The 46298-nt window shown below is 68.1% G+C and carries 41 protein-coding genes; 15 read left to right on the top strand and 26 right to left on the bottom strand.

Features of this window, described 5'->3' with window-relative positions:
• Nucleotides 1-30 precede the first annotated feature (30 nt).
• Entirely contained in the window at nucleotides 31-270 is a 240-nt protein-coding gene (locus QMX82_RS15465; protein ID WP_007162691.1) for a YdcH family protein, read from the bottom strand.
• A gap of 225 nt (nucleotides 271-495) precedes the next feature.
• On the opposite strand from QMX82_RS15465, the gene mscL reads away from it, so the two are divergent.
• A complete protein-coding gene (gene mscL / locus QMX82_RS15460; protein ID WP_133862130.1) occupies nucleotides 496-945 on the top strand; it encodes a large-conductance mechanosensitive channel protein MscL in 450 nt (149 codons plus the stop codon).
• Between the two features lie 22 nt (nucleotides 946-967).
• Here the strand turns inward: mscL and QMX82_RS15455 are convergent, their stop codons facing one another.
• Both QMX82_RS15455 and QMX82_RS15450 read right to left on the bottom strand, forming a co-directional pair.
• A complete protein-coding gene (locus QMX82_RS15455) occupies nucleotides 968-2521 on the bottom strand; it encodes a TerC family protein (protein ID WP_282285119.1) in 1554 nt (517 codons plus the stop codon).
• A gap of 302 nt (nucleotides 2522-2823) precedes the next feature.
• Nucleotides 2824-3600, bottom strand: a complete 777-nt coding sequence (locus tag QMX82_RS15450) for a ferredoxin--NADP reductase (RefSeq protein WP_282285117.1) — start codon at nucleotides 3598-3600, stop codon at nucleotides 2824-2826.
• Nucleotides 3601-3672: 72 nt separating this feature from the next.
• Between QMX82_RS15450 and QMX82_RS15445 the strand changes: the two genes are divergently transcribed.
• The 3 genes from QMX82_RS15445 (at nucleotide 3673) to QMX82_RS15435 (ending at nucleotide 7242) form a co-directional block, all read left to right on the top strand.
• Nucleotides 3673-4803 (top strand): methyltransferase, encoded by a 1131-nt coding sequence (locus tag QMX82_RS15445; RefSeq protein ID WP_282285115.1) that lies wholly within the window; start codon nucleotides 3673-3675, stop codon nucleotides 4801-4803.
• A gap of 28 nt (nucleotides 4804-4831) precedes the next feature.
• Nucleotides 4832-6271 (top strand): cardiolipin synthase, encoded by a 1440-nt coding sequence (gene cls / locus QMX82_RS15440; RefSeq protein ID WP_282285113.1) that lies wholly within the window; start codon nucleotides 4832-4834, stop codon nucleotides 6269-6271.
• 86 nt (nucleotides 6272-6357) lie between these two features.
• Complete coding sequence (locus QMX82_RS15435) at nucleotides 6358-7242, top strand: hypothetical protein (RefSeq protein ID WP_282285111.1); 885 nt, start codon at nucleotides 6358-6360, stop codon at nucleotides 7240-7242.
• A gap of 185 nt (nucleotides 7243-7427) precedes the next feature.
• Here the strand turns inward: QMX82_RS15435 and glsB are convergent, their stop codons facing one another.
• The 3 genes from glsB to QMX82_RS15420 all read right to left on the bottom strand — a co-directional run bounded on the left by glsB (nucleotide 7428) and on the right by QMX82_RS15420 (nucleotide 10464).
• On the bottom strand, nucleotides 7428-8342 hold the full coding sequence (gene glsB / locus QMX82_RS15430) for a glutaminase B (protein ID WP_218568716.1): 915 nt from the start codon (nucleotides 8340-8342) through the stop codon (nucleotides 7428-7430).
• Nucleotides 8343-8418: 76 nt separating this feature from the next.
• Nucleotides 8419-9735 (bottom strand): ATP-binding protein, encoded by a 1317-nt coding sequence (locus tag QMX82_RS15425; protein WP_282285107.1) that lies wholly within the window; start codon nucleotides 9733-9735, stop codon nucleotides 8419-8421.
• On the bottom strand, nucleotides 9736-10464 hold the full coding sequence (locus QMX82_RS15420; RefSeq protein ID WP_222613578.1) for a response regulator: 729 nt from the start codon (nucleotides 10462-10464) through the stop codon (nucleotides 9736-9738).
• Nucleotides 10465-10582: 118 nt separating this feature from the next.
• Here QMX82_RS15420 and QMX82_RS15415 point away from each other — a divergent pair, with 118 nt between their 5' ends.
• On the top strand, nucleotides 10583-11734 hold the full coding sequence (locus QMX82_RS15415) for an efflux RND transporter periplasmic adaptor subunit (RefSeq protein ID WP_282285105.1): 1152 nt from the start codon (nucleotides 10583-10585) through the stop codon (nucleotides 11732-11734).
• Nucleotides 11734-14832 (top strand): multidrug efflux RND transporter permease subunit, encoded by a 3099-nt coding sequence (locus tag QMX82_RS15410; protein ID WP_282285103.1) that lies wholly within the window; start codon nucleotides 11734-11736, stop codon nucleotides 14830-14832. The genes QMX82_RS15415 and QMX82_RS15410 overlap by 1 nt, the downstream gene beginning before the upstream one ends.
• A gap of 2 nt (nucleotides 14833-14834) precedes the next feature.
• On the opposite strand, the gene QMX82_RS15405 is transcribed toward QMX82_RS15410, so the two are convergent.
• From QMX82_RS15405 to QMX82_RS15380, 6 genes are all read right to left on the bottom strand, one after another.
• A complete protein-coding gene (locus tag QMX82_RS15405; RefSeq protein ID WP_133862141.1) occupies nucleotides 14835-16223 on the bottom strand; it encodes an MFS transporter in 1389 nt (462 codons plus the stop codon).
• Between the two features lie 77 nt (nucleotides 16224-16300).
• On the bottom strand, nucleotides 16301-17227 hold the full coding sequence (locus tag QMX82_RS15400) for a hydroxymethylglutaryl-CoA lyase (protein WP_282285101.1): 927 nt from the start codon (nucleotides 17225-17227) through the stop codon (nucleotides 16301-16303).
• The gene (locus QMX82_RS15395) at nucleotides 17224-18414 is read right to left on the bottom strand and encodes a CaiB/BaiF CoA transferase family protein (RefSeq protein ID WP_133862143.1); all 1191 of its coding nucleotides are present in this window, start codon (nucleotides 18412-18414) and stop codon (nucleotides 17224-17226) included. The genes QMX82_RS15400 and QMX82_RS15395 overlap by 4 nt, the downstream gene beginning before the upstream one ends.
• Before the next feature lie 109 nt (nucleotides 18415-18523).
• The gene (locus QMX82_RS15390; RefSeq protein ID WP_133862144.1) at nucleotides 18524-19429 is read right to left on the bottom strand and encodes a LysR family transcriptional regulator; all 906 of its coding nucleotides are present in this window, start codon (nucleotides 19427-19429) and stop codon (nucleotides 18524-18526) included.
• Between the two features lie 72 nt (nucleotides 19430-19501).
• A complete protein-coding gene (locus QMX82_RS15385; protein ID WP_133862145.1) occupies nucleotides 19502-19972 on the bottom strand; it encodes a nuclear transport factor 2 family protein in 471 nt (156 codons plus the stop codon).
• Nucleotides 19973-20235: 263 nt separating this feature from the next.
• Nucleotides 20236-21000 carry a LuxR family transcriptional regulator gene (locus QMX82_RS15380; RefSeq protein WP_133862146.1) on the bottom strand — a complete coding sequence of 255 codons (765 nt, stop codon included), beginning with the start codon at nucleotides 20998-21000 and terminating at the stop codon, nucleotides 20236-20238.
• Nucleotides 21001-21152: 152 nt separating this feature from the next.
• Here QMX82_RS15380 and QMX82_RS15375 point away from each other — a divergent pair, with 152 nt between their 5' ends.
• Together QMX82_RS15375 and QMX82_RS15370 are read left to right on the top strand one after the other, a co-directional pair.
• A complete protein-coding gene (locus QMX82_RS15375) occupies nucleotides 21153-22535 on the top strand; it encodes an APC family permease (RefSeq protein WP_280310843.1) in 1383 nt (460 codons plus the stop codon).
• Between the two features lie 26 nt (nucleotides 22536-22561).
• Nucleotides 22562-23494 carry an acetamidase/formamidase family protein gene (locus QMX82_RS15370; RefSeq protein WP_208694078.1) on the top strand — a complete coding sequence of 311 codons (933 nt, stop codon included), beginning with the start codon at nucleotides 22562-22564 and terminating at the stop codon, nucleotides 23492-23494.
• Here QMX82_RS15370 and QMX82_RS15365 read toward each other — a convergent pair.
• Nucleotides 23460-24377: a DMT family transporter gene (locus tag QMX82_RS15365; protein WP_282285086.1), complete on the bottom strand. Its 918-nt coding sequence runs from the start codon at nucleotides 24375-24377 to the stop codon at nucleotides 23460-23462. The genes QMX82_RS15370 and QMX82_RS15365 overlap by 35 nt on opposite strands.
• Nucleotides 24378-24515: 138 nt before the next feature.
• Between QMX82_RS15365 and QMX82_RS15360 the strand changes: the two genes are divergently transcribed.
• Entirely contained in the window at nucleotides 24516-25442 is a 927-nt protein-coding gene (locus QMX82_RS15360) for a LysR family transcriptional regulator (RefSeq protein WP_282285084.1), read from the top strand.
• Here QMX82_RS15360 and modC read toward each other — a convergent pair.
• The 4 genes from modC to QMX82_RS15340 are packed head-to-tail and all read right to left on the bottom strand — an operon-like array spanning nucleotide 25434 to nucleotide 28779.
• Nucleotides 25434-26510: a molybdenum ABC transporter ATP-binding protein gene (gene modC, locus QMX82_RS15355; RefSeq protein WP_133862155.1), complete on the bottom strand. Its 1077-nt coding sequence runs from the start codon at nucleotides 26508-26510 to the stop codon at nucleotides 25434-25436. The genes QMX82_RS15360 and modC overlap by 9 nt on opposite strands.
• Entirely contained in the window at nucleotides 26507-27184 is a 678-nt protein-coding gene (gene modB, locus QMX82_RS15350) for a molybdate ABC transporter permease subunit (protein WP_282285080.1), read from the bottom strand. The genes modC and modB overlap by 4 nt, the downstream gene beginning before the upstream one ends.
• 4 nt (nucleotides 27185-27188) lie before the next feature.
• Complete coding sequence (modA, locus tag QMX82_RS15345; RefSeq protein WP_208694075.1) at nucleotides 27189-27944, bottom strand: molybdate ABC transporter substrate-binding protein; 756 nt, start codon at nucleotides 27942-27944, stop codon at nucleotides 27189-27191.
• 22 nt (nucleotides 27945-27966) lie between these two features.
• Nucleotides 27967-28779, bottom strand: a complete 813-nt coding sequence (locus QMX82_RS15340; protein WP_208694074.1) for a TOBE domain-containing protein — start codon at nucleotides 28777-28779, stop codon at nucleotides 27967-27969.
• Nucleotides 28780-28874: 95 nt separating this feature from the next.
• Between QMX82_RS15340 and QMX82_RS15335 the strand changes: the two genes are divergently transcribed.
• Nucleotides 28875-29303, top strand: coding sequence for a TOBE domain-containing protein (locus tag QMX82_RS15335; protein WP_208694073.1), 429 nt, complete (start codon nucleotides 28875-28877; stop codon nucleotides 29301-29303).
• Between the two features lie 107 nt (nucleotides 29304-29410).
• Here QMX82_RS15335 and ettA read toward each other — a convergent pair whose 3' ends face one another.
• Entirely contained in the window at nucleotides 29411-31075 is a 1665-nt protein-coding gene (gene ettA / locus QMX82_RS15330; RefSeq protein ID WP_158893649.1) for an energy-dependent translational throttle protein EttA, read from the bottom strand.
• Nucleotides 31076-31286: 211 nt separating this feature from the next.
• Here ettA and QMX82_RS15325 point away from each other — a divergent pair, with 211 nt between their 5' ends.
• Nucleotides 31287-35480, top strand: coding sequence for an EAL domain-containing protein (locus QMX82_RS15325; protein ID WP_208694072.1), 4194 nt, complete (start codon nucleotides 31287-31289; stop codon nucleotides 35478-35480).
• Nucleotides 35481-35603: 123 nt separating this feature from the next.
• Complete coding sequence (gene glyA / locus QMX82_RS15320; RefSeq protein ID WP_208694071.1) at nucleotides 35604-36857, top strand: serine hydroxymethyltransferase; 1254 nt, start codon at nucleotides 35604-35606, stop codon at nucleotides 36855-36857.
• A gap of 209 nt (nucleotides 36858-37066) precedes the next feature.
• Here the strand turns inward: glyA and trxB are convergent, their stop codons facing one another.
• Nucleotides 37067-38041 (bottom strand): thioredoxin-disulfide reductase, encoded by a 975-nt coding sequence (trxB, locus tag QMX82_RS15315; protein WP_282285074.1) that lies wholly within the window; start codon nucleotides 38039-38041, stop codon nucleotides 37067-37069.
• Nucleotides 38042-38340: 299 nt separating this feature from the next.
• Between trxB and cysZ the strand changes: the two genes are divergently transcribed.
• Nucleotides 38341-39093: a sulfate transporter CysZ gene (gene cysZ / locus QMX82_RS15310; protein WP_208694069.1), complete on the top strand. Its 753-nt coding sequence runs from the start codon at nucleotides 38341-38343 to the stop codon at nucleotides 39091-39093.
• 74 nt (nucleotides 39094-39167) lie between these two features.
• On the opposite strand, the gene QMX82_RS15305 is transcribed toward cysZ, so the two are convergent.
• The 5 genes from QMX82_RS15305 to rutA form a co-directional block, all read right to left on the bottom strand.
• Nucleotides 39168-39692, bottom strand: coding sequence for a flavin reductase (locus QMX82_RS15305; RefSeq protein ID WP_208694068.1), 525 nt, complete (start codon nucleotides 39690-39692; stop codon nucleotides 39168-39170).
• A 4-nt stretch (nucleotides 39693-39696) separates the two neighbouring features.
• Complete coding sequence (rutD, locus tag QMX82_RS15300; RefSeq protein WP_208694067.1) at nucleotides 39697-40482, bottom strand: pyrimidine utilization protein D; 786 nt, start codon at nucleotides 40480-40482, stop codon at nucleotides 39697-39699.
• Nucleotides 40483-40567: 85 nt separating this feature from the next.
• Nucleotides 40568-40951: a pyrimidine utilization protein C gene (gene rutC / locus QMX82_RS15295; RefSeq protein WP_017642623.1), complete on the bottom strand. Its 384-nt coding sequence runs from the start codon at nucleotides 40949-40951 to the stop codon at nucleotides 40568-40570.
• Between the two features lie 6 nt (nucleotides 40952-40957).
• Nucleotides 40958-41686: a pyrimidine utilization protein B gene (gene rutB / locus QMX82_RS15290; RefSeq protein WP_282285059.1), complete on the bottom strand. Its 729-nt coding sequence runs from the start codon at nucleotides 41684-41686 to the stop codon at nucleotides 40958-40960.
• Nucleotides 41686-42774, bottom strand: a complete 1089-nt coding sequence (gene rutA / locus QMX82_RS15285; protein WP_027600944.1) for a pyrimidine utilization protein A — start codon at nucleotides 42772-42774, stop codon at nucleotides 41686-41688. The genes rutB and rutA overlap by 1 nt, the downstream gene beginning before the upstream one ends.
• Nucleotides 42775-43140: 366 nt before the next feature.
• On the opposite strand from rutA, the gene rutR reads away from it, so the two are divergent.
• Nucleotides 43141-43821: an HTH-type transcriptional regulator RutR gene (gene rutR / locus QMX82_RS15280; RefSeq protein WP_208694065.1), complete on the top strand. Its 681-nt coding sequence runs from the start codon at nucleotides 43141-43143 to the stop codon at nucleotides 43819-43821.
• An 8-nt stretch (nucleotides 43822-43829) separates the two neighbouring features.
• Here rutR and QMX82_RS15275 read toward each other — a convergent pair whose 3' ends face one another.
• Nucleotides 43830-44735: an alpha/beta fold hydrolase gene (locus tag QMX82_RS15275; protein ID WP_282285045.1), complete on the bottom strand. Its 906-nt coding sequence runs from the start codon at nucleotides 44733-44735 to the stop codon at nucleotides 43830-43832.
• Between the two features lie 127 nt (nucleotides 44736-44862).
• On the opposite strand from QMX82_RS15275, the gene QMX82_RS15270 reads away from it, so the two are divergent.
• Nucleotides 44863-45297: a GNAT family N-acetyltransferase gene (locus QMX82_RS15270; RefSeq protein WP_208694063.1), complete on the top strand. Its 435-nt coding sequence runs from the start codon at nucleotides 44863-44865 to the stop codon at nucleotides 45295-45297.
• Between the two features lie 13 nt (nucleotides 45298-45310).
• Here QMX82_RS15270 and eutC read toward each other — a convergent pair whose 3' ends face one another.
• Complete coding sequence (eutC, locus tag QMX82_RS15265; RefSeq protein ID WP_208694062.1) at nucleotides 45311-46126, bottom strand: ethanolamine ammonia-lyase subunit EutC; 816 nt, start codon at nucleotides 46124-46126, stop codon at nucleotides 45311-45313.
• Nucleotides 46127-46298: the final 172 nt, after the last annotated feature.

Genomic DNA, 46298 nt, shown 5'->3' with positions numbered 1-46298 from the left:
GCTCGGCACCACGGGCCGAGCCCGGCACAGCTAGGATGGGTATTTCAGTTGCTGCGCGATCTTGTCCTTGAGCAGGACCCGCTCGCGCCGCAGGCGACCCAGTTCCTCGTCGCCGCTGGATTCTTCCACCTCTTCCAGATCGAGGATCTGCTGGTCGAGCTTGGCGTAGTCTTCCAGCAGTTTGGCAAAGGCCGCATCGGTCTGGGGACGGCTGTCCAGCTGCTCGGCGTATTCGGGAAAGTCTTTGTGCAGGTCGTGTTTGGCAACCATCAGGGGCTCCTTGGGGGCGAGAAGTGGAAGTCGCGAGGGTTGTAGCCCTCGACGTACAGGGTGGACCCGGCCCCTTCGACAAAGTGCGACAGCCACGACCAGCTGCCGATTTCGCGGCGATTTGCCGCTGCTAGGGAACCTCCGGACCGCTCGCAGGGTTCCAAACCCGAGCGAAGCGAGCACAATCGTCTATCGTCTCTTCGAAACCATCCAAAGGAGTGCAGCATGAGCATCATTGCCGAGTTCAAGAAATTCGCCATGAGAGGCAACGTGGTCGACCTGGCGGTCGGCATCATCCTGGGCGCGGCTTTCGGCAAGATCGTGTCGTCCTTCGTGGCCGACATCATCACGCCGCCGCTGGGCCTGTTGCTGGGGGGCGTGGATTTCTCGCAACTGGCGATCACCCTGCGCGCGGCCATGGGCGACCAGCCGGCGGTGGTGATGTCCTATGGCAAGTTCCTGCAGACCATCTTCGACTTCGTGATCATCGCCTTCGCGATCTTCATGGCGATCAAGGTGCTCAACCGCCTGCGTCTGCATCAGGAGACCGCCCCGTCCGGTCCGACCAAAGACCAGGTATTGCTGACCGAAATCCGTGATCTGCTGAAGGAACAGACCAGCCAGGCGACGGTGGCCCCCGTGGTGAAGCAGGAACCGCCGATCAACCCGCTGTAATGTCCTTGTCGAACCCGCCTCGCTAGGAGGCGGGTCGCTCCAGGCGGATCCAGCCGATCCGCCGATCCTTGACCGACTCCACCGTCAGCTGCCAGCCCTGGTATTCCAGGCGATCACCGGCCACCGGCAGGCGCCCCAGCAGGTCCACCACCAGGCCGCCGAGGGTTTGGTAGTCCTCGTTTTCAGCGATCTGGAAGCCGGTGCGCTGCGCCAGGGGATGCAGCGTCAGGCCACCGCTGGCGCGATAGCCGTTTTCCACCTTTTCCAGCTCCGGCAGGCTGTCCTCGCTGGCGTCCGGCAGTTCGCCGGCGATGGCCTCGAGAATGTCGGTCAGGGTCAGCAAGCCTTCGAAGCCGCCGAACTCGTTGACCACAAAGGCCACGTGGGTCGAGGCCGCGCGCAGTTGCTCCAGGGCGCTGAGCACCGAGGCCTGGGCCGGCAGATGGATGGGTGTACGTACGCGATTGCGCAGGTCGGGGGTCTGCCCCTGCAGGATGTCGGTGAACAGCTCCTTCTTGTGCACGTAGCCCAGGGGTTCATCGATATTGCCGTTGACCACCAGCGGCAGGCGCGAGTGGGCCGAGGCCAGCAGCTGCTCGCGCAGGCGCTCCGGGGCGGCATCGGCATCGAGGATGTCGACGTCGGCGCGGGCGGTCATCACCGTGCGCACCGGGCGCTCGCCCAGTTGCAGCACGCCACTGATCATCAGCCGCTCGCGGCGATCGAAGATCGGGCCTTCGCCCTTCTCGCCGTCCATCAACTCGGCGATGTCCTCGTCCACCTCGTCTTCGCGCAGGCGACCGCCCAGTAGGCGCAGCACGGCCTGGGAGGTCCGCTCGCGCATGCCGAGGCGCTCGTGCAACTGGCGCCTGCGCTTCCAGCGCACCACCTGGTTGGCCAGCTCGATGAGGATCGAGAAGCCGATGGCGGCATAGAGATAGCCCTTGGGAATGTGGAAGCCCAGGCCTTCGGCGGTCAGGCTCAGACCGATCATCATCAGGAAGCCCAGGCACAGCATGATCACCGTGGGGTGGGCGTTGACGAAGGCGGTCAGCGGCTTGCTCGCCACCAGCATCAGACCGATGGAGATGATCACGGCGATCATCATCACGCTCAGGTGCTCGACCATGCCCACGGCGGTGATGACGGCGTCCAGCGAGAACACGGCGTCGAGCACCACGATCTGCGCGACCACCGGCCAGAAGGCCGCGTAGGCGCGATTGCCCCCGGTCTTGTGGGTATGGCCCTCGATGCGTTCGTGCAACTCGGTGGTGGCCTTGAACAGCAGGAAGATACCGCCGAACAGCATGATGAGGTCACGGCCGGAGAAGGCCTTGCCGAAGACCTCGAACAGCGGTTCGGTGAGGGTCACCATCCAGGAAATGCTGGCCAGCAGGCCCAGGCGCATGATCAGCGCCAGCGACAGGCCGATTACCCGCGCCCTGTCACGCTGCGCGGGCGGCAGCTTGTCGGCGAGGATGGCGATGAAGACCAGGTTGTCGATGCCCAGGACGATTTCCAGGACGATCAGGGTGAGCAGTCCCAACCAGGCGGTGGGATCGGCGATCCATTCCATCAGCAGCGGACCTCCGTCTGAAGGGGCCGAACGGCCACGGAGGGGATAAGGCGGGAGGGGGTGTCAGCCGCACCTGGCACAGGGGCCGGGGGCGGCTCGGATCTGTCACTGCTCATCGGAACTCGAAAGGTAGCCTTGGAAATTCCGATCCTAGAGCAAGGCGGGCCCAAAACTAAAGGCCCAACCTTTTCCAATTGTGAAGAAAACGTAAAGACGCCGGTGCGCCGGGTGTGGTGTTTTAGAAGTACACGCAAAAATCGCCGTCAAAATTGTGCAGTGACTGCTGAAACGCCGCACCCTATCTACCAGTAGTTCTCCACCGCCACCTGGCCGGGTCGGCGACTCAGGGCCAGTTGCAGATCGCGGGTCTTGAGCAACTGGCGGGTGTCGTCAACCATCTCCGGATTGCCGCAGATGAGGATGCGCGAGTGCTCGGGCGAGAGTTCGACGCCGGCAGCGCGTTCCAGCTCGCCGTTCTCGATCAGGGTGGTGATGCGGCCACGCAGGGCGCCGGGATGCTCCTCGCGAGTGACCACGGGGACATAGACCAGGCGGTCGGTGAGGCCTTCGAGGTGTTCCACCTGGCCGTAACCGCGGATGACGTCCTGGTAGGCCAGGTCGCGGGCTTCGCGCACGCTGTAGACCAGCACGATGCGCTCGAAGCGCTCCCAGCTATCGGGCTCCTGTAGCATCGACAGGAAGGGCGCCAGACCGGTACCGGTGGCCAGCAGCCAGAGGTCGCGACCGCCGCCGAAGCGCTCCAGGGTGAGATAGCCGTAGGGCTGCTTTTCCACCAGCAGTTCGTCGCCCTCGCGCAGGCGGCTCAGCTCGCTGGTGAAGGCCCCGCCCGGCACCACGATGGAAAAGAATTCGAGGAAGTCGTCGTGGGGCGCCGAGACCATGGAGTAGGCCCGCCAGACGATGTCGCCATCGGCCTTGCGCACGCCCAGACGGGCGAACTGGCCGGCGCGAAAGCGATAGCGCGCGTCGCGGGTGGTCCTCAGGCTGAAGAGGTTGTCGCTCCAGGGCCAGACGGCGGTGATCGTCTCGCGGGTGAACTTGTCTTCGGTGGCGGTCATACTGGCCTCTTTTTCCCGATTGCCTGGCGCCATTGTCCCGCACTGGGCCGCCGATAAACACCGACAGAAACCATGCCTTCTCTCGTCTCACCCTTCGCCACCCTCGAACTCGACCGTCAGCCACCGCGCCGCGACGATCCCCTGCAGGCCTTCGACGCCGCCGACGAGTACCTGCTGCAGCAGGTCGCCGAGCGCGGCCTGGACCCCGCCGCCCGGGTGCTGGTGCTCAACGATGGCTTCGGCGCCCTGGCCGCCAGTCTCGCCGGCCATGCCCGGGTGACCTCCAGTGGCGACTCGCACCTGGCGGCCCTGGCGCTGGCGGCCAACCTGGCGCGCAACGGCCTTGCCGCCGAAGCAGTGACCTTCGTTCCGGCCAGCGAGGCGACCAGCGGTCCCTTCGATCTGGTGCTGATACGGGTGCCCAAGACCCTGGCCTTGCTGGAGGAACAACTAATCCGCCTGCACGGCCAGCTGGCGCCCGGTGCGCGGGTGATCGCCGCCGGCATGCTCAAGCACCTGCCCCGCGCCGCCGGCGACCTGCTGGAGCGGCATATCGGCCCGGTGCAGGCGTCGCTGGCGGTGAAGAAGGCGCGGCTGCTGACCGCCATGCCCGAGGCGCGACCGGCGGTGGCCTCGCCCTACCCGAGTCGTTATCGCCTGGATGCACCGCCGCTGACCCTGGTCAACCATGCCAACGTCTTTTGCCGCGAGGGCCTGGATATCGGTACCCGCGCCTTTCTCCCGCACCTGCCTCAGCAGCTGGGCCAGGCCCGGGTAGCCGATCTCGGTTGCGGCAACGGCGTGCTGGCCCTGGCCTGTGCCCTGGCCAACCCCGAGGCGCGCTTCACCCTGGTGGACGAGTCCTACATGGCGGTGCAGTCGGCGCGGGAGAACTGGACCGCGGCCTTGGGCGAGCGGCCGGTGGCGATCCGCGCGGCCGACGGCCTGGCCGACCAGCCGCCGCAGTCGCTGGACCTGATCCTCTGCAATCCGCCGTTCCACCAGCAGCAGGTGGTGGGTGACTTCCTTGCCTGGCGCATGTTCCAGCAGGCGCGAGCGGCGCTGACCGAACAGGGCGAACTCTGGCTGGTGGGCAATCGCCACCTGGGTTACCACGCCAAGCTCAAGCGGCTGTTCAGGCGCGTCGAACAGATCGCGGCTACCCCGAAATTCGTGGTGCTCAAGGCGGTCCAACCTCTCTGACATCCACCCCGGAGCGAGAGCTGCCCGCGTGCCTTCCCTGCCCCTCGATCTCCACTACATCGCCCTGGTCCTCGAACTGATCGGCATCAGCGCGGCGATCCACGCCATCATCACGGTGCGTACCGCCCAGGGCGCCATGGCCTGGGCCATGGCGCTGGTGTTCATGCCCTTCCTCAGCCTGATCCCCTATCTGGTCTTTGGCCGGCGGCGCTTCGACAGCTATGTGAAGGCGCGGCGCCAGGCCGACGAGGAGATGGCGCGCCAGGCCGCCGAGCTGGACTGGCGGCCCTGGATCGCCGAGGCCATGGCCGCCCAGCAGTGCAGTGCCGCCAATCGCAAGCTCAGGGCCATGACCGCCCTCACCGGCACCCCCTGCGTCGCCAACAACCAGGTGCGCCTGCTGATCAACGGCGAGGAAACCTTCGCCGCCATCCTCACGGCCATCCGCGGGGCGAAGAAGGTGGTGCTGGTGCAGTTCTTCATCATCCACGACGACGCCCTCGGCCTGGCCCTGCAGAACACCCTGCTCGACCGGGCCCGCGCCGGGGTGCAGGTCTTTCTGCTGTACGACGCCATCGGCAGCCATGCCCTGCCGCGCGCCTATGTGGAAAAGCTGCGCGAGGCCGGTTGCGAGGTGAAGGGCTTCAGCAACAGACGCGGGCTGATCAACCGTTTCCAGGTCAACTTCCGCAACCACCGCAAGATCGTCATCGTCGATGGCGAGGTGGGCTTTACCGGCGGGCTCAACGTCGGTGACGAATATATGGGCCTCAAGCCGCCCCTAGCGCCCTGGCGCGATACCCACCTGGAATTGCGCGGCCCGGCGCTGGCCACCCTGCAGGAGACCTTCGCCCAGGACTGGTACTGGGTCACCCGGCGGCTGCCCACCCTGCTGCTGCCGGAACGCTACGAAGAGGGCGGCGTGCTCTGCCAGGTGGTGCCCAGCGGGCCGGCGGACGACCAGGAGACCTGCTCGCTGTTCTTTGTCGAGGCCATCCACTCGGCGCGCCACCGGGTCTGGATCACCACGCCCTACTTCATCCCTGACGAAGCCGTTTCGGCCGCGCTGCGCCTGGCTGCCCTGCGCGGGATCGACGTGCGCATCCTGCTGCCCTCGCGACCGGACCACAAGGTGGTCTATGCCGCCTCCTATCTCTATGCCTTCGAAGCGGTGCATGCCGGGGTGCGGGTGTTCCGCTACGGACCGGGCTTCCTGCACCAGAAGGTGGTGCTGATCGACGAGGACGTGGCCGCGGTGGGCAGCGCCAACCTGGACAACCGCTCCTTCCGCCTCAACTTCGAGGTCATGGTGATGGTGATGGACGTCGCCTTCGCCTGGGAGGTGCGCAAGATGCTGGAACAGGACTTCAGTCGCTCCCGCGAACTCACCCCCGAGGACAACACCGCCCTACGCCGCTGGCGGCGGGTCGCCATGCGGGTGGCGCGGGTGTTTTCGCCGGTGCTCTAGGGCCTCGGAACCCGCTCTGCGACGGCTCGGTCCGATAGCTCATGGCGCCACGCCCGGAGCGCCCCGCGCCCCCGGAGTTGCCCGCCATGCCAGTCTTTTCGCCCCTGCGTTGCGCCTGTCTGCTGGCCGGTTGCCTGGCCGTGGCGGCCCAGGCCGCGCCGCGCAGCGTGCCCTCCATCGAAAGCGAAGACGCCGCCCTGGGCAGCGTGGAGGTCAGCGAAAACTCCGGGCGCTTCCATCCGCAACTGGGCATGGACGTGCGCAACGGCGACTTCTCCCGCGGCAACTACGATGACGACGCGGCCAGCCTCGACCGCATCCCCTTGCACCTGCAGGCGGGCTTCGCCCTGGATCTGCACCAGGGAAGCGACGGCGTAGCCGATGCCTGGCTGGTGTTCAGCAGCAGCAACGGCCTGCACAGCCCGTCCAGCGAGGAACGGGTCAGCCCGCGACGCTGGTACGAGAGCAACAACCTGCTGGGCCTGGTGGTGTCACCGGCCGAGGGTCTGAGGATCGGCTTCGTCTACACGGTCAAGAGCAGCCCCAACGACGTCGCCGCCACCACGCAAGAGGCCAGCCTGACCCTGGCCTACCAGGCCGATACGGGCCTGGGTGCCTGGCGCCCGGGACTGGCGGTGACCACCCGCACCCAGGGCGACAGCGGTCTCTACACCCAGGGCAGCCTGGAACCCGGACTGGATCTCTCGGCCAGCGGCCTGCGTCTGAGCTTCCCCAGCGCCCTGGGGGTGGGCTGGAACGGCTTCTATGGAGCGGACTCCGGCGACCGCCTCTATGCGCGCACCGGCCTGGCCCTGGAGCAGCCCTTTCGCTGGGGCGAGACGCGCTGGAGCGCCCGCGCCGAAGCCCTGGCGCTCTATCGCGACGGCGCCCTGCGCGACCTGAGCGGTCCGGAGGGCGAGACCGATGGCGTGGTGCCCCAGGTGACCCTCAGCCTGTCCATGGCCTATTAGAAGCTGTTCACGATCTCGCGAGCTAGAGCCAAACAAGGCCTAGGTGGCCCCGCGAAAAGGCCTGAGGAAGCGGACCGGGCTCGCGCTCGGGTTCATTCGTCGTAAATGAGCATTCCGGCGGGGCTGGCCTTCCAGGGGCTTTTCAACGCCGTTTGGCCAACGCGCAGCAGATCGAGAAGAGCTTCTTAGCCCAGCGGCGCCACGCCCAGCCCTTCCACCAGGGTCTCCAGGGCGCGCAGGCCGGCGACCGAGTTGCCGTAGCTATCCAGCCGGGGCGACCAGACGCAGATGCTCATCTGCCCGGGCACGATGGCGACGATGCCACCCCCCACCCCGCTCTTGCCCGGCAGGCCGACGCGCCAGGCGAAGTCGCCCGCCGCATCGTAGAGGCCGCAGGTCAGCAGCAGGGCGTTGAGCTGGCGGGTCTGCTGAGGCGTTACCACGACCTGGCCATCCTGGGGATTGACCCCGCCGTTGGCGAGAAAGGCGAAGGCGCGGGCCACGTCGACGCAGCTCATGGCCAGGGCGCAGCCGTGGAAATAGACGTCGAGGACGTCATCGACCTCGCTATGGAGATTGCCGTAGGCCTTCATCAGATAGGCCAGGGCGGCGTTGCGCGCCTTGTGGTCCATCTCCGAGCGGGCCACGCGGTCGTCGAAGTTGATCGCCGGATTGCCGGCCAGGCGCCGCGCCTGCTCGCGCATCATCCAGTGGATCGACATGATGCGCGACACCAGCAATTCGCAGACCTGCACGGCGCCGGCGTTGATGAAGGGATTGCGTGGCACGCCCTTCTCTTCTTCCAGCTGCGCCATGGAATTGAAGGCATGGCCGGAGGGTTCGCGGCCGACGCGAGTCCAGATGTCCGGCTCGTCCAGGCGCTGCATGGCGATCACCAGGTTGAGCACCTTGGAGATGGACTGGATGGAAAAGGCCGTGTCGGCCGCCCCGGCGCGCCAGACCTGCCCCTTGACGTCGCAGACGGCGATGCCGAACTGATCCGGCGCCACCTCGGCCAGGGCCGGGATGTAGTCGGCCACCGCGCCTTCGCCGAAATGGCGCGGTGCGGCGGCGGCGATACGGTCGAGCAGGGGTTGCAGCGGCTGGCGGTCGAAGGGCTCTGCCATGACAATTCCGAAACGGGCGGGGGCGCCAAGTGTAGGGGCCGCAGCGGCCTCAGGCGAGCCCCAGGCGCGGCTGCAACGGCAGGCGGATCTCGAACCGGGCGCCACCCCCAGCGCCGGCGCTCAGGTCCAGGCGGCCACCCTGGTTTGCCACTGCGCGACGGCTGATGGCCAGACCCAGGCCGAAGCCGCCGGTGGCGCGGTCGCGACTGCGATCCAGGCGATAGAAGGGTTCGAAGACCCGTTCGCGCTCCGCCGCGGGAATGCCTTCGCCGTCGTCCTCGACGGCGATCAGCAGCTCTTCGCCGTCGCCGCGGACCGTTACCCAGACCTCGCGCTGGCCATAGCGCAAGGCGTTGCCGAGCAGATTCTGCAGGGCACGGGCGGTGAGGCGAGGCGCCAGCTCCACTCGCCTGGGTGCCTGCGTCACGTCCAGATGCACCGCGACACCGCGGCGTTCCTGCTCTTCGGCGAAGTCGGCCAGCACGCTGTCGAGAAAGGCTTCGAGTTCCAGGCTCAGGCGTTCGGGCGGCTGCTGGCTGCTCTGCAGGCGGGCGAAGGACAGCAATTCGTCGACCAGGGCATCCAGTTCGCGGACGTGACGCACCAGTTGCTCCAGCTGCCGCTGGGTCTCGGCCGGCAGCGGATCGGCCTGCAGCAGCGCCAGGCCGAACTCCAGGCGTGACAGCGGCGTGCGCAATTCATGGGAAACGGCGTTGAGCAGGTCGCGCTGCTGGACGATCAGCGCCTCCAGCTCCTGGGCCATGTCATCGAAGGCCCGCGCCACCTCGCCGATGTCCGAGCGCGGCGAGATGGCGGTGCGCTCGCCCAGATGGCCCTTGCCCAGGCGCGCCGCGGTACGCCGCAGCCGTTCCAGGTCACGCCAGTGCGGTCTCAGCCAGACATAGAGACAGACCAGCAGCGCGGCGCCGATCAGGGCGTTCATGGCCCAGTAGGTCAGGGCGATGTCGGTGGGCGCCTCGGGGATGCCGACCCAGAGCACCTGCTCCGCCGGCAGCGGCACCAGGGCCGCGCTGGGCTCGCCATAGTCGCCCAGGCGCACCTGCCGCTCGCCGGCTTCGAGCGCCCTGCGCTCGGCAACGGTGAAGACCGGATCCTCGAGCGCGACCAGGCGCAGGGTGATGGGCGCCAGATCCGTGGCCAGTTCCTGCTGTACCGCCGGCCAGCGCGCCGGCGGCGTGGTAACGAAGGCGCGCTGCGCCAGGCTGAGCGGGCCGTGCAACTGCTCCAGGGCGTAGCGGCTGTAACGCTCGTCGAACACCCTGATCAACGCCTCGGGCACCAGGTAGCTGGCGGCGCCGTAGGTCACCAGCAGGATGAGGTAGAGGCGCACCAGAATCTTGAACATCTATTCCCACTCGGCCCGGGAGAGCAGATAACCCTTGCCCCAGACGGTCTTGATCCGCCGGGCTTCGCCGGGATGCTCCTCGAAACGCCGGCGCAGCTTGGAGATGGCCACATCCACCGAACGGTCGACGCCGTTGAATTCGATGCCGCGCAGCTGCTGGATCAGCTGGTCGCGACTGAGTACCTCGCCGGCATGGCGCATGAGGATCGCCAGCAGGTTGAATTCGGTGGAGGACAGCTCCACCAGCTGGTCGCGCCACCAGACCTGGCGTTCGCCCGGCAGCAGCTGCAGCTGACCGATCGTCAGGCGGTCATCGGCAGGCGCCTCGACCAGCTGGCAGCGGCGCAGCAGGGTGCGGATGCGTGCCAGCAGCACCCGCGGTTCGCAGGGCTTGCTGACGTAGTCGTCGGCGCCGATCTCCAGCCCCAGCACCTGGTCGTGGCTGTCGTCCAAAGCGGTGAGCATCAGGATCGGCAGGCTCGGCTGAGTCGCGCGCAGCTGGCGACAGACCTGCAGGCCGTCCAGCCCGGGCAGCATGACGTCGAGCACCACCAGCTGCGGGCGCAGTCGCTGCACCGCGGCCAGGGCTTCGTCGCCGCGACCGATCACCGTCACGGCATAGCCCTGGCGGCCCAGGTAGGTGGCGATGAGCTCGGCCAGGGCGGTGTCGTCTTCGACGATGAGCAAGGGGATCACGGCAGGTCTTCGTGGTGGGAAAGTGCCGAGCATAGCCGAGCCCCGGGCGGGCGGGCGCCGGGCTTAACACTCTTTCACAAGAGACCTACAGACGTTTACAGGGCGGCCCAGGCGGGACGCCTACCATGGCGCTCTCCTGGAGGAAGCCCCGATGTCCCTGTCCCGCCCTGCCCTCGGCAGCCTCGTGCTGCTCTGCCTGCTGCTCGCCGCCTGCGACCGTCCGGCCCCCGACGCCGCCGCCCCGTCCGCGCCCAGGGTGCAGGTGGAGACACTGCAACCGACGCCGCTGGCCATCGCCAGCGAACTCAGTGGCCGCCTGGTGGCGCCACGGACCGCCGAGGTACGGGCACGGGTCGCCGGCATCGTGCTGCAGCGGGTGTTTCGCGAGGGCAGCGAGGTCAAGGCCGGCGAGGTGCTGTTCCGTATCGATCCGGCGCCGCTGCAGGCCGAGGTGGACAGCGCCGCGGCCGCCCTGCGCAAGGCCGAGGCCAGCGCCTTCCAGGCCCGCCGGCTGGCCGAGCGCTATGCGGCGCTGGTGGAGAGCCAGGCGATCAGTCGCCAGGCGCAGGACGATGCCCGCGGTGCCAGTCTGCAGGCGCAGGCCGAGGTGGCAGCGGTCCAGGCGGCGCTCAAGCGGGCGCGGCTGAATCTGGGCTATGCCACGGTCAAAGCGCCCATCGCCGGGCGCATCGGCAAGGCGCTGGTCACCGAAGGCGCCCTGGTCGGCCAGGGCGATGCCACGCCCCTGGCGATCATCCAGCAGCTGGACCCCATCCATGCCGATGTCACCCAGTCGACCCGCCAGCTCAAGACCCTGCGCGATGCGCTGCGGGATGGTCGTCTGCAGCAGGTGGCGCCGGATCAGGCCCGGGTGACCCTGTTGCAGGAGGACGGCAGCCCCTACCCCGAGAGCGGCCGCCTGCTGTTCGCCGATCTGGCGGTGGACGCCAGCACCGGGCAGATCACCCTGCGCAGCCAGTTTCCCAATCCGCGGCACGACCTCCTGCCGGGCAGCTTCGTGCGGGTGCGCCTGGAGCAGGCGCGCCTCGACCAGGGCCTGAGCGTGGCGCAACGGGCGGTGCAGCGCAGCGCCGGCGGCCAGGCCCAGGTCTGGGTGGTGGACGCCGAAAACCGGGTGGCCCTGCGCGAGGTGCGTCTGGGCCCGGTGGTCGAAGGGCGCTGGGTGGTGGAGTCCGGTCTCGCCGCCGGTGAGCGGGTGTTGCTCTCCGGCCTGCAACAGGCGCAGCCGGGCCTGGTGGTGGAGCCTGAAGAAGCCCAGACCACCGCGGCGGAGGTGCGCTGATGGCCAGCTTCTTCATCGACCGCCCGGTGTTCGCCTGGGTGGTGGCGCTGTTCATCCTGCTCGCCGGCCTGCTGGCCCTTCCGCAGTTGCCGGTGGCCCAGTATCCCAATGTGGCACCGCCGCAGATCGAGCTGACCCTGAGCTATCCGGGCGCCTCGCCGCAGACCCTGGACGAGAGCGTGGTCAGCCTGGTCGAGCAAGAGCTCAATGGCGTCAACCATCTGCTCTACTTTTCCTCCAGCAGCAGCCAGGGCAGCGCCACCCTGACCGTGACCTTCCAGCCCGGCACCGATCCGGAACTGGCCAAGGTGGACATCCAGAATCGCCTCAAGGTGGTGGAGCCGCGCCTGCCGCGCGCGGTCACCCAGCAGGGCATCCAGATCGAGGAGACTTCCGCCGGCTACCTGCTGTTCGTCACCCTTACCGCCACCGATGAGCGCCTCGACACCACCGCCCTGAGCGACTATCTGGCGCGCAACGTGGTCAACGAACTGCGCCGCCTGGACGGGGTGGGCAAGGCCCAGCTGTTCGGCGCCGAGCACGCCCTGCGCGTCTGGCTCGATCCCAGTCGGCTGGTGGCGGTCGGTCTGACCCCGGCCGACGTGACCCGCGCCATCGCCGAGCAGAACGTCCAGGTGGCGGCCGGCAGCCTTGGCGAGTTGCCCGCCCCCGCTGGCCAGGAGCTGAGCGCGCCGGTGCTGATCAAGGGCCAGTTGAGCGACCCGGCGGAGTTCGCCGGCATCCTGCTGCGCGCCGGGGCCGATGGCTCCAGCGTGACCCTGGGCGACGTGGCCCGGGTCGAGGTGGGCAGCCAGAGCTACAACTTCGGCACGCGGCTGGACGGCAAGCCTTCGGTGGCGGTCGGGGTGCAGTTGGCACCCACCGCCAACGCCCTGGCCACCGCCAAGGCGGTGCGCGCCAAGCTGGCCGAGCTGTCCCGGTACTTTCCGCCGGGCATGAGATACGACATCCCCTACGACACGGCGCCCTTCGTCGAGATCTCCATCACCCAGGTCATCCATACCCTGCTGGAGGCCATGGCGCTGGTGTTCGCGGTGATGTACCTGTTCCTGCAGAATCTGCGCTACACCCTGATCCCGACCCTGGTGGTGCCGGTGGCCCTGCTGGGCACCTGCGCCGTGCTCCTGGCGCTGGGCTATTCGATCAATGTGCTGACCCTGTTCGGCATGGTGCTGGCCATCGGCATCCTGGTGGACGACGCCATCGTGGTGGTGGAGAACGTCGAGCGGCTGATGGCCAGCGAGGGTCTCGACCCACGCGCCGCCACCCGCAAGGCCATGGGCGAGATCTCCGGCGCCATCGTCGGCATCACCCTGGTGCTCACCGCGGTCTTCGTGCCCATGGCCTTCATGAGCGGTTCGGTGGGCGTCATCTATCGGCAGTTCTCGGCGTCCATGGCGGTGGCCATCCTCCTTTCCGCCTTTCTCGCCCTGAGTCTGACCCCGGCGCTGTGCGCCACCCTGCTCAAGCCGATTCCCCAGGGTACCCATGCCCGCGGCGGCTTCTTTGGCGCCTTCAACCGGGGCTTCGAGCGCCTGACCGCCGGCTTCGAAGGCTGGGTGGCCCGCGCCATCCGCCGGCTGCTGCCCAATCTCCTGCTGTTCGCCGTCCTGCTGGTGGCCCTGGTGGCGCTCTATGGCCGCCTGCCCGGCGCCTTTCTGCCCAGCGAGGACCAGGGCTATCTGATCACCGACATCCAGCTGCCGCCCGGCGCCACCCAGGAGCGCACCCTCAAGGTGCTCGAGCGACTGGAACGCCATTACGCCGCCGAACCCGGGGTGGCCAACGACCTCGTGCTGCTCGGCTTCAGCTTTTCCGGCAGCGGCCAGAACGCCGCCCTGGCCTTCACCACCCTCAAGGACTGGTCCGCCCGCGGCCCGACCGACTCCGCCGCGGCCATCGCCGAGCGCGCCAACGCCGCCCTGGCCGGCGAGAGCGAAGCCCAGGGTTTCGCCGTGCTGCCGCCACCGGTGGAAGGCCTGGGCACTTCCAGCGGTTTCGAGGTGCGCCTGCAGGACAGATCCAATCGCGGCCAGGCGGCGCTCAAGGCGGCGCGCGATGAGTTGCAGGCCCGGCTGGCGGGCAATCCGATCATCGCCTACGTGCGGGAGACCGCCCTGGCCGACAGCGCCCAGGTGCAGCTGGTGGTGGATCGCCGCCAGGCCGCCGCCCTGGGGGTGGGCTTCGCCGCCCTCGGCGAGACCCTGGGCACTGCCCTGGGCTCAAGCTATGTCAACGACTTCCCCAATCGCGGCCGGATGCAGCAGGTGATCGTGCAGGCCGAGCTGGGCAGCCGCAGCCAGGTGGACGACCTGCTGCGCCTGGAGGTACGCAACGAGCGCGGGCGCATGGTGCCGCTGTCCGCGTTCGTCAGCGCCGACTGGACCCAGGGCCCGGCGCAGCTGTCGCGCTACAACGGCTATCCCGCCATCAGCCTGTCCGGCGAACCGCTGCCCGGTCACACCACCGGCGAGGCCATGGCCGAACTGGAACGCCTGGCCACCGCGTTGCCGCGCGGCTTCGCCCTGGAGTGGACGGCGCTGTCGCTGCAGGAACGCCTCTCCGCCGGCCAGGCGCCGCTGCTGCTGGGGCTGTCGCTACTGGTGGTGTTCCTCTGTCTGGCGGCGCTCTATGAAAGCTGGTCGATTCCCACCGCGGTATTGCTGGTGGTGCCCCTGGGCGTGCTCGGCGGGGTGCTGGCGGTGACCCTGAGGGGGATGCCTAACGACGTCTTCTTCAAGGTCGGCCTGATCACGGTGATCGGTCTCACGGCGAAGAACGCCATCCTGCTCATCGAATTCGCCAAGCGCCTGCACGATGGCGGCCTGGACCTGTACCAGGCCACCTGTCGCGCCGCCCGGCTGCGCCTGCGACCCATCGTCATGACCTCGCTGGCCTTCATTCTCGGTGTGGTGCCCCTGGCCCTGGCCACCGGTGCCAGCTCGGCGAGCCAGCAGGCGGTGGGCACCGGGGTGATCGGCGGCATGCTCAGCGCCACCCTGGCGCTGGTCTTCGTGCCGGTGTTCTTCGTGCTGGTGCTGCGGTTGGTCCGGCGCTGGCGCGCGCCGGAACTCTAGCCTCAGGAGTTGAGGGAGCGCTTGTCGCCCAGCAGCGCGGCATCCTCGACCGGCGCGGGCTCCGGCGGGCGGGCGCCGATCTTGTCCGAGGTCCGCAGGCTCTGCGGCAGTGCCCAGAACATCAGGCCGGCGGCCAACAGACTGGTGCAGCCGATGAGATAGAGCGCCGGAGTGGTGCTGCCGGTCATGTCCTTGATGTAACCCACCATCACCGGACTGACGATGCCACCGAGCTGCCCCAGGGTGTTGATCAGGGCGATACCCCCTGCGGCCCCTGCGCCCGCGCCGGCCAGCAGTTTCGGCGGCAGCGACCAGAAGGTCGGGATGGCGGCGATGATGCCGGCGCCCATCAGGGCCAGGGACAGGATCAGGAAGGTGGTGTGGTCGGCGAAGAGTCCCGCGCTGAAGAACCCCAGGGCGCCGGCGATCACCAGACCGCAGACGAACTTGCGCCGCTCGCCGCTGGCGTCCGACAGCCGACCCACCACCACCATGCTGATGGCGCCGAAGACGTAGGGCACGGCGGTCAGCAGGCCGATGAGGGTGGGGCTCTCGGTCCCGGCACTGCGGATCAGCTGCGGCGCCCAGAAGTTGAGGCCATAGGAGGCGACCTGGATCAGGAAGTAGATCACCGCGAGCAGCAGGAAGCCCGGCAGTCGGATCGCCGCCAGCAGCGAGCCATGGCTGTTGTTTTCATGGCTGGCGATGCGGCTGGCCAGGAAGGTCTTCTCGTCAGCGTTGAGCCAGGGCGCATCGGCGATGCGGTCATGCAGCAGGCGCAGCACCAGCACGCCCAGCAGCACGCAGGGGATGCCACCCGCCAGGAACAGCCAGTGCCAGCCGCGAATGCCGAGCAGGCCGTCCATCTGGCCGAGGATCACCCCGGAGACGGGGGCGCCGATCAGCCCGGCGAAGGCCGAGGCGAGGAACAGCGTCGAGGTGATGCGCCCGCGATAGCTCTGCGGAAACCACAGCGTCAGGTAGTAGAGGATGCCCGGCGCGAAGCCGGCTTCCATGGCACCGATGAGGAAGCGCAGCACATAGAACTGCCATTCGGTGGTGACGAACATCATCAGCGCCGTGGCGATGCCCCAGGAGATCATGATGCGCGCGATCCAGCGCCGAGCGCCGACCTTGTACAGCATCATGTTGCTGGGTACCTCGAACAGCACATAGCCCACCACGAAGAGTCCCGCGCCCAGGCCATAGGCGGTGTTGCTCAGCGACAGGTCGGCCTGCAGCTGGAACTTGGCGAAGCTGATGTTGATGCGATCGAAGAAGGCGAACAGGTAGCAGATCATGATCAGCGGCATGAGCCGCCAGGCGACCTTGCGGACGATGGCCTGTTCGGCGGCCGCCACGGCGGCGGCGGAGGTTGCGGATAAGGGCATAGCGGTCTCCCGGGAGCGGCCAGACTGGCGCTCCTTTGTTGTTGTAGTCAGGGCGAACGAATGAAAGCGGGTGCGGCTCAGCCAGCGGTCGCGGGCGGTGGATGCAGATCGCAATTGCGCCCGGCCTTGGCCACCTGGCCGGGGGTGTCGTGCCCCAGCAGCGCCGGCAGGGTGCGCGACAACTCGATCAGCCGTTGCAGATCGATGCCGGTGTCCACGCCGATCTCGGCGCAGAGATTCACCAGGTCCTCGGTGCAGATGTTGCCGGAGGCGCCCGGGGCGAAGGGGCAGCCACCGAGGCCACCGAGGGCGGCGTCGAAGCGCCGGGCGCCGGCTTCGTAGGCGGCCAGGACGTTGCTCAGACCCAGGCCACGGGTGTTGTGGAAATGCAGGGTCAGGGCGGACGCCGGGATCAGTTCCAGCACCTGGCAGACGATCCGTGCGACCTGTCGCGGATTGGCCATGCCGGTGGTGTCGGCGAGGGTGATGCCGGTCATGCCCAGCGCCAGATAGCGCTGCACCAGCTCGAACACCCAGCCTTCGTCGATGCGCCCTTCGAAGGGGCAACCGAAGGTGGTCGCCACGGTGCCGTTGAGCGAGACCGCCTGCCCCTTGGCCAGCTGCACCACCTCGGCGAAGCTGGCGAGGGACTGCTCGCAACTCATGCGCATGTTGGCGCGATTGTGGGTCTGGCTGGCGGAGAGCACCAGGTTCAGCTCGTCGGCGCCTGCCGCCAGGGCGCGCTGGGCGCCCTTGAGATTGGGCACCAGGGCGACATAGGTCACGCCGGGCCGGCGGGCGATGCCCTGGAACACCGCCTCGCCGTCACGCAGCATGGGCACCGCCTTGGGCGAGACGAAGGAACCGGCCTCGATCCGCGAGAAACCCAGCGCGGAGAGCTCGTCGATCAGGGCGATCTTGTCGGCGGTTTCCACCCAGCTCGGCTCGATCTGCAAGCCGTCACGGGGCGCGACTTCCTGGACGATCAGGCGTTCGCTACTCATTGCACCACCCCGCCCTTTCTGAGTCGCTGGATATCCGCTTCGCTCAGCCCCAGTTCGGTCAGCAGGCCATCGGTGTGCTCACCGAGGGTCGGACCCTGCCAGTTGACCTGGCCCGGGGTGGCCGACAGCTTGGGTACGATGCCCGGCATCTTCAGGGTGGCGCCGTCGGGCAGGGTGGTGTCCAGCAGCATCTCCCGCGCCTGGTAATGGGGATCGGCGACGATGTCGGCGGCGGAATAGATGCGTCCGGCCGGAACCTCGGCACCTTCGAGGATCTCCAGCACCTCGTCGATGCCGCGACTGCCGGTCCAGGCGGCGATGGCCTCGTCGATCAGCTCGCAGTGGCGGGCGCGCCCGTCGTTCTGCGCCAGATCCGGGCGCTCGGCCAGATCGGGTCGGCCGATGGCCTGCATCAGCCGCACATAGATGGGATCGCTGTTGCCGGCGATTACCACGAAACCGCCGTCGCCGGTGGGATAGGTGTTGGACGGCGCGATACCGGGCAAGGCGCCACCGGTACGCTCGCGCACATGGCCGAGCATGGAGTATTCGGGCACCAGGCTTTCCATGACGTTGAAGACGCTCTCGACCAGGGAGACGTCGACCACCTGGCCGTCGCCCTGGCCGGTCTTGACCCGCAGCACCGACATCAGGGCGCCGATCACCGCGTGCATGGAAGCCAGGGAATCGCCCAGGCTGACCCCGACCCGCGCCGGCGGCACGCCCGGAGTACCGGTGGTGTAGCGGATGCCGCCCATGGCCTCGCCGATGGCACCGAAGCCGGGGCGATCACGATAGGGGCCGGTCTGGCCGTAGCCGGAGATGCGCACCAGGGTGAGCTTGGGATTGAGGGCGTGCAGCACGTCCCAGCCCAGGCCGAGCTTTTCCAGGGCGCCCGGGCGCAGATTCTCGATGAGCACGTCGGCGCCCTCGACCAGCTGCTTGACCAGGGCCACGCCTTCGGCGGAACGCAGATTCAGGGCGAGGGACTTCTTGTTGCGCGACTGCAGGTACCACCAGAGCGAGGTGCCCTCGTGCAGCTTGCGCCACTTGCGCAGGGGATCGCCCTTGTCCAGGGCTTCGATCTTGATCACTTCGGCGCCGAATTCGGCCAGCAGGCGGGCGGCGAAGGGAGCGGCGATGAGCGTGCCGATCTCGATGACACGGAGTCCGGTGAGAGCCGTCATGGCGGGCGAGCCTCTTTGTTATTGGAATGAGGCCGATGCTAGGACAATAGAGCAGCCGGTGGTTAACGTCTTTCGGCAAGGGGTCTTCGCGAATCGCGAAGACCCGGATTCAGACCTCCAGCAGGTGGTCGTAGAGCAGCCGGCTGACCGGCGACAGCGTCTCGACGTCGCGGACCACCAGCGCCAGGCTGCGCTGGGACCAGTCGTCATCCAGCGCCGCGGCGATCAGTCCGAGCGGTCGCCCGATGAGTTCGAAGGCCTGCAGCGGCAGCACGCCCAGCCCGAAACCCGCCTGCACCATGCGGCACACGGCATCGAAGCCGGGTACATGGATGCGCAGGCGCAAGGCCTTGCCGTGACTGCGGGCGGCCGCCTTGGTGCGCAGGTTGATGAAGCTGTCGGCGTGCAGGCCGACGTGGTCATCGTCCAGGGTCTCGGCGAAGGCCAGCCGCGCGCGGGCGGCCAGGCGATGATCGGGACGCATCACCACCACCAGGGTGTCCTGCCGGTAGGGCACGGCCAGCAGGCCGCGGGTGTCGGTGTCCGAGGAGCAGATGCCCAGGTCGGCGGCGCCTTCCAGCACACCCTTCACCACCCCGGCGCTGGGTCGCTCGTCCAGACTGATCTTGACCTGGGGATGGCCGACGGTGAAGGCCTGCAGGTCCTCGGGGAGGAATTCGATGATGGCGGAGATGTTGGCCATCATCCGCACATAGCCGCGCACGCCCTGCAGATGTTCGCCGACGTCGATGCTGATGCGCTCGACGTCGGCGAGGATGCGCTTGGCGTAATGCAGCAGCGTCTCGCCGACCGGGGTGAGGGTGGTGCCCTTGGCGTTGCGCTCGAAGAGTTCGATGTCGAGCGACCGCTCCAGATCATGCAGGCGCTTGCTGGCGGCGGACAGGGCGATCATCTCGCGCTCGGCGGCGCGGGTCAGGGTGCCCTCCTCGTGCACCGCCAGCAGCAGCTGCAGCGAGACCAGGTCGAGGCGGCGGAGCAGGTTGCGGTAGTGCATCGTCTTGCGGTCCTGGCGGCCAGAGGTCCTTGTACAGGACCAGGCACGCCCGGGCTAGCCGCCCGCCTCCGGTCAGAGACCCAGGTCGCTCAAGCCGGGATGGTCATCCGGCCGCCGCCCCTGGGGCCAGTGAAACAGCCGCTCGGCCGCGGTGATCGGCAGGTCGTTGATGCTGGCGTGTCTCTCGGCCATCAGGCCCTGGTCGTCGAAGTGCCAGTTCTCGTTGCCGTAGGCGCGGTACCACTGGCCGTCTTCGTCCCGCCATTCGTAGGCGAAGCGCACGGCGATGCGCGCGCCGTCATGCGCCCAGAGTTCCTTGATCAGCCGGTACTCGTGCTCGCGCTGCCACTTGCGGGTGAGAAAGGCCTCGATGGCGACGCGGCCCTGGAGGAAGTCGGCGCGATTGCGCCAGCGGCTGTCGACGGTATAGGCCAGGGCCACCTTGGCCGGATCGCGGCTGTTCCAGCCATCTTCGGCGGCGCGGACCTTCTGCTGGGCGGATTCGAGGGTGAACGGCGGGACGGGAGGACGGGCAGCGCTCATGGGACACTCCTGGGCAGATGAGGCCCCAGTGTCGGGCCGCCGCGGCGGTGTCACAAGGTCGAACGGCCCACGGATCCGGCCAAGTCGCTCAGCGCCTGTTCAACGGCTGCTGCGCGTCGGCCAGACGGCGTTGAAAATGACCTGGGTCGCCAGCCCGGTCGGAATGCTCAGCTACCCCTCGTGAACCCGAGCGCGGGTCCGATCCGCTTCCTCAGCCCTTTGCTCCTTGCTTGGCTCTCGCTCGCGAGACGTTGATCAGGCTCTCAGACCTCGACCAGGCGATAGTGCAATCCCCGCACCACCGCCTCGACCCTGTTGCGTGCGCCCAGTTTGCGGGCGGCGGAGTTGAGGTGCAGGTTGACCGTGGCGGTGGAGCGGTTGAGGGTGGCGGCGATGCGCTTGGCGGTCAGGCCCTTGGCCGAGTACTGCAGGCACTCACGCTCGCGCGGCGTCAGGCGGACCTGGCCGCAGCGGCGCTCGGCCGGGGCGAGCAATTCGTCGGCCCGGGCCTGGAAGGCATGGGCCAGCACCAGGAAGGCGCCCAGGCAGGCTTCGCCGGCGGCCTCGGCGTCCGCGGCATCGGCATCGAGGATGCCGGTCAGGGTGGCAAAGGCGCCCCCCGGCAGGTGCAGCGGCACGGTCACCCCGGTGGCCAGGCCGCTGTCCCGCACATAGCAGGTGACCGGGCGATGACTGTCACCCAGGTACTCGCGCAGGGCGCTGCGGGTTTCGCTGCGAAACGACCAGACGAAGGGCGCCGCACGCCGACTGGCGCATTGCTGCACCGGGTCGATCTGGTAGTAGCCGCGCTCGCACCAGAAGGCCTGCATGTCCGCCGGGGCGTTGCGTACCTTGAACACCGAGGGGGTGATGAGTACCCCGTCGTGACTGAGGGGCACCGGGGCGTAGTCGTAGATCAGCGCCTTGCAGCCCAGATGGTCGGCACTGGCCTGGACGGCATCCAGACAGGCGTCGAGCGTGGGCAGCCCGGCGAGGCGGCTGCTGACGGTGAGCAGATCGGCATGCATCTTGGAGCTCCTGCCCTGATGGCGACGGGGAAAGCGAAGCAAAGGCTCTGCCAGTCGCCCCCGGCCTGCTGCAAACCTAGCACTTTTGTGGATGGGGCCAGGCCCCACCCTGGCCTAGAGTCGAGCCTACCCCGCCCCTTCGAGGAAGCCCCATGACTCAGCACGCTCCGTCCGGCGACGCCGCCGACCTCGCTCGCTTCGGCTACACCCAGGAACTCAAGCGCCAGCTCGGGCTGAAGGACCTGCTCATCTACGGCCTGGTATTCATGGTGCCCATCGCGCCCTTCTCCATCTTTGGCGGGGTGTTCGACGCCAGCCACGGCATGGTGCCCCTCACCTACCTGATCGGCTTCGTCGCTATGCTGTTCACTGCGGTCAGCTACCAGCAGATGTCGCGCGCCTTTCCAGTGGCCGGTTCGGTCTACGCCTACGTCGGTCGCGGCCTGCACCCAGCCCTGGGCTTTCTCGCCGGCTGGGCCATCCTGCTCGACTACCTGCTGGTGCCCACCCTGCTCTATGTGATCGGCGCCAACGCCATGGCCAACGTCATCCCGGTCATTCCCCAGCCGCTGTGGATCGTTTTCTTCGTCGGCCTCAACACCCTGGTCAACCTGCGCGGCATCGAGACCACCGCCCGCGCCAACCGGCTGTTCCTCTACGGCCAGCTGGCGGTGCTGCTGGTGTTCGTGGTGCTGGCGTCCCTGGCCATCAGCCGCGGCGTGAATGGCGCCGAGTGGAGCCTGAAGCCGCTGTACAACCCCCAGGAATTCTCCCTGCCACTGATCTTCAGCGCGCTGTCGGTGGCGGTGCTGTCCTTTCTCGGCTTCGACGCCATCTCCACCCTCTCCGAAGAAACCCGCGGCGGCAGCCGGGTGGTGGGTCGCGCCACGCTGCTGGCCCTGACCCTGGTGGCCGCGCTGTTCATGGTGCAGACCTGGCTGGCCGCCCTGCTGCAACCCAACCTGATCCAGTACCCCGACGCCGATGCCTCGAACAACGCCTTCTACGAGATCGGTCGGCTGATCGCCGGCCCCTGGCTGCAGGTGGTGATCGCCCTGGCGGTGGCCATCGGCGCCGCCATCGCCAACGCTCTGGTGGCCCAGGCCGCCACCTCGCGCCTGCTGTTCGCCATGGCCCGTGATCGCCAGATGCCGCAGTTCCTGCGGCAGATCCATCCCACCACCCGGGTGCCGCAGCGTGCCATCCTGCTGGTGGCGGCCCTGAGTCTAATGCTGGGGCTGTTCTTTGTCGGACAGATCAACCTGCTCGCCTCCATGTGCAACTTCGGTGCGCTGACCGCCTTCCTGCTCCTGCATGTGGCAGTGGCCTGGCATCACCGCGGCGCCGGTCGCCCGCTGCTGCATGCGCTGGTCCCGCTGGTCGGTTTCATCATCCTCGCCTACGTGCTGTTCAACGCCGACGTCTACGCCAAGGTCGGCGGCAGCTGCTGGATGGTGCTGGGCCTGGCCGTGCTGGCCTTCCTCAGGCTCAGCGGCCGGACCACGGAATTCAAGGCCAACGACGCCGTCCATTAGGCACAGACCCGCCGCGGAGGCTCCCGATGATCAAGACCCTGCACAGCCAGCACTGCCATTGCGGCTGGGACCACAGCCTCCCCCCGGCGCTGGAGGTCGCGCCGGGCGAGACGGTCAGCTTTGCCTGCCGCGATGCGGCGGACGGCCACTTCCACGCACAGTCCAGCGCCACCGACATCGCCACCCTGCCCTTCGAGCGGGTCAATCCGGTCTGCGGTCCGCTGTGGATCGAGGGCGCCGAGCCGGGCGACGTGCTCAAGGTGACGCTGGACAGTTTCACCCCCAGCGGCTTTGGCTGGACCGCCAACATTCCCGGCTTCGGCCTGCTCGCCGACCAGTTTCCGGACCCGGTGCTGCAGCTCTGGCATTACGACCTCAGCGGTCAGAAGCCGGCCGCCTTCGGCGAGTTGGCGCGGGTCCCGCTCAAGCCCTTCGCCGGCACCCTGGGGGTGGCTCCCGCGGCGCCAGGTCTGCACTCGGTGGTGCCACCACGGCGGGTGGGTGGCAATCTGGATATCCGCGACCTGGCCGCCGGCACCAGCCTCTACCTGCCGGTGGAGGTCGCCGGAGCGCTGTTTTCCATCGGCGATACCCATGCCGCCCAGGGCGATGGCGAGGTCTGCGGCACCGCCATCGAGACCGCCATGGCGGTCACCGCCACCTTCGAGCTGATCAAGCAGCAACCGCTGGCCATGCCCCGCTTCAGCACCCCGGGGCCGGTCACCCGACACCTCGACGGCGCCGGTTACGAGGTCTTCACCGGGGTCGGACCCGACCTGCTGGCCGCGGCGCGGATGGCCGTCAGCGGCGCCATCGACTGGCTCGGACAGACCCGCAACCTGCCGGCGGAGCAGGCCTATCTGCTCTGCTCGGTCTGCGGCGATCTGCGCATCAGCGAAATCGTCGACGTGCCCAACTGGGTGGTCAGCTTCTATTTTCCGCGGATCGTGTTCGAATAGCCGGGGCCGGACGGTCTGGCGTCCGCCGCGGCAACGTCCCCCATAGCGAAGCGATGACGATCAGCAGGCCGCCCAGCCAGCCCCAGAGGCCCAGGCGTTCGTCCAGCCAGAAGCTGGCGAACAGCGCGCCGAACAACGGCTCGGCGCCCATCAGCAGGGCGACGCGGGTGGCGCTGGTGCGGCCCAGGGCAAAGTTCTGGGCGAGAAAGGCGCCCAGGGTGCAGAACAGCACCAGGTAGCCCGTGGCGAGCCAGAAGCCCGCTTGCAAGGGCAGCGGCGCCAGGCCCGGGCCCAGGGCGAACAGCAGCAGACAGGCCAGGCCCACCACCCCGGTCTGCACCGCGGTCAGCGCCAGGGCCGGCACCGGGGCACTGGCCTGCTGCAGACGCCGCCGCACCACGCAGACATTGACCGCGCGCAATACCGCCGCCAGCAGGATCAGGCCGTCACCCAGGTTGAAGCTCAGGGTCACGCCACGGGTCAGCAGCCCAGCGCCCGCCACCGCCAGCCCCGCGGCGCCCAGGGCGCGGGCCTCGGGGCGCTGGCCGAGCAGCCACCATTCGGCGAAGGGGGTCAGGGCCACGCAGAGACTGATGAGAAAGGCGGCGTTGCTGGCGCTGGTCAGGGCCACGCCATAGGTCTCGGCGAGAAAGATCGCCAATAGCAGCAGCCCGGTGGGTATTCCCGGTCGCCAGGCCCGCCGACCCTCGCCCCTCAGGGTGGGCAGCAGCAGCGCCGCGGTGAGACAGAAGCGCAGCGCCAGGTAGCCGAGCACCGGATAGAGCATCACAGCGTCCTTGACCACGGCGTAGCTGGTCCCCCAGACCAGGGCGGTAGCGAGCAGCAGGCCTTCGGCGAGGCCGAAGGTGGGGCGTTGCGACATGACAGCTTCTCCCTGAATCAGGCCGCCAGTGTGCCCGCCCCTGACCAGCACGATAAGCCCGCCAGCGTGCATAGCTCTTGTTCCCCCGGGGAAGCAATGGCAGCCTTTACAGCCCTATTGCTTCTGGCGGACTCTGGCATGGATCTCCTGCGCGCCCTCCCCCTGCTGCCCTGCATGGTCGCCTTCGCCAAGGTGGTGGAGACCGGCAGCTTCACCGCGGCCGCCCGGCTGCTGGACGCCACACCCTCGGCGGTCAGTCGTCAGGTCGCGCGGCTGGAACGAGAGCTGGGGGTGCGTCTGCTGCAGCGCACCACCCGCCAATTGCGCCTGAGCGAAGCCGGCCGCGAGGTACTCGGCCACTGCCGTCAGCTGCTAGCTGCCGCCGGTGCGGCGCTGGACAGTGGTCTACAGCACAGCGAGGAACCGCGCGGGCAGGTGCGACTGGCGGTGCCCAAGGCGGTCGGCTACCGGCTGATCGCCCCTTTGCTGCCGGAATTCTTCCAGCGCTATCCGCAAGTGGATCTGCAACTGCGCCTGGACGATCGCCCGCTGGATCCCATCGCCGACGACCAGGATCTGCTGGTGCGCATCACCGAGCAGCCACCCGCCGGCTTCGTCGCCCGGCCACTGCGCGAGATGGACTTCGTGCTCTGCGCCAGCCCGGCCTATCTGCAGCGCCGCGGCACGCCGCAGCAGCCCCAGGCGCTGGCCGAGCACGATTGCCTCTACCTCGGCGAAACCCCGGGCGACCAGCGCTGGCAACTGCGCCACGGCGACCGGGTGGAAAGCGTGACGGTGCGCGGCCGCCTGGCCTGCAATCACAGCGGCGTGCGCCTGGAGGCCACCCTCGCCGACCTGGGCATCGCCTGCCTGCCGGCCTTCGCCGCCGAAGCCGGCCTGGCCGCCGGCAGCCTGCGGCGGGTGCTGCCCGACTGGCAATACCTCGGCCCCTACCAGGGCACCGCCTGGCTGCTCTATCCGCCGGATCGCCAGTTGCCGACGGCGGTCAGGGTGCTGGTGGATTTCCTGCTGGAGCGGCTCAGGTCAGCCCCAGGTTCAGGCTAGCACCGCCACCGACTTGAGCTGCGCCCACACCCGACTCCCCGGCTGCAACGCCAGCCGCTCCAGCGAATAGCGGGTGATCCGCGCCAGCAGCGCCGCGCCGCCCAGGTCCAGGCGCACCAGCACCTGGGCCGGCGAGCGGGTCGGGGCGATCTCGGCGACGGTGGCCGGCAGCACATTGAGGATGCTGCTGTGCTGACGTTCCAGGCTCAGGCTGACATCCCGCGCCAGCACCTTGATGCGCAGCGCCTGCCCGGGCGGCAGCGGGGCATGGGCCAGCAGCACGCGCTGCTCGCCGGCCAGGCCCAGGCTGAGCAGGCCGTAGTCCGGATCATGGCCGAGCACCCGCCCTTCCAGCACCACCCCGGCGTCATCGGCCAGGGCGATGGGCAGGTCGAGGCGCGCCAGTACCTCGGGGGTCGGCCCGCTGGCCAGCACCCGCCCCTGTTCCAGCAGCACCAGGTGATCGGCCAGTCGCGCCACCTCGTCGGGGGCGTGGCTGACATAGAGGATCGGCAGCGCCAGCTCCCGGGTCAGGCGTTCCAGGTAGGGCAGGATCTCTGCCTTGCGCTCGGCGTCCAGCGCCGCCAGGGGTTCGTCCATCAGCAGCAGCCGCGGACTGGTGAGCAGCGCCCGGGCGATGCCGACCCGCTGGCGCTCGCCGCCGGACAGCCGCGCCGGCATCCGCGAAAGCAGTCCTTCGATGCCCAGCAGCTCGACGACCTGTTCCAGCGCCAGCCGCCGGTCGCCCGGTGCCACCCGCTGCCAGCCGAACAGCAGGTTGCGACGCACGTCCAGGTGCTCGAACAGATTGGCATCCTGGAAGACATAGCCCAGGGCGCGCCGGTGCGGCGGCAGGAACAGGCCGCGGTCGCTGTCCTGCCAGGTCTCCCCGGCCACCACCAGACGCCCGCGGGCGGCGGGTTCGAGTCCGGCCACGCACCTCAGGCAGCTGGTCTTGCCCGAGCCCGAGGGCCCGAACAGGGCGGTGACGCCGCTGCCGGGCAGCATCAGGTCCACGTCCAGCGTAAAGCTCGGGTGTGAGAGTTCGAATCTCGCCGTCAGACTCATGTCCAGGCCGACCGCCCGCGGCGGCCATAGAGCAGCAGGAGGATCACGAAGGAAAAGGCCAGCATGCCGCCGGCCAGGAGATGCGCCTGGGGATACTCCATGGCTTCCACGTGATTGAAGAGCTGGGTGGAGACCACCTGGGTCCGCCCGGGGATGTTGCCGCCGATCATCAGCACCACGCCGAATTCGCCCACGGTATGGGCAAAGCCGAGGATGGCGGCGGTGACGAAGCCCGGCCGCGCCAGCGGCAGCACCACGTGGAAGAAGGTATCCAGGGGACTGGCCCTCAGGGTGGCCGCAGCCTCCAGAGGGCGCGGACCGATGGCCTCGAAGGCGTTCTGCAGCGGCTGCACCACGAAGGGCAGCGAATAGCACAGCGACCCCACCACCAGCCCGGCGAAGGTGAAGGGCAACCGCCCCAGCCCCAGGGCCGAGGTCGCCTGTCCCACCCAACCCTCCGGCCCCATGGCCAGCAGCAGGTAGAAGCCGATCACCGTGGGCGGTAGCACCAGCGGCAGGGCCACCAGGGCGCCGACCGGCCCCTTGAGCCGGGAGCGGGTGCGCGCCAGCCACCAGGCGAGGGGCGTACCCAGCACCAGCAGCAGCAGCGTGGTCATGTTGGCCAGTTCCAGGGTCAGGCGGATCGCCGCCCAGTCCGCCGCGCTCAGGCTCATGGGATCACTGCCGGTAGCCGTAGGCCTTGAGCACCGTGGCCGCCTGGGGTCCCTTGAGATAGTCCAGCAGCGCCTTGGCCGCCGGTTGATCCTGGCCCTTGTCCAGCAACACGGCGTCCTGGCGGATCGGCTCATAGAACTCGGCCGGCACGATCCAGGCCGAGCCTTCCTTGACCTTGCCGTCCTGGTAGATCTGCGACAGGGCGACGAAGCCCAGCTCGGCATTGCCGGTGGCGACGAACTGGTAGGTCTGGGTGATGTTCTGGCCTTCCACCCGCTTGGCCGCGACCGCCTCGGTGAGGCCCAGCTTGGCCAGCACCTGGGTGGCGGCCAGGCCATAGGGCGCGGTCTTGGGATTGGCCACGGCCAGGTGGGCGAAGGCGTTGTGCTTGAGCACCGCGCCTTCGCTGTCCACGTAGCCGGTCCTGGGCGACCAGAGCGCCAGGGTGCCGATGGCATAGGTGAAGCGCGAGCCCTTGACCGCCGCGCCCTCGCTTTCCAGCTTGGCCGGGGTGCTGTCGTCGGCGGAGAGGAAGACCGCGAAGGGCGCGCCATTCCTGATCTGGGTGTAGAGCTGGCCGGTGGCGCCGCTGGAAATCACCAGCTGATGGCCGGTGTCTCGGGTGAACTGCTCGCCGATGGCCTTGAGCGGTGCGCTGAAATTGGCGGCCACGGCCACCTGGACCTCGTCGGCCAGGGCCGGGGTGGCCAGCGCTGCGGTGAGCAGGGAAAGCAACAGGCGGGAACGGCTGGAGATCATCGGTTCTGGCTCCTTGGGCTGGTCAGGATGCGCTCATCAGCAGGACGCTGGCGGCGCTGAAACAGGCGCAGGCGGCCAGGCCGGGGACGAGTCCCAGCTGGCGACTGCTAGTGGCGGTCAGGGTGGCGGTGACGCGGCGACCGGCCGGTAGCGCCAGCACCACCTCGTGGTTGATCGGTCCCTCATGGACGCGCTCGACCTCTCCCCACCACAGATTCTGCGCCGACAGGCGCAGCCCTGGATCGGTGCCGATCAGCACCGCCGAGGCCTTGACCAGGGCCACTACGGCGCGGCCTGGCGCCAGGCCGAGCTGCGCGGCGCTGTCGCGGGTGACCAGGGCGGTGAGTCGCGTGGCATCGTCCAGGCGCAGCACCACGGCGCTTTCCACATCGCCCTGTTCGAGCGCCTCGACCACGCCGGAAAACTGGTTGCGGGCGCTGCTGCGCCAGTTGAGGTTGAGCAGCAACTGGCGAAAATCGGCCACTTCGGTGCGAGTGGCCTCGTCCAGTCCGGCCGCCACCTGGTCCAGGGTGGTCTGGTAGTGCTGCTCCAGCGCCCGATAGAAGGCCACCACCCGCTGGCCATAGGCGGTCAGCCGGGTGCCGCCGCCGCCGCTGCCCCCCGCGCTGCGGGCGACCAGGGGCTGGGCGGAGAGATTGTTGATCTGGTCCACCGCGTCCCAGGCCGCCTTGTAGGACAGCGGCACCCGCTTGGCCGCCTGGCTGATGGAGCCGGTGGCGGCGATGGCCTCCAGCAGACGAATGCGGGTCTGGGTCAGCTCGGCGCCGACACTGCTTTCCAGCGACAGATGGGCAATGAAGGGCGAGGCGCTCATGTCAGGGACTCCCGGCATTCGGGTTGTATGACTGCAACGCTCCGACCTAGAGTGGCGCCCCTTGCCTCTTCCCCAACGTTCAGGAGCGATATCCAATGAAGGTCAGTGCCCGCAATGTCTTCCCGGGAACCGTCAGCCAGGTGCGCGAAGGCGCGGTGAATGCAGAGGTGACCCTTACCCTGACCGGCGGTACCGAGCTGGTAGCCGTGGTTACCCTGGACAGCGTGAAGAGCCTGGAGCTGGCGCCGGGCAAGTCGGCGGTGGCCCTGATCAAGGCGCCCTGGGTGATGGTGATGACCGCCGATAGCGGACTGCGCCTGTCGGCGCGCAACTGCCTGACCGGAACCGTGGAGAGCATCGGCGATGGCGCAGTCAACGCCGAGGTGGCCATCGCCCTGCCCGGTGGCAGCCGCGTGGTGGCCATGGTCACCCGCGACGCGGTGCAGGAGCTGCAGCTGGCTCCGGGCGTGGCCGCCACGGCGGTGTTCAAGGCGTCTCATGTGATCCTGGGGGTCCCGGCCTGATCCTGGGGGCGGCGGATCGGATCCGCCAGGGCGTTATAGCCTCAAGTATATAGCGTGGGACAAAAGAAAACGCCGGCAGGTTTCCCTGCCGGCGTTGGTTCTGGTGCTTACGCCAGTTTCTTGTACTTGACCCGCTTGGGCTGGGCCGCGGCCTCGCCCAGGCGCTTCTTGCGATCGGCTTCGTACTCGGTGTAGTTGCCTTCGAAGAACACCACGTTGGAATCGTCCTCGTAGGAGAGGATGTGGGTGGCGATGCGGTCGAGGAACCAGCGATCGTGGGAGATCACGATGGCCGCGCCGGGGAAGTCCAGCAGGGCGTCTTCCAGGGCGCGCAGGGTTTCCACGTCCAGGTCGTTGGAGGGTTCGTCCAGCAGCAGCACATTGCCGCCCTGCTTGAGGGTCAGCGCCAGGTGCAGACGACCGCGCTCACCGCCGGAGAGGTCCTTGACGAACTTCTGCTGGTCGGCGCCCTTGAAGTTGAAGCGACCGACGTAGCTGCGCGAGGGCACCTCGTAGTTGCCGATCTTGATCACGTCGGAGCCGTCGGAGACCTGCTCCCAGACGGTCTTGGTGTCGGACAGGTTCTCGCGACTCTGGTCGACACTGGCCAGTTGCACGGTATCGCCGATCTCGATGCTGCCGGCGTCCGGCTGCTCCTTGCCCATGATCATGCGGAACAGGGTCGACTTGCCGGCGCCGTTGCCGCCGATGACGCCGACGATGGCGCCCTTGGGCACCACGAAGCTCAGGTCGTCGATCAGCAGGCGATCGCCATAGCCCTTGCTGACGTTCTTGAACTCGATGACCTTGTCGCCCAGGCGCTGACCGGCGGGGATGTAGATCTCGTTGGTCTCGCTGCGCTTCTGGAATTCCTGGGACTGCATTTCCTCGAAGCGCTGCAGGCGGGCCTTGGACTTGGACTGGCGGGCCTTGGCACCGGAGCGTACCCATTCCAGTTCGGCCTTCATGGCCTTGGCGTGGGCGGCTTCCTGCTTGGCTTCCTGGGTCAGGCGCGCGGCCTTGGATTCCAGCCAGCCGGAGTAGTTGCCCTCGAAGGGGATGCCCTGGCCGCGGTCCAGTTCCAGGATCCACCCGGCGACGTTGTCGAGGAAGTAGCGGTCGTGGGTGATGGCCACCACGGTGCCGGGGAAGTCGTGGAGGAAGTGCTCCAGCCAGGCCACCGAGTCGGCGTCCAGGTGGTTGGTGGGTTCGTCCAGCAGCAGCATGTCGGGGGCCGACAGCAGCAGGCGGCACAGCGCCACGCGGCGCTTCTCGCCGCCGGAGAGCACGCCGACCTTGGCGTCCCAGGCCGGCAGGCGCAGGGCGTCGGCGGCAACTTCCAGCTGGCGCTCCAGGTTGTGGCCGTCGGCGGCCTGGAGGATGGCTTCCAGCTTGGCCTGCTCGGCGGCCAGGGCGTCGAAGTCGGCATCCGGCTCGGCGTAGGCGGCATAGACCTCGTCCAGCCGGGCCTGGGCCTGCTTGATCTGACCGACCGCTTCCTCGACCACGTCACGAACTGTCTGCTCGGGATCAAGTTTCGGTTCCTGCGGCAGATAACCCACATTGATACCGGGCATCGGCCGCGCTTCACCTTCGATCTCGGTATCGACGCCGGCCATGATGCGCAGCAGCGTCGATTTACCCGCACCGTTCAGACCGAGCACGCCGATCTTGGCGCCGGGAAAGAACGACAGGGAGATGTTCTTGAGGATTTCACGCTTGGGCGGCACGACCTTGCCGACCCGATGCATGGTGTAGACGTATTGAGCCATGGTGGGACCTTGGGACCGGAATGAAAAACAGGGGACACAGTATGGCGTCAGCAGCGAACGCTGTCGAAACCCCGCGCGACGAAAGCGCCAGCGCTGATCACGCGGAAAAAACCGGCGGAGACACCGTCCGGACCCTTATCATAGGCCATCCCTGCCCCGCGGAATCGGGCGCAGCCGAACGGCCATCGCCTCTGCAGGAACGCAGTCCGTCGTGAACAGCCCGCCCTCCTCGCTGCCGGAAGAGCCGCTCGCCCCCGCTTCGCGACGCCTGACCCGTGGCCTGCTGATCCTCTCGCTGGTGGCCATGCTGGCCCTGATGTTCTGGCAGGCCTTCGCCAGCGTGGCCGAGCGCGAGGCCATGCGGCGCGAACAGCTGGATGGCCTGACCCGACAGCTGGCCAACACCGTCGAATTCGGGCTGGCGCTCAAGGCCCAGGCGGTGCGCAGCACCCTGCGCTGGTCGCTGGACCCCACCCTGCCGCTGGCGCCCAACCTGCTGCTCGGCCTCAAGGACTTCTTTCCCGGACTGCAACAGGTGCGCTGGCTGCCGGCCAACGCCACCCTGCGCGCGGCGCGCCTGGGCGATACGCCGGACGCCGCCTTCATCCAGCAACTGATCGCGCGCGCCGGCCAGGCCGACTTCCGCTACGGCTACAACGCTCAGGCCGCCGCCGCGCCCCTCTATGTGCTGCTGGCCGGCGATCTCGAGGAGCAGCGGGGCTGGTGGGTGCTGACCAGCGCCCCCCTGCTCGAACCCCTGTGGCGGCCGACCCGGGTACCGTCCGGTCTCGACTGGCGCCTGGAAGATCGTTCCCAGGGCACCCTGCTGTTCCGCGGCGGAGCGACCCCGGCGGCGAACAGCATCGATGAAGTACGCCAGGAGCTGGCCTACAGCAACTGGCAGGTGGTGGGCAGCCATCCCGCCGAAGACATGGGCACCACGCTGCTGGGGGCCTCCTTCGGCCGCCTGGCGCTGTTCAGCCTGTCCGGCCTGGTGGCCGCCATCCTGCTCTATTTGCTGCTGCGCGAAGAGCAGGGCCTGCGCGCCCTCACCCTCGCCTCGCGGCGGGGCCTGCGCCTGGCCGGCACCGCCCTCAACGGCATCGAGGAAGCCGTCTGCATGACCCAGGCCGATGGTCGCCTGGTGCATGTCAACGCCACCGCCGCCCGGCTGCTGGGCATCGCCGCCGATGACGCCCAGCAATTCTTCCTCGCCAGCCTGCTGCCCGAGCTGGTCGCCCTGACGCCCACCGAGCGCGACAGCGGTGCCCTGGTCACCCTGGCGGTGGAGGGCCAGCCGCGCCGCTTCGCGGTCAGCTGCCACGCCCTGGCGGCCAGCCAGCCCAGCGCCCGGGTCCTGCGCGACCGTACCCAGACCCAGGACGGCTTCGTCTGGGTGCTGCGCGACGTCACCGAACAGCAGCGCAACCTGGAGACCATCCAGACCACCCGGCAGCGCTACGAGAGCATCTTCAATGGCGTGCACACCGGCATCTGCGTGGTGGATCTGAGCGCCGTCCAGCCGCACATGCAGGCCCTCGGCCTGGAGCGCCCCGAGCAGCTGGCGGAGCTGTTCGCCCGCGACCCCGAGGTCCTGGATAGCCTGGGCCGCCAGGTGCGCATCACCGAGATCAACCAGCGCGCCCTGGAAATGCTCGGCATCGAGCACCTCGACCAGGCCTGGGCGCGGCTGGTGGGTGACTCCCGCGTCCAGCTCGGTGGCAAGAGATACCGCCTGCTGGACGGCCTGCTCTCCGGCCAGCAGGTGCTGGAACTCGAGACCTGCATCAGCACCGCCGAGGGCGAGCGGCACCTCTGGCTGACCATGCACCTGCCGGCCGACCCCCAGCACCTCGATGCCACCCTGCTCAGCCTCAACGACATCACCCAGCGCAAGCTCGGCGAATTGCGCCTGCTCGAGCGCGACAGCTTCTGGTCGAATCTGATCAGCGCCATCCCCGACACCCTCTACACCTATGACGTGGCCAGCGGCGAGCTGACCTACGAGAGTCATTCGCTGGCCCTCAAGCTCGGCTATCCGCCGGACGCCTTCGCCAGCCTGGGTCGCGCGCGCCTGCACCCGGATGACGTCGAGCTGCACGAGCGGGTGGTGAGCATGCGGCCGACGCTTTCCGACCAGCCCAGCAGCAGCCTCTTGCGCTGGCAGCACCGCAACGGCGGCTGGCGCTGGTTCGACGTGCGCGAGCAGCGCCTCGCCCTTGCGGTGGACGGCACCGCGGCAAGCGTGGTCGGGCTGGCCCTGGACGTCACCGACATGGTGCGGGCCAGCGAGCGCCTGCGCGACAGCGAGAATCGCTACCGGCAGCTGGCGGAAAGCATCAGCGACGTCATCTTCACCACCGACGCCCAGCTGGTGCTCAACTACATCAGTCCCTCGGTGGAGGAGTTGCTCGGCTATCCCGTCGGCGAGCTGCAACAGCGCACCCTGGCCGAACTGGTGGTGCACTCGCGCCAGTGGCAGGAGGTGCGCCGCACCCTGCAGCGGCTGCTGCGCAGCCTCGACAATCCGCGCGCCCTGGCCGAGTTGCGCCGGGAACACTTCGCGCCCCTGTTGCTCGACTGCCTGCACGCCCAGGGTCACACCCTGCAGATCGAGCTGCGCCTCAAGCCGCTGTGGGACGACCACGAGCGCTTCGCCGGCCTGCTCGGCATCTGCCGCGACATCTCCGCCCAGCGTCGCACGGAGAAGGACATGCGCATGGCGGCCACGGTGTTCGACCACTCGGCCGGCGCCATCCTGGTCACCGACCCGGCCGGCTACATCGTGCGGGTCAACCGCACCTTCACCCGCATCACCGGCTTCAGTCCCGAAGAGGTGTTCGACCAGCAGCCGATGATGCTCTGCGCGGACAAGCAGGAAGCCAACCAGCTGCAGCACGTGATGCAGCAGCTGCGCACCCAGGAGAGCTGGGAAGGCGAACTCTGGCAGCGCCGCCAGGACAACGAGCCCTACCCCTCCTGGGTCGGCATCACCGCCATCCGCGACGACGACGGCGACCTGATGAGCTATGTCTGCTTCTTCGTCGACATCAGCGAGCGCAAGGCCAGCGAAAGACGCATCCACCGCCTGGCCTACTACGACGCCCTGACCCTGCTGCCCAACCGCACCCTGTTCCAGGACCGCCTGCACAACGCCCTGCAGCAGAGCCGCCACAATGGCAGCTGGGTGGTGCTGATGTTCCTCGACCTCGACCGCTTCAAGCCGATCAACGACAGCCTCGGCCACGCCGCCGGCGACCGCCTGCTCAAGGACGTGGCCATGCGCCTGACCGCCTGCGTCGGCACCGAGGACAGCGTGGCGCGCATGGGTGGCGACGAATTCACCCTGCTGCTGTCGGGCCTGGAGAGCCGCGAGGTCGCCCTGGCCCAGGCGATCCGCGTCGGCGAGCAGATCCTTACCCAGCTGTCCGAGGCCTTCGTGCTCGAAGGCCGCGAATTCTTCGTCTCCGCCAGCATCGGCATCGCCCTCTCGCCCCAGGACGGCCATGAGCTCAGCCAGCTGATGAAGAACGCCGATACGGCCATGTACCACGCCAAGGAGATGGGCAAGAACAACTTCCAGTTCTACCAGGCCGAGATGAACGCTCGCGCCCTGGAGCGCCTGGAACTGGAAGCCGATCTGCGGCACGCCCTGCTGCAGGGCGAATTCCGTCTGCACTACCAGCCGCAGTACCGTTGCGACAACCGGCGCTTGACCGGGGTCGAGGCCCTGCTGCGCTGGGAGCATCCGGTGCGCGGCCACGTCTCGCCGGCGGAATTCATCCCGGTGCTGGAAGAGATCGGCCTGGTGGTCCAGGTCGGCGACTGGGTGATTCGCGAGGCCTGCCGGCAGATGCGCGAATGGCACGCGGCCAGGGTGCGCATTCCCAAGGTCTCGGTGAATCTCTCCGCCCGCCAGTTCAGCGATGGCCAGCTCGGCCAGCGCATCGCCGAGATCCTCGCCGAGACCGGCTTGGCGCCGGCCTGCCTGGAGCTGGAACTGACCGAAAGCATCCTGATGCGCGACGTCGGCGAGGCCCTGCAGCTGCTGGGCGAACTCAAGAGCCTGGGCCTGTGCATCGCGGTCGACGACTTCGGCACCGGCTATTCCTCGCTCAACTACCTCAAGCAGTTCCCCATCGACATCCTCAAGATCGACCGCAGCTTCGTCGACGGCCTGCCCCACGGCGAACAGGATGCGCAGATCGCCCGGGCCATCATCGCCATGGCCCACAGCCTCAATCTCTCGGTGATCGCCGAGGGCGTCGAGGAACCGGCGCAACTGGAATTCCTACGCCTCCATGGCTGCGACGAGGTACAGGGCTTCCTCTTCGACCGTCCGCTGCCGCCGGATCTGTTGCGCGAACGACTGGAGCATCAGGGGCTGTTTCCGGTCCTGACATGAGACCTATGGCGCCACCGCATGACCGGCGCTCATACCTCAGAGTTCCTGCGATGGGGTAGAATGTTGCCCCTCACGAGCCCGATCGGGCTCGCTCTTCGCCATGCCTCAGGGGACCCTGCCGCCATGTTCAGCCGTGAAACCACCCTCGCCCGCTTCGACGCCGACCTGTATGCCGCCATGCAGCAGGAAGCCCAGCGTCAGGAAGATCACATCGAGCTGATCGCTTCGGAAAACTACACCAGTCCGGCGGTCATGGAAGCCCAGGGCAGCGTGCTGACCAACAAGTACGCCGAAGGCTATCCCCACAAGCGCTACTATGGCGGCTGCGAATACGTCGACGTGGTCGAGCAACTGGCCATCGACCGCGCCAAGCAGCTGTTCGGCGCCGACTACGCCAACGTCCAGCCGCACTCCGGCTCCCAGGCCAACTCGGCCGTGTACCTGGCGCTGATCGAAGCCGGTGACACCATCCTCGGCATGAGCCTGGCTCACGGCGGTCACCTGACCCACGGCGCCACCGTGTCCTCCTCCGGCAAGCTGTACAACGCCGTCCAGTACGGCATCGACGAGCAGGGTCTGATCGACTACGCCGAAGTCGAGCGCCTGGCCCGCGAGCACCAGCCCAAGGTCATCGTCGCTGGCTACTCCGCCTATTCCCAGGTGCTGGACTTCGCCCGCTTCCGCGCCATCGCCGATGCCGTGGGCGCCTACCTGTTCGTCGACATGGCCCACTTCGCCGGCCTGGTCGCCGCCGGTGTCTATCCGAACCCGGTGCCCTTCGCCGACGTGGTCACCAGCACCACCCACAAGACCCTGCGCGGCCCGCGCGGCGGCCTGATCCTGGCCAAGGCCAACGAAGCCATCGAGAAGAAGCTCAACTCGGCGGTCTTCCCCGGTGCCCAGGGCGGTCCGCTGATGCACGTCATCGCCGGCAAGGCGGTGTGCTTCAAGGAAGCCCTGCAGCCCGAGTTCAAGACCTACCAGCAGCAGGTGATCAAGAACGCCCAGGCCATGGCCAGCGTGTTCATCGAACGGGGCTTCGACGTCGTCTCCGGCGGCACCGACAACCACCTGTTCCTGCTCAGCCTGATCAAGCAGGAGATCACCGGCAAGGACGCGGACGCCGCCCTGGGTCGCGCCTTCATCACCGTGAACAAGAACTCGGTACCGAACGATCCGCGCTCGCCCTTCGTCACCTCCGGCCTGCGCATCGGCACCCCGGCCGTCACCACCCGTGGCTTCCAGGAAACCGAATGCCGCGAGCTGGCCGGCTGGATCTGCGACATCCTCGGCAACATGGGCGACGAGTCGGTAATCGACGCCGTCCGTGATAAGGTCCAGGCCGTCTGCGCCCGCCTGCCGGTGTACGGCAAGTAAGAGGCCCGCCTTCCCCCTCTCCCCTGGGAGAGAGCCGGGGTGAGGGAAAACCCCAAACAATGAGCCCCGACCAATCGGCCGGGGCTCATTGCATTTCCAGCAGGGTCGTCAAGGCCGCCAAGCCGGCTCCTGGCACACGCCGGAAGACCCCGAAAACGAAAAACCCCGGCCAGTGCCGGGGTTTTTCGTTGTCAGACGCTGCTCAGGCCTCAGAGGACCTGCAGATCGCCCAGGCCGTCCAGGTAGCGCTCGGCGTCCAGGGCGGCCATGCAGCCGGCACCGGCCGAGGTGATGGCCTGGCGATAGGTGTGGTCGGCCACGTCGCCGGCGGCGAACACGCCGGGTACGTTGGTGGCGGTGGCATTGGCCTCGCGACCGCCCTTCACCACCAGGTAGCCGTCGTGGCTGTCCAGCTGGCCTTCGAACAGCCCAGTGTTGGGGGTATGGCCGATGGCGACGAACAGACCGGCCACCTGCAGCTCTTCGGTGCTGCCATCATTGTTCTTGATCCGCACCCCGGTGACACCCATGTTGTCACCCAGCACCTCGTCGATGCTGGCGTTGAGCTTGAGCGCCATCTTGCCTTCGGCGACCCGGGCGCGCAGCTTGTCCTGCAGGATCTTCTCGGCGCGGAAGGTCTCGCGGCGGTGGATCAGGGTCACCTTGCTGGCGATGTTGGCCAGGTACAGGGCTTCCTCGACCGCGGTGTTGCCGCCACCGACCACCGCCACCTCGCGGTTGCGATAGAAGAAGCCGTCGCAGGTGGCGCAGGCGGATACGCCCTTGCCCATGAAGGCCTCTTCGCTGGCCAGGCCCAGGTAGCGGGCACTGGCGCCGGTGGCGATGATCAGGGCGTCGCAGGTGTAGGTGGCGCTGTCACCCTTGAGGGTGTAGGGCTTGCCACCGAAGTCCACGGCATTGATGTGATCGAAGACGATCTCGGTCTCGAAGCGCTCGGCGTGCTCGCGCATCCGCTCCATCAGCGCCGGACCGGTCAGGTCGTGGGGATCGCCCGGCCAGTTGTCGACCTCGGTGGTGGTGGTCAGCTGGCCACCCATCTGCATGCCGGTGATCAGCAGCGGCTTGAGGTTGGCGCGGGCGGCATAGACCGCGGCCGTGTAACCGGCCGGACCGGAACCGAGGATGATGAGGCGCGAATGGCGCAAGGTGCTGGCTTCAGACATGACATTCTCCCTGCCGGGATCTCCGGCAGACCTAAGAGTAGAGAGGCCGGCGCGCCCCATGGGCATGCCGGCCGGTGTGCGTGCGGAGCCGTTCCGCAGCGCCGGTCGCTCCTGGCGACGGCGCGACCGGCGCCGATAGGCGGACACCGGGTCCAGGGATGGGGCTCAGCCTAACGGGTGCCGCCCCTTCACAGAAGCGACCATTCTAAATCCAGACCATAGGGCGCGCCTATGTCGACCGCTGCGGCAATCGAGCCCTGAGGTAAGCTGTGCATTCCCGCCCCCCGTCAGGAATCTTCATGGCTGTCGCTCCGCTGTCCGGCTCCGCCTATTTCGCCGAAGGGCTGCGCCTGGTGACTCGCCCCGGCATGCGCCGCTTCGTGGTCATCCCGCTCACCATCAACCTGCTGCTCTACGCGGCCATCCTCACCTTTGCCGTGCGCGGTTTCGAGGGTTGGCTGGAACAGCTGATGCCGAGCCTGCCGGCCTGGGCGAGCTTCGTCGAATGGCTGCTCTGGCCACTGTTCGTGCTCCTGCTGCTGGCGATCATCTTCTTCACCTTCACGATGCTGGCCAACCTGGTGGCGGCGCCCTTCAACGGCTTTCTCGCGGAAAAGGTCGAGGTCATGGTACGCGGCCAGGACGATTTCCCGCCGTTCAATCTCGCCGAACTGGTCACCATGGTGCCGCGCACCCTGCAGCGCGAACTGCGCAAGCTGGGCTACTACCTGCCACGTGCGCTGGGCCTGCTGGTGCTGACCTTCATTCCCGGTCTCAACCTGATCGCCGCGCCGCTGTGGATCCTGTTCGGCGTCTGGATGATGGCGGTGCAGTACATCGACTTCCCCGCCGACAACCACCAGCTGGATTTCCGCAGCATGCTCACCTGGCTGCGTACCCGCCGCCTGCGCTGCCTGGGCTTTGGCGGGGTGACCTACCTCGCGCTGCTGGTGCCCGGGCTGAACGCCCTGTTCATGCCCGCCGCCGTGGCCGGGGCGACGCTGTTCTGGGTGCGTGAAGGGGGCGACAAGGCGCTGGTGGTGCGCACCTGAGGAGCGGGTTCGTCGGACGTTCAGACGCAGGTTGGCGCTGAGACGGCGCCAGCGCCGAAGTCCAGCAGCCCTGGCTAAGCCAGCTCGTGATAACGCCGGTCGAAGTACAGCAATCCGCCTTCGCCACCCGGCTCGGCCACCCCCAGCACCTCGCAGAGCAGCAGGTCGTGGCTACCCACCGACTGCACCTCGGCGATGCGGCAGTCGCAGGCCACCAGGGCGCCGTCCAGCACCGGCGCCCCCGTGCCGAGGCGGCTCCAGCGCGCCGCGGCGAAGCGTTCGGCCATGGCGGTCTTGCCGCCGAAGAGGTTGGCCAGCGCCTGCTGGCCGGCGGCCAGGACGTTGACGCAGAGCACGCCGTTGGCGCTGAAGGCGGGGTGCACCGAGGCGCTGCGGTTGAGGCAGACCAGCAGGGTCGGCGGGGTATCGCTGACGCTGCACACGGCGGTGGCGGTAAAGCCGGCCAGGCCGGACGGACCATCGGTGGTGACGAGGTTGACCGCGGCGCCCAGGCGCGCCATGGCCCCGCGAAAGAGATCGCGTTCGACCGGGGCGGCGGGGCTGGCGGCGGACAGGGGCAAGGCATGGGCAACGGACATGGCGTTACGCCTCCAGATCTTGGCTGAGATAGTCGAGCACCACCCGGTCGAAGGTGGCGGAATCGGTGACGCTGGAGGCGTGGCCGCCCCACTCCAGCAACTGGAAGCTGGCCCGGGGCAGACCCGCGGCCAGTCGCTGGGACGAGGTCCACGGCACCAGGACATCGTCGCGATTGGCCAGCACCAGGGTCGGCACCGGGATGCGCGCCAGCTCGGCGTCCAGGTCGAAGGCCAGCAGCGCGCCGATGCGCCGCAGGACATTGGCCTCGCCGGGAAAGTGCGCCAGGGCATGGGCTTCGTCGGCGGTCAGGCGCTCGCCATGTTCGGCGATCCAGGTGGCCGGATAGAGAAAGATCGCCTGGGCCTGGACATAGGCCGCGGCGCCGCTGTCGCGCAGCAGGCGCTGGCGCAGGGCGAAGCAGCGCGCGGTATGCGGATTGGGTCGGCTCCAGGCATTGACCAGCACCTGGCGGCGGATCAGGCCCGGACGCAGCAGACTGGCCTGCAGGCCCACCAGACCGCCCAGGGCATGGCCCATGAACAGGCAGTTGTCGAGTTCCAGGCGATCGGCCAGGGCCAGCAGGTCCTCGGCCATATGCTGGATGCGATAGTCGGCGGGCAACTCGGCCGGACTCCTGCCGGTGCCGGTCTGGTCGTAGACCACCACCCGGAATCTTTCGCCGAGGGCCGCCAGCTGCGGCGCCCAGAAGGCCCCGGCGCCGCCCAGCCCGGAGCTGAGCAGCAGGGTCTCGGCCGCCGGGTCCTGGCGGCCATGGAGTTCGAAGTGCATGGGCGGTCCTCGGTGGTTCAGTGGTTGGGGGTTCCCTCACCCCAGCCCTCTCCCAGAGGGAGAGGGGGTAGGTACGGAGCGGGAGCTAGCCGACATGGGCGATGCTGGCGATCTCGATCAGGGCGTCGGGCTTCACCAGGCCGCACTGGATGCAGTAGCGCGCCGGCTTCTCGCCGGGAAAGAATTCGGCGTACACCGCGTTGATGGCGGCGTAGTTCGCCCAGTCGGTGAGCATGATCATGTTGAAGGTGACGTCGGCCATGCTGCCGCCAGCCGCCTCCACCACGCCCTGGATGGTGGTGAGCACGTGGCGTGCCTGGGCGGCGGCGTCGCCGACGTGGACCACGTTGTTCTGGGCATCGAACGGCAGGGTGCCGGAGACATAGAGCACGCCATCGGCCAGGCTGCCGGGCACGAAGGGGGCGATGGGGGTACCGGTACCGGCGGGGATCACGGCTTGCTTGGGCATGGTGGCTCAGTCCTTGGCGAAGGTGGTGTGGAAATCGGCGCAGCTGGCGACCCAGCCGAAGAAGGTCTCGATGTTGAACAGCGCGGCCTCGTGGGCCGCACGGGGCCCGGCCTGATGGCAGGCGTCGTGCAGGCAGACGCCGAAGTATTCGAGGAAGAAGCCGTCCCTCAGGGTCGACTCCACGCAGACGTTGGTGGCGACCCCGACGAACACCAGGTTGCGGATGCCACGGGCGCGCAGCAGGCTGTCCAGGTTGGTGTTGTAGAAGCCGCTGTAGCGGGTCTTGGGCACCACCAGGTCCGCGGCCGCCGGTTGCAGCCGGTCGACCAGGGCATAGTCCCAGCCACCCTTGGCCAGCAGCTGCCCCTGCAGTTCGGGTCGCTTGCGCATGGTCTTGAGGGCATTGGACTTGTGCCAGTTGGGCGAACCCGGCCCGCCCGCCTCGCGATACTCCGGGTCCCAGCCATTCTGGAACCAGACCACCTGGATACCCGCGCCGCGGGCGGTCTCCACCACCGCGGCGACGTTCTCGATCACCGGGCCGGTGGCCGAGACATCGAAACCGGCCAGATCCAGGTAGCCACCCTGGCTGGCATAGGCGTTCTGCATGTCCACCACGATCAGGGCGGTCTCGCTGGCCTTGAGCCGCAGCGGTTCGGGACGCGCCGGCAGGGTCAGGGCTTCGCTATCGCCGACAGGCAGGGCATAGCCCGCCAGGGTTTCCACGGCGTTCATCAGGCACTCTCCTTGAGCAGGTCGACGTGACGGCGGCTCTGCATCAGCGGCTGGATGCGCTCGCCGAAGTCGGTCACGCCCTGGACGAAGTCGTCGAAGGTCAGCAGCACCCCGCTGGCCCCGGGCACCTCGGCGATCTCGTCGAGCATCCGCGCCACACTGGCGAAGGAACCCACCAGGGTGCCCATGTTGATGTTGACCGCCGAGGTCGGATCGGCCATCTGCCGCACATTGGTGTCGCTGCCGGACTTGGTGTCGGCGGCGGCCTGGGCGCCCAGCCAGGCGATGGCCTCCTCGTCGGCACCGGCCTTGTAGTGCTCCCACTTGGCGCGGGCGGCCTCGTCGGTCTCGGCGGCGATGATCATGAACAGGGCGATGGAGGAGACCTCGCGCCCGGTCTTGGCGGTGGCCGCCTGCAGCCGCTCCACCGCCGGGGCGAAGGCCTTGGGCGTGTTGACGCCCTTGCCGAAGACGAAGCTGTAGTCGGCGTGTTCGGCGGCAAAGGCCAGGCCGGCGTCGCTTGCCCCGGCGCAGACGATCTCCATGGGCGCCTGGGGCTGGGGACTCACCCGGCAGTCCTCCATGCGAAAGTGCGCACCCTGGAAATCCGACTGGCCGGTGCCCCAGAGGTCGCGCAGCACCTGGGCGTATTCACCGAGGTATTGATAGCGGCTGGCGAAGAACTCATCCCCCGGCCAGAGCCCCATCTGGCTGTATTCGGGTTTCTGCCAGCCGGTGACCAGATTGACGCCGAAGCGACCGCCGGAAATGCAGTCGATGGTGGCGGCCATGCGCGCGACGATGGCCGGCGGCAGGGTCAGGGTCGCGGCGGTGGCGAACAGCTTGATGCGCGAGGTCACCGCCGCCAGCCCGGCCATGAGGGTGAAGGACTCCAGGTTGTGGTCCCAGAATTCGGTCTTACCGCCGAAGCCGCGCAGCTTGATCATCGACAGGGCGAAGTCGAAGCCGTAGTGCTCGGCGCGCTGCACGATCTCGCGATTCAGCTCGAAGGTGGGCCGGTACTGAGGCGCGTTTTCCGACAGCAGCCAGCCGTTGTTGCCGATGGGAATGAAGACACCGATGTTCATCGCTCGCACTCTCCCGCAGTCAGGAATCGAGGCGCATCGAGATGCGCCGTGGCTGCAGGATCGGAGCAGAAAGCTTGCCAAGTCTTGAAATTTCAAGCCAATCAGATACTTGGGGGAAATCTAGAAATATATCCAGACCATTTGGTCCAAATCAGAGCACCTAGTTTGTGCAAGGCGCCCGAATCCGGGGCATGCAGGATGTCGGGCCATGCTAGAGTTTGGAGACCGGCGCGCTACCCTCTGGCGTCCGCCGACGATTCGTCACCAGGAAGGTGCGAATCTCAACGACCGCGCCTGAAGCCGTCCCTCCCGCTCGTCCAGCGGTCGGTCCGCGTCAGATGTCCAAGAAGGCCCAAGGAGCAGTTCGTGAGTCAGGCCAGTGATCTTCCGCCACGCAAGCCGCGTCAACCCAGCCCTGCCGCCCAGCAACGCCGGCAGCGTCAGATAGAAGCCAAGCGCGCCCAGATCCTCGGTGCCGCGCTCGATATCTTTTCCCGCTTCGGCCTGCACGGCGCCAGCCTGGATCAGGTGGCTCTGCAGGCAGACGTCTCCAAGACCAACCTGCTCTACTATTTCAGCAGCAAGGAAGAGCTCTATGTCGCCGTGCTGCGCCAGCTGCTGGCGACCTGGCTGAGTCCCCTGCGCACCTTCAGCGAAGACCAGGATCCCCTCGACGCCCTGCGCGGCTATCTGCGCCATAAGCTGGAGATGTCCCGCGACTATCCCGCCGAGTCCCGGCTGTTCTGCCTGGAGATGGTCCAGGGCGCGCCGCTGCTGCTGCCGGAATTGCAGGGCAGCCTGCACGACCTGATAGACGAGAAGGCCCGGGTGATCCGTACCTGGATCGATGCCGGTCGGCTGGCACCGGTGGATCCGTACCAGCTGATGTTCAGCCTCTGGGCCACCACCCAACACTATGCGGACTTCAGGGTCCAGGTGCAGGCACTCTGTGGCCGTACCCTGCAGGATCCAGCCTTCTTCGACGAGGTTCTGCGCGGCCTGGAAACCCTGCTCATCGACGGGCTGCGCCCGCGCCTCAGAGGCTGAAGCCCGGTTCAGGGCGCCAGGAAGAAGTCGGCGAACAACTCGCTCAGTCTCGGCCAGAGCGGCGCCGGCAGGTCGTGGGCCATGTCGGGTATCAACTCGAAGCGGGCACCGGGAATGGCCCGGGCCACGGCGCGGCCACAGACCGGACGCAACAGCGGATCCCGCGCCCCATGGACCACCAGGGTCGGCGCCTGGATGCGCCGGGCAAAGGGCCGCAGATCGCCGCTGCCGAGCAGGGCGAACAGCTGCCGCTGCACCCCGTCCACATCCACCCCGCGCGCCAGGATCCGTTGCACCAGCCGTTCGAGATCCACCTCGCTCTGGCGATAGCGCGGGCTCTCGATGCCGCGCAGCAGCGCCTTCTGCCGGGCGAGCGCCGCTTCCGCCGGTAGATCGGCCGGTGGCCGCAGCAGCAGACTGCCGAGCAGCCTGAACGAGGGCGGCGGCAACAGCGGCTGATTGGTCGACGAGAACAGGATGCCGAGCCGTGCGACCCGCTGCGGCCAGTCGGCGGCGAGGATCTGCGCGATCATGCCGCCCATGGAGCCGCCCAGCACGAAGGCGCGCTCCAGCCCCAGGTGATCGAGCAGCCCGACCGCATCGGCGGCCATGGCTTCCAGGCGATAGGGCACCGCACTGGGCTTGCCCAGTTGCGCCCGCCCCAGCACCGGCCACAGCGAAGGCGGCCGTCCACCCGGCCAGCTCAGCCGCGAGGACTGGCCGACGTCGCGATTGTCGAAACGGATCACCCGCAGGCCCCGGCGCACCAGGGCCTCGCAGAAGCCTTCCGGCCAGAGCAGCAATTGGGCGCCAAAGCCCATGATCAGCAGCAGCGCCGGATCGGCGGGATCGCCCCAGTCCTCATAGGCCAGTTCGAGAGCACCGACCCGGGCGCGACCTTCACGTATGTCCATGGCTCCCCCGCGAAATGGGTAAAGGGTCATGCTACCCCAAGGCTGGCGCGGCGAAAGCGGCAGAACCCGGCGGTCACGCAGCGGTGCTGCGCTATGCTCGGGCAGACCTCTTCCAGAGACCATCGCCATGCCCGCAGCGCCACTGGACTACCACCTGACCGACGAAGCGCGCGAAGACCTGCGCCAGGCCATCGCCGCACCGCTGAGACGCTACAACGACAGCCAGGCTGGCCCGAGCGGCTACCGGGCCCTGGTCATCAGCCTGACCCGTGGCGGCGAATCCCTCGGCGGACTCTGGGGCTACACCAGCTATGGCTGGCTCTATGTGCAGTTGCTGGCGGTGGAGGAAGCCGCTCGCGGCCAGGGCGCCGGCCGCGAGTTGCTGCGGCGCGCCGAGGCCGAAGCCCTGGCCCGCGGCTGCCACGGCGCCTGGCTCGACACCCACGAATTCCAGGCCCGCGGCTTCTACGAGCGGCTGGGCTATGAAGTGTTCGGCGAACTGGCTGACTATCCGCCGGGCTTTGCGCGGTACTTCCTGCGCAAGGCGCTCACGGCAGGATAACGGCCAGTCCCGCTCATTGAGCGGTAAGGAAGTTGCCGATCCGGGCGTTCTCCTCGTCACCCTCCAGCAGCGGCACCTCGGCTTCGTCCTTGAGTTGCACGCCGGAGAGCTTGCGGCGATCCGCTTCGCGCATCAGGTAGAGCAGCTTGTGCGCCGCCAGGCCATAGGCGAGGCCTTCCAGGCGCACATTGGAGATGCAGTTGCGATAGGCGTCGTTGAGGCCCGGCCGTGGGCCGTAGGTGAAGTAGAGGCCCAGGCTGTCGGGCGAGCTGAGACCGGGGCGCTCGCCGATCAGCATCACCAGCAGGCGCGCCTTGAGCAGCCCGCCGATTTCATCACCCACGGCCACCCGGCCCTGCTCCACCAGGGTCACCGGCGCCCAGCGCCAGCCCTCGGCCCCGGCCTGGTCGGCCAGTCGCTCCAGGAACGGCAGCGCATGGCGATGCACCGCCAGGGCCGAGAGGCCATCGGCGATGACCACGGCGACGTCGAAGCCCTCGGGATGCTCGGCGGCATAGGCCTGGAGTTCGCGAGCGGACTCCGCGGACAGCTTGCGCCCCAGATCCGGCCGTTGCAGATAGGTGTGGCGATCCGGCGCGGCGCTCTTCAGTACCAGGGTCTCGCGGCCCTGGGCGGCCAGGCCCTCACGCAGCGCCTGGTGATCGAAGGCCAGGTGCACCGCATCGCGGGCCTGGGCGTGGGCGGCCTGGAAGTCCAGCTGGGCCGACGTCGGCAGACTGGTGCCGGCCCGGCCAAGGGCGATGCGCGCCGGGGTGAGGCGCCGCAATTCGGCCCAGGGGTCGGGGCGGGCGGTGTCGTTGGGGTTCATCGGCAAGACTCCTGAGCGATTCGGTGTCTGTCTAGAAAGGCTATCGCGGCCATGGCGGTCCGCCGATGCGGCCGCTCCTACAGGGATAGACGCTCTCGTAGGAGCGGTCGCTACGGCGCACCGGCATGGCCGCGATAACCGCCACGCCTCTACATCTGCGCCAGCGCCCGCG

The organism is Pseudomonas sp. PS02302, from assembly GCF_029959585.1.
GTDB classification, from domain to species: Bacteria; Pseudomonadota; Gammaproteobacteria; order Pseudomonadales; family Pseudomonadaceae; genus Chryseomonas; species Chryseomonas aestiva.
Note: the sequence above shows the minus strand (reverse complement) of the source record. Positions and strands in the feature narration are given on the sequence as shown.

Coding starts and splice junctions, on each gene's coding strand:
- modB (WP_282285080.1), bottom strand. CDS start 27,184: ATGAGCCTGAGCGCGGCGGACTGGGCGGCGATCCGCCTGACCCTGGAA.
- QMX82_RS15405 (WP_133862141.1), bottom strand. CDS start 16,223: ATGCCCTTATCCGCAACCTCCGCCGCCGCCGTGGCGGCCGCCGAACAG.
- rutC (WP_017642623.1), bottom strand. CDS start 40,951: ATGCCCAAGCAAGCCGTGATCCCCGCCGGTACCGGTACCCCCATCGCC.
- QMX82_RS15385 (WP_133862145.1), bottom strand. CDS start 19,972: ATGAGCGCTGCCCGTCCTCCCGTCCCGCCGTTCACCCTCGAATCCGCC.
- QMX82_RS15395 (WP_133862143.1), bottom strand. CDS start 18,414: ATGACGGCTCTCACCGGACTCCGTGTCATCGAGATCGGCACGCTCATC.
- mscL (WP_133862130.1), top strand. CDS start 496: ATGAGCATCATTGCCGAGTTCAAGAAATTCGCCATGAGAGGCAACGTG.
- QMX82_RS15415 (WP_282285105.1), top strand. CDS start 10,583: ATGTCCCTGTCCCGCCCTGCCCTCGGCAGCCTCGTGCTGCTCTGCCTG.
- cysZ (WP_208694069.1), top strand. CDS start 38,341: ATGGCTGTCGCTCCGCTGTCCGGCTCCGCCTATTTCGCCGAAGGGCTG.
- QMX82_RS15435 (WP_282285111.1), top strand. CDS start 6,358: ATGCCAGTCTTTTCGCCCCTGCGTTGCGCCTGTCTGCTGGCCGGTTGC.
- QMX82_RS15370 (WP_208694078.1), top strand. CDS start 22,562: ATGATCAAGACCCTGCACAGCCAGCACTGCCATTGCGGCTGGGACCAC.
- rutD (WP_208694067.1), bottom strand. CDS start 40,482: ATGCACTTCGAACTCCATGGCCGCCAGGACCCGGCGGCCGAGACCCTG.
- QMX82_RS15445 (WP_282285115.1), top strand. CDS start 3,673: ATGCCTTCTCTCGTCTCACCCTTCGCCACCCTCGAACTCGACCGTCAG.
- QMX82_RS15420 (WP_222613578.1), bottom strand. CDS start 10,464: ATGCTCGGCACTTTCCCACCACGAAGACCTGCCGTGATCCCCTTGCTC.
- eutC (WP_208694062.1), bottom strand. CDS start 46,126: ATGAACCCCAACGACACCGCCCGCCCCGACCCCTGGGCCGAATTGCGG.
- QMX82_RS15410 (WP_282285103.1), top strand. CDS start 11,734: ATGGCCAGCTTCTTCATCGACCGCCCGGTGTTCGCCTGGGTGGTGGCG.
- QMX82_RS15365 (WP_282285086.1), bottom strand. CDS start 24,377: ATGTCGCAACGCCCCACCTTCGGCCTCGCCGAAGGCCTGCTGCTCGCT.
- QMX82_RS15380 (WP_133862146.1), bottom strand. CDS start 21,000: ATGCATGCCGATCTGCTCACCGTCAGCAGCCGCCTCGCCGGGCTGCCC.
- QMX82_RS15375 (WP_280310843.1), top strand. CDS start 21,153: ATGACTCAGCACGCTCCGTCCGGCGACGCCGCCGACCTCGCTCGCTTC.
- QMX82_RS15270 (WP_208694063.1), top strand. CDS start 44,863: ATGCCCGCAGCGCCACTGGACTACCACCTGACCGACGAAGCGCGCGAA.
- trxB (WP_282285074.1), bottom strand. CDS start 38,041: ATGTCTGAAGCCAGCACCTTGCGCCATTCGCGCCTCATCATCCTCGGT.
- QMX82_RS15450 (WP_282285117.1), bottom strand. CDS start 3,600: ATGACCGCCACCGAAGACAAGTTCACCCGCGAGACGATCACCGCCGTC.
- QMX82_RS15275 (WP_282285045.1), bottom strand. CDS start 44,735: ATGGACATACGTGAAGGTCGCGCCCGGGTCGGTGCTCTCGAACTGGCC.
- glyA (WP_208694071.1), top strand. CDS start 35,604: ATGTTCAGCCGTGAAACCACCCTCGCCCGCTTCGACGCCGACCTGTAT.
- QMX82_RS15400 (WP_282285101.1), bottom strand. CDS start 17,227: ATGAGTAGCGAACGCCTGATCGTCCAGGAAGTCGCGCCCCGTGACGGC.
- modA (WP_208694075.1), bottom strand. CDS start 27,944: ATGATCTCCAGCCGTTCCCGCCTGTTGCTTTCCCTGCTCACCGCAGCG.
- QMX82_RS15305 (WP_208694068.1), bottom strand. CDS start 39,692: ATGTCCGTTGCCCATGCCTTGCCCCTGTCCGCCGCCAGCCCCGCCGCC.
- QMX82_RS15335 (WP_208694073.1), top strand. CDS start 28,875: ATGAAGGTCAGTGCCCGCAATGTCTTCCCGGGAACCGTCAGCCAGGTG.
- QMX82_RS15425 (WP_282285107.1), bottom strand. CDS start 9,735: ATGTTCAAGATTCTGGTGCGCCTCTACCTCATCCTGCTGGTGACCTAC.
- ettA (WP_158893649.1), bottom strand. CDS start 31,075: ATGGCTCAATACGTCTACACCATGCATCGGGTCGGCAAGGTCGTGCCG.
- QMX82_RS15340 (WP_208694074.1), bottom strand. CDS start 28,779: ATGAGCGCCTCGCCCTTCATTGCCCATCTGTCGCTGGAAAGCAGTGTC.
- QMX82_RS15465 (WP_007162691.1), bottom strand. CDS start 270: ATGGTTGCCAAACACGACCTGCACAAAGACTTTCCCGAATACGCCGAG.
- QMX82_RS15390 (WP_133862144.1), bottom strand. CDS start 19,429: ATGCACTACCGCAACCTGCTCCGCCGCCTCGACCTGGTCTCGCTGCAG.
- rutA (WP_027600944.1), bottom strand. CDS start 42,774: ATGAACATCGGTGTCTTCATTCCCATCGGCAACAACGGCTGGCTGCTG.
- QMX82_RS15360 (WP_282285084.1), top strand. CDS start 24,516: ATGGATCTCCTGCGCGCCCTCCCCCTGCTGCCCTGCATGGTCGCCTTC.
- rutB (WP_282285059.1), bottom strand. CDS start 41,686: ATGAACGCCGTGGAAACCCTGGCGGGCTATGCCCTGCCTGTCGGCGAT.
- QMX82_RS15455 (WP_282285119.1), bottom strand. CDS start 2,521: ATGGAATGGATCGCCGATCCCACCGCCTGGTTGGGACTGCTCACCCTG.
- modC (WP_133862155.1), bottom strand. CDS start 26,510: ATGAGTCTGACGGCGAGATTCGAACTCTCACACCCGAGCTTTACGCTG.